The sequence below is a fragment of the Bartonella sp. TS25HLJMH genome, from assembly GCF_042193505.1.
GTDB classification, from domain to species: Bacteria; Pseudomonadota; Alphaproteobacteria; order Rhizobiales; family Rhizobiaceae; genus Bartonella; species Bartonella grahamii.
The window spans coordinates 1-57671 of record NZ_JBHILV010000005.1 but is presented as its reverse complement, the minus strand read 5'-3'; the positions used below and the strand labels follow the sequence as shown (position 1 = coordinate 57671).

Sequence of the window (57671 nt, the reverse complement as noted above, 5' to 3'; positions counted from 1 at the left end):
ATCAGCTTGTACAGCCGCGGCTATAGCAACAGCACTTGTATCTGATCCCCCACGCCCTAAGGTAGAAATCCGGTTATCTGGAGCTAACCCTTGAAAACCAGCAATAACGGCAACCTGACCTTCCTGAAAACACTCGATTAAAAAAGATCCATCAATATCAGTAATACGTGCACGTCCATGCGCATTGTCTGTATGAATAGGAATTTGCCAACCAAGCCATGAACGTGCATTCACACCCATTTCTTGAAGTGTCAAAGCCAACAAACCTGAAGTAACCTGTTCACCAGAAGCAACCACAACATCATATTCACGAGCATCTCTATGCTTGGAGGAAGCATCACACGTCCACTGAACAAGCTCATTGGTTTTACCAGCCATCGCTGATACGACAACTGCAACCTCATTGCCTGCATCAATCTCTCTTTTGACATGCCGTGCAACATTATGAATACATTCAATATTTGCTACAGATGTTCCACCGAATTTCATGACAATGCGCGCCATTAATAACACTCTTACCTTTACATCTTTTATCTCAAACGGTAATGAGAATTAGATGCTGTATCAACTAACCATTTTCTCGACATAGCGAATATCTATCATTTGTGCAAGTTTCATTATGATTATATTAATTTCTCTTGACTTTGTATAAAATCGACTGGACTTGATCATTAAAAATAAAAGGCAGGCAACATGATAGATGAAACACAAACAACTATTGATCAAAGTGAAATTGATCATTTTTCACGTATTGCTACAGAATGGTGGAATCCACAAGGAAAATTTCGACCTCTTCACCAATTTAACCCAACGCGCCTTGCTTACATCAGAGAAAAAATCTGTTTAGAGTTTAATCGTGACCCTTGTTCATTTACGCCCTTTGATAATTTGAAAATTCTTGATATTGGCTGTGGAGGAGGCTTGTTATGTGAACCAATGGCACGTCTTGGCGCTATGGTCGTAGGCGTTGATGCTGCACAAACAAATATTGAAGTCGCAAAAACCCATGCAGCTCAAAATGATCTTTCCATTGATTACCGCACGATGACAGCAGAAGCTCTTGCCAATGAAGGAGAAAAATTTGATATCATCCTTAATATGGAAGTTGTTGAACATGTCGCTGATGTTAATCTCTTCATAGCAGCTACAGCAAAAATGTTGAAACCACAAGGGTTAATGTTTGTCTCAACACTCAACCGCACGTGGAAATCATGGGGGCTTGCTATTGTAGGCGCTGAATATATTCTACGTTGGCTTCCTAAAGGAACACATGATTATAAAAAATTCCTAAAACCTCTAGAACTTAAAAACTTCTTATCAAAAAACGCTCTGACTGTCATTGATGAGATAGGGATTACTTATAACCCATTAAACGACAGCTGGAATCGCTCAAAAGACATGGGCGTTAACTATCTCCTTCTCGCAAAACGGTCTTAAGGATATGTAATTTACAAATATTATACGCCTTGTAATAAAGAATTGAGCTTTCCCTCAGCCTCTAAAGCATAAAGATCATCACAACCGCCAACGTGATAATCACCTATAAAAATTTGTGGAAATGTATTACGTCCATTTGCACGCTGTACCATTTCTTGGCGAAGGGATGTGGAAGCATCAATATCTGTATACTTTACGCCTTTTTTATTAAGCAAATCACGTGCTTTTGTGCAATAAGGGCAGTTAGGGCGTGTATAAATTATTATCTCTTTCATAGTATTATCCTCCAATATTTTTTAATAATATTCACTTTAAATTCCTCTTACGAGGAGGGAAAAATAGAATCTTCTTTGAGAACACGCGAAAATGTTAGCACATCAACCTGTCGTGCACCTGCATATTTTAATGCAGCAGCTGCTGCTGTAACTGTTGCACCTGTTGTAAATACATCATCAATCAGCAAAACAGAACATCCTTTGAGATATTTTTTAACCTTATGCGAAACCTTAAAAGCATTTTTTACGTTAAGTTTTCTCTCTCTCGAAGAAAGACTAACCTGCGGACGGGTATGCCGACAACGAACAAGCCAACTCGGTTTTAAAAGCTTTTTTTGTGATGCTGCAATATAACGCGCAAGCTCAGCAGATTGATTATAACGTCTCTCCCAAAAACGACGAAAATGCAATGGAATGGGAATAATAACATCACAATCATCAATAACCTCGCGTCCAGCAAACATCATCCAGTTGGCCATAAATGATGCCAATTCTATATGATCACCATATTTTAAGCGCGTTACTAAAGCTCGTGCAAGCCCTTTATGAACAATAGCAGAACGGACACGTGAAAAAGGATGAGAATTACGAAGCGCTTCACCACTGAGAAAACCATCCCCCATATCACAAACAAAGGGAGTCCCCATAACAGGACAATAAGGTTTAGTGATAAATTGAAGGTCTTTCCAACATTCGGAGCAAATCGTGCCATAAGTAGAAACATTTTGCTTACATCCAGGACAAATTGGTGGATAAAGCACCGTTTTCAAGCGTTCAATGAACTTACTTAGTATATCCCCACTACTTAACGCCGCTTCTCGAAAATACAACATTATAAATTTAGGCTTTTACAAGTTTCCCTCAGAACAAAAGTTCCTTTGTATTTCCTCAATTTATAATTTTAATTCCTTTAAAAACTCTTACCTTCTATAAATTTATTTTTCTTTTATATTATAAACTTGACAGAGCTTGCACAAATAATGAACCTTTTCAAAATATATTCTTTCATAGATCGAAAGTGTTCCACAATATGTCGCATCCTTTAATTTTTGATCATAACCGCATTGAACAATTCCGAAAACGTGCCTTTCAAAAAGCAAAAAAAGGATACGACTTTTTACTCTCTCACATGGCAGAAGATCTCTATAAACGTCTTAGCACTGTTGATCGCCTCTTTACATTAGCTCTCGATTTACACAGCCATACAGACCTTGCTGCGCAAGCTTTAATGAAATCTGGAAAAGTTTGTTCTATAGAACGTATTGAGACCGATACGCTTTACCAAAGCCATGATAAAAAATTTCATTTACGTCATCGAGAATTTCTTGATTTACCTCAAAGTTACTGTGACCTTATTGTTTCACTTCTTTCATTACAATTGACCAATGATACCCCTGGTGTTTTAAGCCAGATAAAAAATACCCTTAAACCAGATGGCTTATTTCTTGCTGTTATGGCAGGAGCTGGTACATTAAGAGAATTGCGCGAAAGTCTGCTGCAAGCTGAAAGTGAAATTTATGGTGGAGCAAGCCCTAGGATTTATCCTTTTGCCGACATTCGTGATGCAGGCGCTCTTTTACAGCGTGTTGGCTTTGCTCTGCCTGTAGCAGACGTTGAAGATATCACAATACGTTATAATACAATGTTTGACCTTATGCGCGATCTTAAAGCTATGGGAATGCAAAATGCACTCATCAATCGTTCACGACGCCCTGTATCCAAACGTTTTTTTCTTCGCGCAGCTGAAATCTATGCACAACGATTTAGTGATCCTGATGGACGTATTCGTGCACATTTTTCTTTCATCTGGCTCTCTGGTTGGGCTCCTCATCCCAATCAACAAAAACCCTTACAACCTGGTTCAGCGCAAATATCTCTTACAGATGTTTTACAACCCCAAAAAACATAACCTAAAATTATTTTTTAAAAATACTTTTATCTGTTGTCTGTAACATTTGACTGGTGATCGTTCCAGCTATCATTGAATCGCTCACGTTTAGAGCGGTTCGTCCCATATCAATTAGCGGTTCAATAGAGATAAGTACAGCAACCAAAGTAACAGGAAGCCCCATAATTGGTAACACAATCAATGCAGCGAAAATAGCGCCTCCCCCCACACCAGCAACACCAATAGAACTCAAAGTCACAACCCCAATAAGCGTAGCAATCCAAGTAGGATCAAGAGGGTTAATCCCCATAGACGGTGCAATCATGGTTGCAAGCATCGCTGGATAAAGACCAGCACAACCATTTTGTCCAATTGTAGCCCCAAAAGAAGCTGCAAAACTCGCAATGGGTTGTGGTACACCTATCCACTGTGTTTGCGCTTCAATATTCAAAGGAATACTTGCAGCACTTGAACGACTGCTAAAAGCAAATGTTAAAACCGGTAAAACCTTTTTGAAAAAACGAAAGGGATTAACCCCAGAAATACCAAGCAATACACCATGAATTCCAAAAATTAAAATAATACCGACATAAGAGGCAATGATAAAAACCAGTAAATTTAAAATATCTGCAATACGCGATATTGCTCCTACTTTCGTCATAAGTGCAAAAATACCATAAGGCGTCAGAGCAATCACAATACGGACTAACCGCATAATCCAAGCTTGTCCCACTTGAATAAATAAAAGCGCTTTTTCTCCTTTTTCTGGCTCATCTTTCTTTAAAAGAAGAACCGCTGCACCTAAAAATGACGCAAAAATAACAACACTGATAATTGACGTACGTTTAGCTCCACTCAACTCAGCAAATGGATTTTTAGGAATCATCGACAAAATCATCTTTGGTATATTCATATCTCCAAGTTTAGAAATATGACCTTCAAGAATAGCAGAAACATTTTGCCCTTCATGCACTAAACCATCGGCTGTTAATCCAAAAAAATTAATCACAAGCACACCAACCAATGCTGAAAGAGCCGTTGTAAAAAGCAATATTGAAATTGTTATTATACTCATCTTTCCAACAGCATAAACAGAATGTAAATGAGCAACTGCTGAAACAATAGAGATAAAAACCAGTGGCATAACAATCATTTGCAACAATAAGATATAGCCCTCACCAACAATGTTAAACCATTCAACGGATTTCAATAAAGTGCTTTCACCCTCTCCATAAATAAACTGCAAAACACTTCCAAAAATCAAGCCAAGGATAAGCCCTAGCATAACACGTAGTGAAAGACTCCATTGCATTCTCTTACTTTGAGAAACCAATAATAAAAAAATAACAAATAGAAATAAATTGACGAAAAAATTAAATGTCATTGTCTATGCTCACTTACTATTGTTATGATTGACGTAAATAATCTGCATAATTCAAAATCAATGCATGATATTTAAAATTAACATAAAGCTTATAAGGATTTTACAAAATCATTATTTTTTTAATTTACAGATTAAAAGAGAATTTTTTATCTACTAATAACTGTTTAAAGAAAATAAATAAAATTATCCTCTTATTCTTTAAATTTACGCTCTCATAAAATAGTTAAAAAAAAGAAATATAAACAACATTCATTGCATCTCAATACTGAATAATTCCAGCGTGTCTTATCCTATAAATATCCTTACCTCTCTCTTTTGCTATCTGAACTGAAGCGAGCTTTCCAAGAAAGGATGAATTAATAATCGAACATTCATGATTTTTCTAGAAAATACACCAACAAGCTACTTTTGCTAATTTTATGGACTGCACTCTCAACAGCTTTGATCAGCATTTCAAATATAATTATTTTATTAAAAATACCTTTCATACATTCTTTCTTTGCTCTCAATGAAAGCTTTTTTATTTTTCGAAATTCTTTTTATAGTCATAAAAAAGACTTTGAAAGCCACAATGCCTATTGAACAAAAATGTTTTGATTTATAATAATAATTTACTGTTTTTTTATATTAAATGAGAGTCCAGGATAACGTAAGATTCTCTCATTTCAAACTGTTTATCTTGAATCAATCAAAATCATTTGCTTGCACGTCACAAGCAGGGTTGGCGTGTGGATAAAAAAATGTATAAGAAAAGGAGTAGAAATACCTCTTATGAAACGTCTTAATGCAAGAGCTGTCGCAACATTGGAGAGCGGAGCTTGGGCAGAAATATAAATAATATGATTGTTTTTTATAATAGCGTAGTAAAACGTTTTAACGATACCTATCCATATGCTGATCGAACAACATGGGCACATACTGTAGATAATTTTAGCACTTTAGATGTAAAAAAGATAAGTTAACGTTATAATGTTAAGCAAGAACTAATAAGAGGAAGATTTTTTGAATTTGAAGAGACATGTCTCACGCAAAGTTCGTATCGTCCTTTTACACGACTATGGCTCTATTATAATCGTATCTTCAATGATGGAGTTTATCAGATACCACATGTATTCCCTATGAGGCAAGCAGTAGAAAATAGAGTCATCGAAATTACAAGCATAGGAGCACGAAGCGGTTTTTCTGTGTTGATAGCTAAGAATTTACCTAATCTAGATGCAATAGATACAGGCCAATGCTTTCCACGGTATCTTTATAAAAACGTTGAATCTTCTATAACTGACCATGATGAGAAACAATCCCATTTGTTTACAAATTCAATAAAGGAAAGAAAAACATCTGGTTTACAGAGGCGTGATTCTATCACTGATAAAGGATTAGCGCATTTTAAGCTGCTTATCCTAGTGAGAGCATAACTAAAGATGATCTATTCTATTACGTTTACGGATTATTGCATTCAAAAGATTACCGTGCTCGCTATGCTCATAGTTTATGAAAAATTTATGCAAAGAATTGCCTCCTATCCCTTGTGTAAAAAGCGCTAACGATTTCTGGATATTGTGACAATAGAGTGTGAATTTGATCACTTGCACATGAATTATGAAGGTGGGGAGCCTTATCTTGTGACCTTTAAAAAAGGATAAATCTACTGTTATTTACAACAGCAATATCATCATGACAGACATCTCTCTTGAAGCTTATGAGTATATTGTTAATGGCAACTCCACTCTTGAATGGGTTATGAAGCGTCAATGTGTAAAGACAGATAAAAAGAGTGGTATTGTTAATGATCCTAATCGCTATACTATTGGAATCATTGGTAACCCTGCTTATCCATTAGAGTTGTTTCAAAGGATCATACTGTAAGTTTAGAAACAATGAAAATTGTTAAGAAACTACCAAAATTAGAAGTGTGAGAAACCGAATAGACTTATGAGGTTAACACACCTCATAAAGGTCTCTTGTGTATTGCTTTAAAACGGCAGTCTATAACCTCAATCATCTTATTAAGTTTATTATCTACAATCTTAAAAAGACAGCTTTATTGTTTTCAAAAGCTCTGTTGAAAAAGAGCTTTATGTATTCATTTTACTTATAGATTTTTAAGGTGTCTAAAATCCTCAAAATCTTCAAGAACCTCAAAACTAATAACCATAATGGTCTTAATAGCATTTTTTATGACTAGAACCTATCTTTTGAAATGGCTTTAAAGGATCACATGCTTTTCATAAGATATATTTAATCACTCACTAAAATGATCTATTTTGTCGGTTCAATTTACTAAAAGAAAAACAATGCCATGACTATAAAAATATAATAGCTATAGAGCATGCGTGAAAAAAGCAGGTTTTCATAATCACAATGCAAATGAACGCATTGGTTATAAAGAGCACGGTGCCCATTAAAGTTGTTCAGATTAGAAACCCTTATAAACAAAATCCACAAAAATCATTAAAACCATTTAGTAAAAACTGATACGTTATAAAGCTAAAAATACGCATGATGAGAGCGTTTATAAATATTACTAATGTTATAGATAAGAAAATAACGCAATCGTTTAATGAATTCCATAATATATCTTTGAAATATAAAATATTTATTGATAATAAATAAGTATTGCGTCATATAAATACTATATATATTAGCAGATATGCTATGAAAAAGCATTTTCCACACCTTTAAAATACTTACTGTATTTTATGTTTTTGTTAGCATATGAGTACTTTGTCGGATGTAGCTATGCCATACAATACCCTTTTATGGGAAATGCAACGCCACTCGTAATCTACATATCATTCAATATAATTTGAAACACAATACCAACAAAAATATCACATATACCATTGATATAACCAAGTTAAATGATATCAACCGTCGTAATAGCCCCCTATTCAATACCGGCCTATTTATCGAAGATAAGGAGTTAAATCACTCATGAAACGTACCGTAACATTTATTGTTTTATCTTCTCTATTGATCGTTTTGTTTGCTGTATTAATATCACTTGGATATACCAAAGTGAATGATCTCTATCCGTACAACGAACTTTATCAGTCATACCTCAAATAACAACTATAGAAATTCAGAATATCGCTAAAAAGAAGAAATAGCAAAAGAATAAATTATCTGTATAGAGAAAATGATCTCCTGTAATTTTCCTACCCGTTTTTAAAATACATCTATTGCCTTCATGATGACTGTATAACTATATCGTATAATGGTACAAAAAGGTATAAAAGCCCTTTGAGATCTGGCTACTAAAAAATGGAAGAAGAAAAATTTAAAAGTGCACTAGATATGTTTAGCTAACAAAAAAGTTTTCGTTGCCCGTCTCTGCAAAAACTGAAATTTTTTATTTTTATTCCATACTTTACTCTTGTAACAAAAGAATAACACATATTGCTATAATATAATCAAATACATGTAGTGAGAATAATAAGACATAAAGAAATATTCATATTAGCAACATAATTTCAAGAAATTACCTATTAAAAATGATTTTTGGCATATCTCCTCCTTTAAACGCAAATTATATTTTTTATCCCTTTTAAAAGTGAAAAATATTATTTTCAGACCTATTCATAAGTGGGATGAGCTATGTGAATAAAAAATGTTTGATAATAAGCTTAAGTATATCTTTTATGAGCTATCTTTAGCACAAAGGTACAACATTAAGATTACGGAAATATCGTGATATTATTGGGTATAAAAATCACACTGCCCAAGAGATTTTTCTATTGTACCCTTTATGAGAAATGTTAAAAGAAAGGCAGGATATGCTCTCTAGAGCAAATGAGTGAATGAGCCACCACGGTGATATGCATTTTTTAAAAAGTAGGAAATATCTTTTCTTCAAATTTAATAGGCACATTCTAAAAATAAAGGTTCTACAGACTCATTCCAAATAGAATAGTAATGGGACAAAAATTTTTCAGCATCTGTTTTTCCTATTGCAACAACCTCTTCTAAAGGATTAAGAAAATTTGTTTCATCAAAACCATTCGTATCATACTGTTTGCGATTTTTTAAGCCTTTTCGGGCAATAGCGAGAGCTTGACGCGCTAACTCTAAAAGAATAGTTTGACGAAAAGGAGTTCTTAACCCTTCTTTAGGAACGCGTTGGCGCATATCTAAAACTTCTTCAAAACACCAATCTTTTGTCAAAGATTCTGCCTCATTAAGTGCTTCCCTATCATAAAGAAGCCCGACCCAAAAAGCCGACAACGCACAAATTTGCTTCCAAGAGCCGCAATCAGCTCCTCTCATTTCTAAAAATCTTTTTAAGCGGACTTCAGGAAATAACGTTGATAAGTGATTAATCCAATCTCCCATGTTTGGAATTGAATTTGCAACTTGTCCTTTTAATGCTCCATTCATAAACTGGCGAAACGTTATATGTGTACAATCATAATAACGACCATCACGCACAACAAAATACATTGGAACATCAAGAGCCCATTCAACATAATCAGCAAAACCAAAACGCTCAGAAAATATAAAGGGAAGAACGCCTGTCCTCTGATTATCCGTATTACGCCAAATTTCAGAACGCCACGACAAAAAGCCATTTGGGCGTCCTTCTGTAAAAGGTGAACTTGCAAATAATGCTGTTGCAATGGACTGTAATTTCATGGATACCTGCATTTTTCGCCGCATATCACTTTCAGATGAAAAGTCAAGATTAACCTGAACTGTTGATGTGCGATACATCATATTAAGACCATTATGCCCCACTTTAGGCATATAATCAGTCATAATCTGGTAACGTGATTTAGGCATTCGTGGCGTTTCAGCTAAAGTCCACTTTGGACTAGCTCCAAGACCTAGAAAACCTATACCCAATGGTTCTGCAATTTTTTTGAGAAGAGTTAAATGCTCCATCAACTCGTGATATGTATGGCCTACTGATTTTAATGGTGCACCAGATAATTCAAATTGTCCTCCAGGTTCCAAAGAAATGGCTCCCTGATCAACTGATCCTACGAGCCCAATAATATTCTCTTCATCTAAAATAGGTTTCCACCCTAAGGCGCTTTGCATCCTCTCTAAAAGCGCTCGGATTCCCCTCTCTCCTTCATAAGGAACAGGGTGAAAACCATCTTTATAAAACGGAAATTTTTCATGTTCTGTACCAATACGCCAATCATCTTCTGCTTTATACCCCCCTTGGAAATAGCTAACCAAGGAATCTAAGTTATAAATTTCACTTTCATCAGTTATATCAAGCGCCATAACTTATCGTATCCTATCATTGGTATCATCATCTTAAATGAATTGTTTAGAATGATTTTACAGATTTCTCAATCCATTGCCCAATCCCCCACGGTAGCATTAAGAAGAGCCAAAGCAGCAACAGCGGCAGTGTCAGCGCGTAAAATACGCGGACCTAATGATATTGGAACCACAAAAGGATATTTTTTTAAAAAGTTCCGCTCTTCTTCACTAAAGCCACCTTCCGGTCCAATAAGAATACCAGGTGTTGTAACGTCACGCCTTTTAAAAGAAGGTAATGGATTATGCAATTTATGCTCTTCATCACAAAAGAATAAAGGCTGTGTCTCATCCCATCGTACTAAAAGTTCTGTTAATGATAGAGCAGATACGCATTCAGGGAGAGATAAAATGCCACACTGTTCAGAAGCTTCAATAACATTGGCTTCCATACGCGCCATATTGATACGCGTAACCTGCGTATGATGCGTTATAACAGGCTGCAAAATCGATACCCCCATTTCAACAGCTTTCTGCACCATATAATCCAACCGCGCGTTTTTGAGTGGAGCAAAACAATAAATAAGATTGGAATGCGTCGTTTGTAATCTTTCTTGATGGATAAGCTGAACCACAACAAATTTTTTCTTAACAATGATAAGTTTAGCAAGCCACTCACCATCCTGTCCATTAAAAAGTAAAATTTCTGCTCCTTCTTTCATACGCAAAACATGCACAAGATAAGAAGCTTGTGCCCCCTCTATCTTTATTTCTTCATTCAAAGCCAATGTCTGTCGTATAAATAATCTTTTAAGTTTATAATTTATGCGCATAAAAATTTTGCCAATGCTCACTATCGTCATCGAGAAAATAAAGAAAAATATATAGCAAAAAGAAAAAATTATATCTATAGAACTATAATATATTAAAGAATTATAGAGTTTTTTTAGCTTTATGAGATAATAATAGGAACTTATAGATCCTTAAGTGATTCTACTTTCATGAAAGTTTAAATAATGCACCATTCATCTTGCATTCAGTCATTGATGCATCCGTGGAGGAGAAATATGTCTGCTAAAAAAGCTACAATTATTACGATTACAACCCTCTTAGCCTTTATTTTGATTACAGTGGGAATTGGTTCTGTTGGAGCAGATGGGAAGCATACAATTACCAAAGATGGTTATGGTATTTCTTCTGGGATTCAGTAAGCACTAACCGACATCCCCCTTAAAAATTTAATGTTTTTTAGAAACTTTTATAAGATTTACATCAATATTATGAATTTCTTGTATTTGAAAGATTCCATAAGAAGGATTTTTATTCCTCTCTTCGATCAGTTATCTATATCAACCACACTTATGACGGAGAGAACGATTTTTACTGCTTCACCACGAACGGATTTAAAATGAGAAAATCTTCCGATAGAGTGGGACCTCTGATTTAAATTAAAAGACAATTTAAGTTGCAAAAAGACGAATTACTATTATAAGATAGAATGCTATATAGATAAAAAACAATTCTCAATCTGCGTCAATGTCTTTTGTAACCCAAAAATTACCATGGTTTTGCCCTTTAGAGCTTAGAGAAAATGTAAAAGGCCATGCAAGGCTATTAGCGAGACATTGGACATCTTTACATAAAGTTTCTGATCTATAGTTTTTGCGTAGTTGTGCCTGTAATATCAATTCATTCTGCTTCCCTTGCGCGATAGCAGTTGCAACGGTTCCTTGAATGGATAAGCTCAAGTCTGCTGTACGCATTAATGACTCTGTCACCTTCATCATACCTTCTGAAAAGCTTGTCTGAATATCCCAGTGATCAAATGTTGTTGAAAAAGTATCATTAGTCATTAAAAGAAATTGTTGTTTATTTAAAAGTCTTGTTTGTAATTCATTCAAATCATATCCTAAGAGCCGACCAGAAGACATCTTCAGTGTTAATTCACCCTGCATTTGCGTAAAAATTTCTCGCCAAGAATCAGCAAGTGTTCGTATCGTTGCAGTAAAATTCGTTTTGCTTTGTATAAATGGAATAAATCCCAAGGTTTCTAAAGTCTCCTGCATATCAATAGAAGCACCTGAAATATTTCCTCCTATACGCACTTTCTGTCCAGCTGGCGTAACTTCAATATTACTCTGCACGGATCCACCAAAAATATTCGCATGTCCAAGATCAAAAATACCATGCCCATTTCTTATTTGTATTGCAGCCGCTAAATTTGTGAGGGAAATATTTCCTACTTTAGCTTGTGGCGCAGAAAGTCGTATATCCACGCCAATACGATCAAAAATTGTCATATCAAAGAAGGAATTTTTCTTTTTACCTGAAAAAAACATTGAACCCAAGAGGCGAAGATCTAGGTTATCAAAGGCTAACGAGCCCATAACATTTGGTACATAATCTTGAAAATCGAGTTTTAAAGCTCCTCGCGCATTGGCTTTCCCCATCGTAAATGTAACATTGTTCATTTGAATATGCATTGGCTGCGCTAAAAAATGAGATTCCCATACAATGGGTATTTTTAATTTATGTCCCCAAAACTGATTTCCACCAACCCAAGACAATGTCTGATTCCATCCCGGAGAACGCATCGATACTTTTCCGTCAAAAATATAATATTCAGATAACCGAGCCTTTCCTGTAAAAGTTATTCCCCCACGTACAGAATTGAGACTTGCCCTAATATGACTTTTTCCTCCTGCAAGAAGCAGCAATGCTTGAGAAGCATCAATTGATAACTTTGTAAATTCTCCGCGCCAACGCGCATCTGCACGTAACCGTACTTCCTGAGTCGATTCCGGACAATCTAAAGTCGCATTTAATCCTGTTATTTTTTCTGCCATCCCCGAAAAACTATCGTGATAAACAAGAACACCATTTTTAATGACAATCCGCCCAAAAGGTTGTTTTAAAAGGTGCTCTATCTCTGGATGTTCAGGATTATGTTTTAATATTTCACGCGTATTGCGTATTGCCAACCCTAATGCACCTTGTGAGCGAGAAAACCGATCAAAAAAATCTGCTATTGTTTTAACAGGCTTTTCCATAACAAATTGAGGACGCATAATCCGCGTCTCTGAAAAAGAAACATGTCCCCAAAGAAGATCGACGACAGAAAGATCAACTTCTATTGATTCAGCTTCCATTAATGGCGCAACATCATCCATTTTTGATGTTAAAGTAACGCCAGAAAGAAATGCTTTAGGATAAGGAAAAAGATGTAACCGCGGTGGATCACGCAATTGCACATTGTAACCGGTCCATGCACTCAAATCCTGCGCTAAACGAATACGAATCGCATCTGTAGAGATAAGATAAGGTAAAACGAGAATCCCCACTCCAAATAAAAAGATAATTGTAATAAAAATTCCGCTCAAAAATTTTATTATTCTGATGCGCACAATATCCCTCTATATTTATCCCCCTATAACAGATTAAAAACAAACTTAAATGATCATAAAAAGTTTTTATAACCCTATAATTCACTATATCCACTTTGTATCTTCATTATTTTTGTTCTTTATCCAAAATTTATTCAAACAGCAATGTTGCTGCTTCTTTATAAAGCAATTATTTAAAAGTCTTCAAAACTATAAATCCACAACATTATAAAACCATTCTTACTGTTCTCATATGAATATTGCTATAAAACTCTATCGTATTATTAGAAAATGCTTTACAAAAAAACAAACAGCCTTACCGAAAGGATCTCTGAATGAATAATATTATCGATGGAAAAAAACTTGCTGAAGAGATTATTGCGAAAGTTAAGGCCGAAACAATAAAGCTCCGCCATCACTATAATATACAACCTAGTATCGCTGTTATTATCGTTGGAGATGATCCCGCAAGTCAAATATATGTCACCTCAAAAAATAAAAAAGCCGAAGAATGTGGGTTTCGTTCAATCAAACATGTCGTTTCCAAAGAAACGCAAGAAAAAGAACTCCTTCAACTTATTGCAACATTAAATTCTGATCCAAAAATTCATGGTATTTTGGTACAGCTGCCTCTCCCTGCTCATATGAATACAAATCGCATAACACAAGCCGTTGCTTTCCAAAAAGATGTTGATGGTTTTCATTATATTAATGTAGGAAAACTCGCGGCAAATGCACTTGAAGATGCGATTATTCCCTGCACACCAGCTGGTGCCATGATGATGATTGAACAACACTGTGGGCAAGATTTATCTGGACTTGATGCTGTCGTTGTTGGACGCTCTAATATTGTTGGAAAACCTATGGCTGCCCTTTTAACAGCAGCCAATGCCACTGTGACAATTGCCCATAGTCGTACCCGTGACCTTGATGATGTGTGTCGAAGCGCTGATATTCTAGTAGCAGCTGTAGGCCGCCCACAAATGATTAAAAAAGACTGGATAAAAAATGGTGCAATTGTTATTGATGTCGGTATTAACCGCGTTGCTGCACCAGAAAAAGGTATAGGGAAAACACGTCTTGTTGGTGATGTCGATTTTGAAAATGTAAAAGAAAAAGCTGCTGCGATCACCCCTGTTCCAGGAGGCGTTGGGCCAATGACTATTGCCATGCTTATGGTTAATACACTTAAAGCCGCCGCGCGATCACACAATCTGCCTATACCAAAACTCTAAGAATTGTAACAATTTCTTGTATATGGTTTTATTGTACATGATTAAGCTTGTTTATTTTTGCATTTTTCATGTCATAAAAACAGATGCTCCTTGATCTGCACGATTAACGGATTGACGAAAAACATGAAAAAGTTCGCGTCCAACACCATGTTCGTTTTTTGAAAGATCAGGAGGTATGATTTTTCGCACGTTAAATTTTGCTAAATCCTCCAAAAGAGTTAATTTACCCTCACGAGCATCAAGAAAAATAATATCACCATCCTGCAAACGTGCAATGGGGCCATTATCCACTGCTTCCGGTGTCACATGAATGGCAGCAGGAATTTTTCCTGACGCCCCTGACATACGCCCATCGGTTATCAATGCTACCTTTTGACCGCGATCTTGTAAAACGCCTAAAATGGTCGTTAATTTATGAAGCTCTGGCATACCATTGGCTTTTGGTCCTTGATAGCGAATGACAGCGATAAAATCTTTACCATACAACACTCCAGATTTAAACGATTTTTGTAGTTCCTCTTGATCATTAAAAACAAAGACTGGTGCTTTAATCTGCCAATACTCTGGTTTAACAGAGGAAACTTTTATAATAGCTGTTCCCAAATCTCCCGATAAAACACGAAGACCACCGTCAGGCTGAAATGGCTTTCTCCACCCTGCTAACACCTTATGATCACCACTTTCCTTGAGAGCCGCTTCACGCACCACATGACCATCAGCAGAAAGCTTTGCTTCAATTGCATAAGCATTGAGATCTTTACCAAAAACCGTAGAAACATCTTCATGTACTAAACCTGCCTCGATAAGCTCGCGAATAATAAATCCCATCCCCCCAGCAGCATAAAAATGATTGATATCCGCTAAACCATTAGGATAAATGCGCGCTAAAAGAGGCACAACAGATGAAATTTCTGCAATATCATGCCATGTCAATTTAATACCGCAAACAGCAGCCATAGCAATCAAATGAATCGTGTGATTGGTAGAACCTCCTGTTGCATTTAATCCTACAATGGCATTCACAAAAGAACGCTCATCAATGATCATACCAAGTGGACTATAATGATCACCAAGATCTGTTATTTCAAGTACACGTTTCGTAGCTTCTTTTGTTAAAGCATCACGCAACGGTGTATTCGCATTAACAAAAGAAGCTCCCGGCATATGAAGCCCCATCATCTCCAGTATCACCTGATTAGAGTTAGCGGTTCCGTAAAATGTACATGTTCCTGGTCCATGATAAGAACGTGCTTCTGATGCTAAAAGTGTTTGGCGATCTATTTTATTTTCCGCGTAAAGTTGACGTATCTTCGCTTTTTCATCATTACCTTGACCACTTGTCATAGGACCAGCTGGTATAAAAATTCCTGGTAAATGACCAAATGTTAGTGCACCAATCAATAAACCTGGTACAATTTTATCACATACCCCAAGATACAATGCTGCATCAAAGACATCGTGTGATAAGCTTATAGCTGTCGCCATTGCAATTACTTCACGCGAAAAAAGGGAAAGCTCCATCCCCGCATTTCCCTGCGTAACACCATCGCACATCGCGGGAACACCACCTGCAACCTGTGCAACACCACCAACCATACGGGCCGACTCTTTAATTAAGTGAGGAAATTTTTCAAAAGGTTGATGAGCTGAAAGTAAATCGTTATATGCCGTGATAATGCCAATATTCCCAACGATATTTCCCTTCAAACGCTCTTTATCTATTGCACCACAAGCAGCAAAACCGTGAGCCTGATTGGCACATCCTAAAAAACTCCGTTTGGGGCGATGAACTTGTGCTTTCGCAATACGATCTAAGTAAATTTCTCGTGTTGATCGAGAACGTTCATAAATCCTTCGTGTAACTGTAGCAATAGTCTTGGAAAGTGTCATATTCCCCTCCCTCTTTCATTGAGAGAGACTACGTTTTTATTCACCTTGTCTCTCATATTCTGATTCACTTATTTCATTATCTGCAGGCGACCAATAAACCTGTACAAGATGAGGGGAATTACGCAAAACTGCCCGAATAGGCATTTCTATTTCAGATCCATCTTGACAAGCTTCTTCAAAACAATCGCGTTTCTGAAAACCTTCGATATGGAGAATAATACAACGAGACTGCATAATAACTGGCAAAGTTAGTGAGAGTCTTGGCTCAACAGCACTCTTAGCATGAAGGGGTAAAACAAGTGCTTGTGTTCGCAGATCAAGCGCTTGCTTTAAACGATCAGCATCAGGAAAAAAAGAAGCCGTATGTCCATCACCCCCCATTCCTAAAACAACAACATCAAAGGGTTTAGGCAAAGTATTAATACGACTCGCCGCTGAAAAAGCAGCAAGTTCAGCAGTAATCGCTTTATGATAAAGCCCTACAAAACGCGCTTTTTCGGCAAAATTTTGTAACAAATGACACCGTACCATATGCTCATTTGAACGTTCATCGTGTGTAGGAACGAAACGTTCATCGACCAAAGTGATAATGATATTTTTCCAATCAATATCCGCTTTTGACAAATAATGAAAAAACAATTCTGGTGTTTTACCACCAGACACCGCTAAAACTGCTCTCTTACGCTCAAGAACAGATACACTAAGCTCTGCGGCTACTCGATCTGCTAATGCCAAGGCTAAAGTCTGAGGGGTTTCAAAATCTAAACGGTCAATATTCATTCTATACATACTTATTGCTCTAAACTAAATTGTTCCATATACGCCCATCACGTTCCATGAGAATCGTCGAAGCAGATGGCCCCCACGAACCAGCGCTATAACTGTGAAAAGGCTGTTTTATTGCTTCCCACCCCTCAATGATTGGATCAATCCAACGCCAAGCAGCCTCAACTTCATCACGACGCATAAACAGCGTTTGATCTCCACGAATAACATCCATTAATAAACGTTCATAAGCATCAGGATTACGTTCAGAAAATGCGGAAGCAAAACTCATATCTAATGGAATGTGATGAAACCGCATACCGCCGTAACTTGGATCCTTAATCATTAACCATTGTTTTACACCCTCATCAGGTTGGAGACGAATCACAAGCCGATTAGAAAAAAATTCATCTAAATCCACATTAAAAATATTATGAGGAATAGGTTTAAAAACCACAACAATTTCAGACATTCGCGTGAACATGCGCTTACCTGTTCGCAAATAAAAAGGCGTATTAGCCCAACGCCAGTTATCAATCTTAACCTTAAGCGCTACAAATGTTTCAGTATTACTCACTCTTCCCAGATCATCGAAATAAGACTCTACAGATATACCATTTGATAGACCAGAAAGATACTGCCCACGTACAGTATGCTGTCCTACATTATGTACATCAAGCGGTGTTAAAGAATGTAAAATTTTAAGTTTTTCATCGCGCACAGCATTAGCACTGTTGGTAAATGGTATTTCCATCGCAACCAAACAAAGTAATTGCAGCATATGGTTTTGAACCATATCACGTAGAGCACCAGTGCTTTCATAATATTCTTTACGCCCCTCTAACCCTAAAGATTCAGCAACGGTTATTTGAACATGATCAATATAGTTGGAGTTCCATAGCGGTTCATAAAGTGTATTAACAAACCGCAATGCCATTAAGTTTTGAACAGTTTCCTTCCCAAGATAATGATCAATACGAAAGATCTGTTCTTCATTAAAGGCGCTTGCAAATGCATCATTAAGTGAAACAGCTGTTTTTACATCGCGACCAATTGGTTTTTCAATGATAATCCGTGTTTGTGGTGTCACCAAATCATTTTTTCCCAACTTCATCGCAATATCAGCAAAAAGTGACGAACTAACAGCCAAATAAAAAGCTCGAATATTCGCTGAACCTTGTGACAGAAGGAGAGCTAAATCCTCCCACCCTCGATTTGAGGAAACATCAACAGAAACATAGCTTAAACGTGCAAGAAAACGATTGAGTTCTGTTGAATTGAGATCTTTTGGATGGATATGTTTTTCTAAAGAAGTGCGGACAAAATTTTGATATTCTTCATGACTTAAGGAAGTGCGGGAAGCCCCAATAATACGTGTTGGCTCACTGAATTGACCAACACACTGACAATGATACAAGGCCGGCAAAAGCTTGCGCGACGCCAAGTCACCATTGCCACCAAAAACAATACAATCAAAGGAAGAAACTGGAATAATTTTACGCACCATGAACTTGTTTATTTTTCTATTCGATTATGAAATCCCATATCACTTATAAAAGCTTCCATTATTAAAGCAGACAGATACTAAATAAGCCATTAATTTTCTTCATTTCAAGCAATGTTTCCATTAAAGGCGATCCATTAAAGAAAACCAACGCATTGCTAAAAATATAAGCGGATAACGCAAAACTCCTCCCCCCGGAAAAGATGAAATCTTTAAGTCTTGGAAATAGGAAAAACGTTCATATTTTCCAGTCAACCATTCTGCGTATAATTTTCCTATGAAAGGAGCCAGCATAACGCCATGCCCTGAATAACCACCACAATAAGTCATCCTTGAGAAAAGTTGTCGAACATAGGGCATGCGCTCAACTGTGATGGCAACCGTTCCTCCCCAACAATGGCTTAAATTGATAGAATGTAATTGAGGATAAATTTCAGCAATTTGCCGTTTTATACGTTCATCTAAATTCAAAGGATGTTTATTATCATAACTTTCTACGCCACCAAATAAAAGACGATTATCAATGCTTTTGCGAAAATAGCGAACCATAAAACGGGAATCATCAACCGATTCTCCGCCTGCGAGAATTGAACTGTGCTTTGGTAATGGGTCCGTTGCTCCAATATAAGAACGAATAGAAACAATATTTTTTTCAATAAAACGCTCCAGACCAAGTTTATACCCATTTGTTGCAAGTAAAACATGCTCTGCTGTTACACTGCCTTTTTCTGTTATCACTTTCCAATGGGCTCCCTTGCGCTTTACTGTCGTTACTTGTGACTTCTCATAAAGCTTAGCACCAGCATCTTTAGCTTTTTTTGCCAATCCAATAATCAATTTTAAGGGATTTATATGGCCGGTATCCGCATCATAAATACCACCACAATAAAAAGACGATCCAAGTCGCCTAGATGTTTCTGCCCTATCCATAAAAGTAAGCGCATGATAGCCATAACGCTGCATCACCTCAATATGCCGTTGATAAGAGAGAAGCTCACGCCTTTTATGTGTCACAGAAAGCTGTCCTCCTATCAAATCACACGAACAATTAGGCATCGCGCATAAAGATAAAATATCTCTTTTAGCTTCTTCTGCTAAATCAAACAGAGCCTTACTTCGCTCAAAACCATACTTTTTTTCTAATGTTTCTACCCATTGCCGTTGCCCTGTTCCCAGCTGTCCACCATTGCGCCCTGAAGCACCATCACCAAAACGTGATGCTTCAAATAAAACAACATCTACTCCAGCCTTGACTAAATGATAAGCAGCCGACAGACCCGTAAATCCGCCTCCAATAATGACCACATCACACTGTCTGTTTTCACAAAAAGAAGGATAAGAGGGACGTTCTTTTAAAGTATCTTCATACCAAGAAATTCCTGGAGAAATTGAATTATAATCAATCATCGTCATAAAATTTAAACATTCAGCAGAAGATATTCACGCTCCCACGGACTAATTACTTCCATGAAAGTTTCAAACTCTTGTCGTTTGATTGCAGCATAAGTACTGACAAACACATCCCCTAAAATAGCACGTATCGCTGTATCTTGTTCAAACAAATTGACTGCCTCAATGAGTCCACGCGGTAACTCAATATTATCAGCGTTTACATTATTTGTCGCTGGCTCATCCGGCTCAATTTTTTGTTGCAAACCAATAAGACCACACGCTAGAGAAGCTGCAAGGGCTAAATAAGGATTCGCATCTGATGAAGGAAGTCTATTCTCAACACGCCGCGCTTGAGGAGCAGAACGGGGAACTCGAAAAGCTGTAGTACGGTTATCATATCCCCATCGCAAATTAACAGGAGCCGAATTATCAGGGACAAGACGTCGATAAGAATTCACATAAGGCGCAAGCATCACAAGTACCCCTGGCATATGTTTTTGCAATCCACCAATAAAATGGCGAAAACAGATACTTTCTTCACCATTTTCCTGTGTAAAAATATTCATACCGGTTTTCTTATCAACAACCGATTGGTGAATATGCATAGCAGAACTCGGCTGCCCTTGAATGGGTTTTGCCATAAAAGTTGCATACATATTATGTTTTAGAGCTGCTTCACGAATTGTTCGTTTGAACATAAAAACTTGATCCGCTAATTCAATAGGATCACCATGACGTAAGTTAATTTCAAACTGACCTGCTCCTTCTTCATGAATGAGAGTATCAATTTCCAATCCTTGTGCCTCTGAAAATTGATAAATATCATCAATCAAATCATCAAACTCATTAACACCAGCAATGGAATACCCTTGTCCACCACCAATTGAACGCCCAGAACGACCAACCGGTGGAACTAACGGATAATCAGGATCGGGATTTTTTTGTACCAAATAAAACTCAATTTCTGGTGAAACAACAGGGCTTAAACCCATTTTTGTGTAAAAATGAACCACCGTTCGTAAAACATTGCGTGGTGTGTAATCCACAACCTGACCATTTTGATACACAAGATCACAAATCACCTGTGCTGTGGGAGCATCTTCCCATGGAACAATGCTTAACGTAGAAAGATCAGGCTCAAGGCGTAAATCACCATCTGCTTTAGGATATTCAAAACCATGACCATCTTCAGGATAATCCCCTGAAATTGTTGCCATAAAAACTGCTGAAGGCAATGCTAATGATGTTTCCGATGTAAATTTTTTAGAAAGCATCATCTTGCCCCGTGGTACCCCTGCTTGATCAGGCGTAATACATTCAATATCCTCTACCTTACGGAAAGCAAGCCATTGTGAAACTTGTTCCCAATTGTGCACACCACGTAAACTTTTGAGAAAACGAGAGACAGGTTTAAAATTTTTACTTTTCGTTTGTTTACCATTTTTTACAGCCATAACATACCAACTTTACAAACAATCAAGTTCTATTCTTATAGTATCAGCCCCTGCTTAAACGACATGAAAAAAAATTATCAACTGATATTTTTGAAGAATACTATAAGATCTATCAAGGTAAAAGAACTTTACGCTCAACAAGCTATCCTATCACCATAGTGAAAAAGTTGATATTGCACGCGATACATCGGTGCGAACCTTCTTCTTATATAAAACAGCGAGAAATACCATATTGTACGTAACCTAATTCCGATTCAAATAATCATATATAAGCAAACATTGGCGAGGATAATAAAGGTGAAATATTTAATTTCCTTTTGGTTGTAGTAATGCTTCATATTAAAAGAAAAGTTTCTTTTCTTTTAATATGAAGCAAGTTTTGTAACTCTATTGTTATCCACATAGAAGTAAACACCCTAGGATGGTGAGTAGCCTTTACAGCTAGTGCTTACAAACACTCACCCCGCCGTAATATACGTAAATGTATTTTCAGGATAAGATATACGCTCAGCATTTCCGACATGAAACTTAACCATCCCCTGCATAATAGAGCTATCAACCTTGCTCTGAGCAGATACTTATAGACTCTGCACTTATATCAATTCCCACCGCTTGACATTGCACTTCGCACACAATATTTGGAGCTGAAAATACAGTAGATAGGATTTTTTGCTAATTGCGCCATGCGTGATCCAACATTTGATAGTCTCCAGCCCACTAGGGGTGTGTTATTCTATATCTAAAAAGCCAAAAAATCAGGATCTGAGAACACAATAATATCAATTTCCTTTGAACTAACGTCCTTCATCGTCGATCTTCCACCATCGTAAAATCTTTTTTGTATCAGTTGCTTTCACATACTTTGACTTATGATCTAGTGATACTGTGCAGATTGAGTCCACACCCCCAGAGCCCAGATTGTAATTAAGTTCGTAGCATTCTGCTCTTTTATAGAGCTAATATTTGAAAATAAATAACCATAATCTTCAGATATAATACGCCTAGGTTCAATAATTACCGTAAGCTTATGTAAATCACAACCCAATTGTGATAATGCCTCATAAATTTTGCGAGGGTATTCGTCATTGACCGTCACGGCATCGCAGAACACTGTGGAAGTCGGATATCCCCCGCCTAGACTGATAAAACTTTTTTGATCCTTCAATGCGTAAATATCCTTTCCAGCCTTAGTTAAGGTGGATACTATTAACTCAGTCGAATTCAAATTAGAGCCCACATGCAAAGGCACCCCATTAAGCCTAATCCTATTGGATTCTAGCAAAGATAATGCGGCACGTAACTCCGCCGCAGTCATACCAAAACGCGATCTATCCCCGTTTGCCAGTACATGGCACAATCTCAATGAGATTTTAGGCAATATGTCAAAATGGCGGGCAAGAGCGATGATGTCATGTAATTCGATAATATTATCACACTGGACATTTATATGTTTTCTAATAGATAATTCTATCTCTTCTCGAAGTTTTACAGGGATATTAAAAAATATATCTCTACCTTTAAAACCATCTTTTTGCGCTAATGATATTTCATAATCAGACGCAAATTCCAAGTCCCAGCAACATAACAATGATGCCCCGCATGTCCATTAAAATACCCTGCTTTTTCTCGCCCTAGGCATCCATAGCCCGACCACGTAAAACAAGATACCAATTACAATATCAGACCATAAGGCTGCAAGAGAAAGTTCTTTTATATTTTTATCCTTACATTGCCTCTTAAACAAGCTAGCCTGTTCATATAATAAGTTATATGTATAATACATATAACTTCTACAAAATGAGGATTCATTATGTTCCGTGAAAATCTTTGGTAATACACTCGGGTGATTGGATCACCAGTCGCCCGTCAATAATATAGTGCAAGTTAAGAAATTGGGGGAGGTAAGCTGTGCAACTCGTGGATCATCCTTTTGTGAAGTTCGATCAACTCAAGCCAATTTACAACTTCACATATCCGTTATTTCGCACTATTTCAAATGAATTTTACGATTACCTAGACTTTAATAAACTAGCGCAAAGTAAGCAGATTCCACAAGCGCGTACCATTTCTCTTTATTTGCATATTCCCTTTTGCGAAACCATCTGTTCCTTCTGTCCCTTTCAGAAAGGGGCCTACAAGCGCATTAAGCAAATCGAATCTTATATGTCAGCGCTTACCACAGAGATCAGAACCAAAGGAAATTTCATTCGCTCGCTTAGAGGGCCCATCCGCAGCATCTATATAGGGGGCGGCACACCGTCGCTTTTGTCTGCAGATAATATCCGACACATCGGAAAAGTATTGCATGGCGAATTTGAGCTCTCTTCCTTAACCGAGTTTACACTGGAAAGCAAACCGAAGAGCGTCACACGTGATAAACTTTATACTGCCCGTGAGATCGGCGTTAACCGGATCAGCTTTGGTATACAGAGTTTCATTGAGCGTTTCCGATCATTGTTTAACCTCACCCCAACACGTGAACAAATCAACAATACCGTAGCTTGGTCACAAGAGATCATTGGACATGTCGGTTTCGACCTACTATATGGCATGCACAGCCAGCAAGCCGAAAAACTATTATACGATTTGAAGCAAGCCAGCGAGATTCATCCTGAAACAATCAACCTCTATGCAATCAACAATCTGGCTATCACGTCGCAACTGCATAAGTCTTACGCACAAAAAGGGCTAAAGCCATCCAGCCTACAGCATCGACAGATGCTTCGCTTATTTAGCGACATCGTTATGCGCAGCTGCGGCTATGCGCCGTGTAATGAACATTCCTATATCAAAATTGCCAATAACACTCCTCTAACGCTCGCTAAAACGAGTTCAGCTAATTATTTCCGCTATCACAAATATTTGCATGGTTATCATGACGATTATGTGGTTGGATTCGGAGCGTCAGCACTGTCGATTCTCGGCTCACTCGTCACACGAGCCAATCCCAGTCGAAGCGGATACATTACCGACATACAACTTAAAGGCAAATCCCTTAAAGGCAAATCCAAAGTATACTACAATTGGGTATCAGCGGAGCAACAAGCCTCCAAGGCTTTGTGTATGAGGCTACCTTATAACGGTTATGCCAAAAAAGAAAGAATTGACTGGACCGCACTCCCCTCTTTCGTTTACAATAACCTACAACAGCTCATAGGTGCAGGTCTCATCGCAGAAAGTGATAACGATCTCCAGCTGACTCAGCGTGGTTGGCAATGGTATTCCAACCTTATGTATTTTCTTCTACCTCAGGCAGATAGGAATATCTTGGACGGCTATGTCTCAAACATGCTGAATACAACCGCCGTACTTGATGGGCCAGCGGAAACCTGTGTGGCATCTTAAGGAGAAAAGAATGTTCACTCTTTTTGCCAATAAGAACATACGCTATTTTTGCCTAACCGTTAGTCTGCTCGCCTTACTCAGCGGTGCTTTGCGCACTGCCATCCCGCTATTAGCAAGACAATCTGGATATGGCGTAGTCGGAGTAAGTTGGGCGCAAGGTCTCTTCTCATTAGCGTGGCCAATTTTCGGCATCCTTGCAGGCGCTTTACTTGATTGCTGCGACAAAATAAAACTTGCCACCTCGGCTCTCCTCATCTTCATGCTACTGCATATTGTACTGTTCGTACTGCTCATGATACAGATTGCTCCAGCCGAACAAATTTTCTTCTATGCAACCATTGCTGGATTCATCGTCGTTTCTGCCGAAGCTTATATAATGACGATTCCACCACTTATCATGGAGGGAGAGCGATTGATGACCTTCTACTCAATTGTCTTGTTTTTAGATTTCGGGGTCTCCTATTTTCTTGCCCCTGTCATAACAAGCAGCATTTTAGCGCATAGCACACTGCTATTTCTTGGCCTGTTAATCGTGCTTTTTATCACATTGATTTTTACCGCTCGCCGTGCTGTTCCGACATCGCCAACACCTGATAAAGAAAACATCACTTTTCGTTATATCATTGCCGGCTTTCGTTTCATTTTTTCAAATCGGCATCTTACCTCCCTTACATTACTCACATTCTTTCTATCGGTGGTATTTGGAGCATTCCTAACCTCGTTCATCTTCTTCGTTACCGACGGTCGGTATCTGGGCCTACATAGCAGCCAATATGGCGTGATGTTTGCAGCCTACGCGCTTGGTACAATGGCAGGTGCCCTATTTGCGCCACGTATACGCTATGCACCGGTGCGCCTAGCTGTTCTCACTGACGGTTTAGGGACGATTATCTTGCTGCTGGTTCCAGCCTTTTCAAAAAGTGCTGTCGTCGTATGGGGCGTCACCTTTATCGCTGGCGTTGGAGCAAGCTTATGGTTTATTGGTGTTACCGCCTTCAGGCAGCGCCTCACACCAAAGCAACTTCTCGGGCGAGCTAATTCTGCTTTTCGGGTGATCGGCTATGCTGGAATGCCGGTCGGAAGCTTTTTGGTCGGCGTCCTTGGTTCTTTTATATCATTGCAGTTTGCTGCCGCCTTTATCGCTGGACTACTATTGGTGGCTATCGCGATAACGCTTCCGTTTCTTTGGCAGGCTGATCATATAGACACACCCAACCCTGCCACGAGGTAACAGCTGCCTTTTAAAAAAGACACGGTCAAAAAAGGCACACATACCCTATTACGCAATCGATTGACCTGTTCTTTGGACGAGGAAATTATAACCGTAATGGCTGATAGAGCCAGCGGCAATAATGGAAGCAGCTAAACAAGCGTTAAAGGCAAAATAGCCCCTTTTACGTTGCATTGGGCGATGATCTCAACGCCTATATGAAGGATGCAGAGAGCTTATAGCGTACGGAGCACAATTCTTAACTAAAAACTCCGCCCTAGCAATGCCCACTTATACTCCAATTAATCTGTCACCCGCTGGACATCAAATGCCTCACCCCTTTACTGCTCCTCAAAATACATTTTGCTGCACTTACGCGCCGTATTCTTCCTTTGGAATTAAAAGAGCAGCCCTCCTTTCCTAATTTAAGATCTCTGTCTACAAAACGCAGCAACAGATGCGACCATATATGCAATCACGCCTTAGGACCTGCATAGTAGAAAGCTTAGTTCAAGAAATTCATAAAGCCTATATCCCAATAAATTTACCACCCAATTCACCTTTTAAAAGGGCGGCTTTATATAAACCGTTAGAGCAAGCTATGAAATCCTTAGGTGTATTAGAAATAATTGGCGGTTTTTACCTCAGACCAATGTTGATTGACTTTTACTCGTGCATATACGCAAGCGGTGCTACTCTTTTCTCAGATAGAAAGGACATAATCGTTACCATCTGACCTATTATTATTTGAAAATAAAGAAAAAGTATCAGTGTGACTGATGATATTGAAGAGCTATCTCATTATGTGGCTGTACTTAATTACGGCATTGGGAAGCTAGACACGCAATCACCCATTTCTGCGCGCCTTCTGCATAATATTCATAAGATTTTATTACGCGGTAAACGCGGTACGTCCAAAAGCCTTGGCGAATTTCGCAAAGCACAAAATTAGCTTGGTGGTACGCAACTAAAGACAGCGTCATTCGTGCCGCCCACTCCTACCACAGCCCCCCACTTTCTCTACCACCATCCCCCGCTTAGAATCGCGCCAACTCATTACCAGTGCCTCGTCAAACACCACACCAGTCTCAAGGGCGGTAAAATGCGCCTTGCCGCATTTTAATCTTCAGCATTTCTTTAAGGCACAAATCAAACTCGCTATTCGTTCCTTTTGTTTCCAGTACAAAATAAAGCTTTTGCGCGCCATCTCACTCTTAAACACCCCCAAATCCGGCGTGTAAAAGCCTATGAGCGTCATGATTTTAAAGCTCCTTGGCAATTTAAAAAATAATTTTACTTCGGAGGCATTATCATTAATTTTGCGCAAATTCTTTCTCAATTATAAACCACATGATCATATACACTCTTCTCACTCACCAGAGCTGTACGCTCTAAATTCGCCAAAAGTTAGCTACTTGCAAAACATTCTTGCACACTATAGTCTTGGCCAGCTAGTTTTAAATATTTAATACCAGCAATAGTAAAATTGACATACGCTTTATCGAGGATTTCCTCCGCGCACTCTAAAAAAGCTTACGTTTTTTGCAAAATCTAATACGCGCCCACTATTTAGCAAAACATCAATATCATAAGCCTCTTGATATGCTCGTTCCCGATATTTCTAGCTAATAGCAGCACAATCATTTGGCGTATTCAAATCGATAAGCATCTCTACTAAAAACGATGGACAGCTATTAATTTCGACTAAATCCATATAAGATGACCCACACACTATTTTTTCCTGTGTCTTTATGTAAGTCACAGGCAAGGCCCTGTTCAACTGTATCTTCACTTTCAAACCTCTTCGTCTTTTATTAACTTTTTATCAGTATAAAGCCAGGCCAAATTAAGCGGGATAATTAAACATATACAAAGCAAGGTGAAACAAAAAGCTGCTTCTATACAAACATTGTTCGCCAACCAACCAATCAGCACAAGCGCTAAAATACCAAAAATACGTGCAAGAAAACTAACAATGGATAAAACCGTATTTGCATTCTTTTGTTGAATATGTTTAAAAAATTCTGCTTCAAACTGCGTTACGGGGACAGAAAAAAAACTGTGAAATACGGTGAATAAAATAATGGGGGCCCAACTGTTTGCAACGAGAAGCAGAGCAAGCATAACAACAGCACTCAGGACTAGTGAGTACAAAGTTATCGCCATAGGAGCGTATTTTTGCATAAGATATTTAATTACAAAGCGATTAAATAAGTATTTTACGAGAGTATAAGACACAAAGCACAGGCCAAGAATAAGAATTTTAGTCTTTCCTGTTGCATTGTCTAATACTCCTGTTTGTCCCAAAATAAAAGGTTGCCAAAAATGAAATATTGGCTGCAATGCGGCAACAATAAAACCACATATCAATATATAATATAACCCGATTTTTGAGGTAACTAAATAAGCAAAAGCTTCTGTTGCATGCAACAAAGAACCTGAGTCTATTGGCTGACTATCCGAAACGGATGCAATACCTATCCCAGTCACCCGACTAAACAAGAATACAAGCACGAGAAATCCGAAAGAACAAAAATAATATGCCGACTGATAATTATCCATACACAAAACAATAAGAACACCTAGCGCACCAGCAACCGTATTCATGAATGCCGTTAGTTCCCGCTTATAGGCGTTTACTTGGTGGTAGATCAAACTACCCTTGTAACCACTGCCGTCGATTAAGCCTTTAATCCATGTGCTATCAGCGCCAGAACATAAAGCAAAGCCTAAAGCATAAATAATTTCTGCCGGAATTAAGACAGAAAGATTAGGCGCGTAGATACATAAAAAGAAGAAGAGCGAAAAAAAGAAACATGATAAGATAACATTTTGTTTAACGCCGATTTTATCTCCTAAAATCCCACAAGGCACTTCAAAAATACAAATAGCTACGCTAAATACAATTTGCAATAAAGCTAATTGTGTTATGCTAACGCCCATAGACAAGAAAAAAAAAGCATGGAAGGAACCTGTAATCAACCGAACCCCGCTCATTGCCGCACAGCCATAGAGCAACTTTTTAACTTCATAATCTATCGTCATTAATATATCTAAAAGCTATAAAGCTGGTAGCCTTTTTCTGCTCACTTGCTTGGACTTTGAGCGCAGTAACATCAACCCGCTTAATTTGATTTTTTTCAGTGGCTTATACATATTTTTAGTTTTCAAAATTATACCTCCTGTATTAGAAGTGTGGATTATAGTTACTTTTTGTCAATTTATTATTTTGATATAAAAAAGCTTTGCTGTCCTCCCCGCGCTCACGTTAAGTATTTCATGCACCAATCATTCTGCAACAACCTTAGCCGAAACAACTTGATATTGCAGGACATGTCCATAAAGCGTATGCACAACTGGTACCAAATATTCACATAAAAGTGCGCATTTTTTGGCTATACTGCCATAAAAAATAAGACTGACAACTTTATCTAAAAAAGCATCATAATCCAAATTATCAAGAGCGTTTTTCACCCCCTCCTTGAATAAGACCTGTGATAAACAGGATTTGCAAGAATAACACCGTTAGCGGCTGCGATTGTTTTAACAAATGCATGCACTTCAGCACCGCTGATTGTAATGTAATGACTTATAAAAACAATAACTTTTTTAAATGACTCTTCAACCGCGTATAAATATAAGCACGCTTTTTCTAGTCATTTTTTACGGTATTAAACTGTTCTAATCTACCGAACTTACTCTTAAATTGAAGCCGAATGATTTTAATAAATCCATATTATTTTAAAAACTCAACAGAGAATATTGCGGCTACAATCAAAGGCATTTCTTTTCAATATTAAGCAAATTTTGTAACCTATATTGTTATCTCCATAAAAGTAAAACAGACTCTATGGACGGTGTTAGCTATGCCTTCACAGCTAATGCTTTACAAGCGCTTTTGTAACACTCACTTCGCCCCAAACATAGGATTGCGTTTTATTAAATAACCCACGCGCATATAGTTAAAGAGAGAAACGATTAAGCTTGCACCAATCATGCCAAACCAATAACCTATAAAGCCATATTCAAAAAAATGTGCCATTAATGCGCCTCCAAATAGGCCTACCCCCCAATAGCTTATTGTTACAACAATTGTTGGCCAAAATGTATCAAGCAAACCCACAAGTATGCCATTGAGCATAGCTCCTAAAGTGCCAAAAGCAAAAGACAATAAGACAAACGGAAGCAACTCCCAAGAGAAAACAATAACGTGGACTGAAGAAATGTCAAAGATGATTGAAAGAATGAATTCATAAGAAAAATAAACACCCCCTGATAAAAACAAGACATAAGCTATAGCAAAAATTGTGACATTCATACGTAACTGTTTTAGAGCCATATGATTCCGATCGGCTTGATACCACGCTGCTATGGTCGCAGCTGCGCTGGAAATCCCCAAAGCTACCACAGAAATAAGCATATCAAGACGCATTCCAATCGTATGCGCAGCCAAAGCTTCGACCCCAAAAGCTGTAATCATGAAGGCAATGACAGAAGGAAAGCCCTCCGCAATAAGAATACGGATACCAATGGGAAGTCCTATGAACAGTAATTGTATTATTCGTGAAATTTCTAACTTTGGTCTTAAATAATTAAAGTGAAAGGAACTAAAAGTAGAATTGCGGGACAGAATTATTGCTACTGCCATAACAATCAAAATACGGATCAAACTACTCGCAATTCCAGCACCAAAGACACCAAATCCGCTTGCAGGACCTATACCAAAAATAAGCAGCCAAGAGATGAAAAAATTTACAGGAATAGCGGCAAGCATAATCCAAGTTAAGGGCTTTGGATGACCAATTGCTGACAGTAATCCACGGCTATTTACATAAAGATAAAAAAACACTACCCCTATAGCAGCGCCACTATTATATTTCTGCGCTATATTGGCAATTGCCTCATTTTGGCCGAGAAGACATAAAATATTCCTCGTATTGAGTAAAATGATTGCACTTATTATTCCAATCAAAAGGGAAAGCCATATTCCTTGATCAAACCATGCCTTCAATGCATCTCTATCTTGTTTGCGAAAACTTTCCGCAAGTTTTGGTGCAACTGCGGTAATAATCCCTAGTCCCAACAACATAACAAAACTAAACATACTTAGAGCCAACATTGTACCACTCAAGGCTTGAACGCCTAAATGCGCCACAAGTGCCGCATCTGTGAAGGAAATCATCATCTGAGAGATAAAACCAATAGCCAGTAGCATGCCAAGAAGGAGTAATTGCTTCATCACAACAAACATTGTGAAATACCCTTCCCTATTGAAGGGCATATTAAACCCGGATCTTTTAAACAAAACGTATTGATTTTTTCTGTCAAGTCTTTCCATCGCAAATCTTGCGTAAAAGATGCATAATGAGAACTCATTAAGCTAAGAGGAGATGCCCAGTTATTAAAGGAGAAGCGCAATGCACCTTTATTCGTTTTTTGGATTTCATGCCATGCGTTTTTTTGTACAACATTATACCCCCAGCAGCTAAAGTCGTTGATACAATATCCTTAGCAAGCGTTTGTTCGTCTTGCACATCCCATTTTCAGTATTTTCAATAAAATTTTTTGGTACTGCAAGAGATACATCGTTCGAACCTTCTCTTTAAAAACACACCGTAATTACAAGCGGCTTCAAAAAACAGCCTTACTAATATAATATTAGCTAGAGGGTTACATGTATATCGCAATAATAATGCACTCATTCCCGCAAGAGTGCTCCACATATTATGGCGTAGACTGTACAAACTCTGCCGCTCTTGCATACTCAGGCGTAAGGCCACTTAGTCGTATGGCAGCCGCAGTTTCAACGTAAAACAGCGAACGCTTCTGTATCATAATACTTGACAGAAGCATCAACAGCTAAGGATATAGGAACTAATTTATATTTTTTCGAAACGTTATATATAAATTTAATGTGCCTCCCCAGAACACACCATCGGTAAACCCACTTAAAAGACCAAAAAGAAGGTTAAAATCAAAGGCATATTTCAAATCAGGTTCAACCTTGAGAAAAACAATCAATGTGAATTTGATGACAAAAGCGATAAGAATAAATATCAGCGTCAACGGCGTACCAGGACGAATAATTAAACCCGTTCCCTCTTTGATTTTTAAACGCGGAGTGGCACGCCAGAGCAACCAGCCAACGCCAACGCCGATCATCAGCCCTGCCAACATTGAGACTGCTCCCCAGCGCGGGAACGCCAGCTCTTTAATCACATCGCTTGCGCCCAAAAAAAGAAAGATTATCGGCAATAGAAAAAGGCGGTAAACCTTCATTTCCCTATCTTTCAATGCGATTATTCCCCTCGCGATGAGAAAAATAAGTAAAATCCAGGCCCATAAAGGGGTTCCAGTCAGAATGTTAAACAATGACATATTATGCTCCATGATGTTTGACGCGATAAAAATATTGTATGATGTTAGGAAGATATTTAGAAAAAAGAATACCAACACAAATTAAACTCATAGTGACCAACCAAAGCTGGGGGGAGCATGTAAAAAAAGCCCCTAGAAGACCATTGGCAAAAAAGATGATGACCCAAATCCATGTAATATATTTATTGATGAGATAAAAGAGGATATGTTTGCGTTTTTCTTCAGAAACACCAGCAGGAGCATAAAAAATGGTAAAGGGTTTCTTTACCAGCAAGCTCATCAATGAAACCAGAGCAAGTGACAGATAGCAAAAAACTGTGGGGTAGTTCAGTAAAAGTGTAGACCATCCAGCGAAATAATTAACAAACAGGACAATAAATGTCAGAATGTTCGTAATCATCACGGGTTCTCCCTGTCGGATAATTTTAATATTCAGAGCAATAATGAATAATAAAAGCACAGTCAAGATGAGAGAGCGTTCGACCAGAGTTAAAACGTTTCCATTGATAACCCAGGAGTAAATACTCCACGGAATAAAAGAGATTATTATGTTAAACATGGCGCATCCTCCTTTTTATATTTGATAGAAAACTTACCGCAAGTGCTTCGTTTTTTAGTTTCCGTATGAATAAAAAAACGCCACCCGGTTCACACTTTGTATCCTGTTTAATGGTCAACTGATAGGTATCTTCCGAATAAACTGCTTCAATGAACTTTACTTTTTTCAGCGCAACAGATGCGATATTTTTCGCCCTACCCTGCGTGGTCAAAGCCAGAACCATCTCAATCAATAGTGAACCAGGACATACGGCGCGGGAGGGGAAATGTTCCTCAAAAAGCGGGTGATGCGCATTAAAGGAAAAAGTACAAGAATCTCCGGTTACGGAGGAAATCTTACATAAATCGCCTAGTAATGGAAGAGCGGCTTTCTCAGAACACGAGCTAGGGAAGCAGACCTTACTGACAATGATGATTGCCTGCGCAATACGGCCCTGCCATTGTCGCATGGGCTGGCCTTACAGTGAATACGGTAGGCCTCATTAATGCGTTCAATATATCCTTCAACGCGCAACCGATCGCTATCAAAATGGGTGGTAGAGAAAAACTGTTCAACTATAACAGGGAGATAGCGATAAGTGAGATCCGAGTTTTTAGCCACCACGGTGGCGAATCGAACTGAAAACTGATGCAAGGCTTCGAGTAACAAGCCCTGTTTCAAATAGTTATGGGCTAAATTCCAGTGAGAAATATCGATTTGCCCGCAAGCACGCATCGGTGTGGTTAAGGTGATACTCTGACATATACCCAAGAAATTTGGCTCGGTGCGATGCTTTATAGCCATAATTGGGGGACCTTTTTATATTTTTTTCTTAAATCCTTTGATGATAAACCGAAGGAATGAGCACTAAACCGCGCTTGATAGTGCGCGAGAAGTATCGGCATACGACAAACGAAAAAAGCCAACAATCCCAGCTCAGGAGAAGCCCGATGTTTGCTCATGATTCTTGCAATTAGAAAATCGACATTGGGTTGCAGTTCTGTATTGTCCAAAATAGATCGCGCAAGCGAACTGAAGGGGCGCATAGGCGCCTGAAAGCGTAAAAAAAAGAAATCAACCCGGACATCCCGTTGCATAATCAGATGACCAAACCCTAGCCAGGGTTTGTTTTTGCAATAATGCGTTACCCACCGCCTCAAGATTCCCAGCTTCAATCTCATAGAGGACACTAGAAAGTCGCATGATAACATATTTTCAGGCTCCCATATGCGCGTGGCCAGTGGCACACCCTCCCCCCAATTAGTGCAGAAATGACGTCGCTCTTGGTACTGGACGCGTTACGTCGGTGCTAACCTTCTCTATTTTTTTGCAGAACAGAAAGCGCGTATCAGGCTCTCTAGCCATACTTAGAGTACGCAAAGTTATTCATCACTCTACAACACTTTAAGCGCGCAATTTTATGTTTTGTATTAAAGGATTTTTGCTTTCAAAATATACGAACAACATCACACAAAGTAGAATAAACAAGCTGCCCCCAACATTAAACCAAACCTTCTCTGTAACCAGCACTGTTGCACCGAAACAGTTAGCAATAGCGTGGACAAAAAAAGGCGCACACGCATAAAATTTAGAGCGCGTAACAACACCACGATACGCCAAGCATGTATTGAAAATATGCATGAGTATGACGCTCATTAAAGCACACAAAAAAATACTCGCTTGCGTCCAGGAATAAAAAATTACATATTCACTGGCTAATAAGCTAGATCGAATAAGCCAACCATTATAAACAAGGAAAGGCCCTAGCGCCTTATAAACTAATTCGCATAAACCCCAGCCTATGCCAATATTCAGCGGCAAACGCCACAACAAACTAGGCGAGCACCGATAAAACTTAGTAACTAACCAACGACGCATAGCTTCTTCTGCTACAACAAAAAAAACCGAAAATGTTAAAAATAAAAAAACAAGCGCCAGCCCCTGCTCTGCACGACTCTTGGTTTCAACAATACTCATCATATAAAGCGTTTTTATTACAGATTGCTCCCAAAAAGCAATAAACCCGCCAGCAATGCAGCTAGCAACAAACCATCCCACAGCACCAGCGACAACCAATTTGAACTTCAGAAAATGATGAAACACACATAGAAGAAAAACAACGCCAAGCACTTGCAGTAAACGTAAGGCATCAAGTTTATGTTCTGTTTCCGAGTAACGCCATACTAACAGAACAATCACCTCAAAAACTATGCCGCTCAACAGCACATTTATCCAACTAAATGTAGAGCGAAAAAAATTATAAATGACAGCGCCATAAATAAGGCCTGCGAGAAGCGAAGTAATAAATAAAACCAACATTATTATGCCCCCTCATTTACTAAAGCGTAACTGCTATTTTTCTTCATGGATAATCTGTCTTGCACAAAATCATAAATTTGCCGCATAAGAGCAAACATAAGAATAGTAGCGATTGTATAATGCCCAATTGCAAGAAGTTCTGGCTCAGCGGCCCGCCATGAAAAGCGCGCCCAAGCCGCCAAGCATTGTAAAAGCAGGATAAGAACAAAAAAACGCCATTCCCACGCCCAGTGCTGCCTCTACACCATTGCCATTATCTTCTGCCACCCAATGAGAGAGCAAAAAAACTGCATAATCGCCATGCCTATAGGGAATAGACCAACAGCAAAAACAATATTAGGCGTACTATAAGCAGAAAAATCAAACTGCCTATCATACGCATAAAGCCGTATAGAAAAAAAATCAAAAGCACATAACAACCAGCGCTTGCCCCAATAATCGCCTTCGTGCCTTTAAACGTTTTAACCAAAGAGAGTAACCAGCGGTACCCCAATATAAGCGAAAGCGCCAAAACATAATAAGGAAAATAACTCGTAGCGCCATAAACATAAAGAAAAACAAGACACAAAACAACGAGCAAGAAAACCAAATGTTCAACCAATGTTTTTTTCTTCATCAAAGGGAAAATAATCAGCACCAGACAAAAAACGGCGCCGATAACAGATAATGTCAATTTGTCAAGCATTATTGCAAGCCTCAAAAATAGAATTTATTAATATTGCATAGCCTGAAGAAATGTCAAACATAAACAAAAGACCAACCGCAAAATGAATTACAAAAGGCAGATAGGAATAGACCTTGCGCTTATCTTGGAAACCAAGATACATAAAACGCGTATTTACAACATGCATCAATACAATCATGCCCGCGGCAATAAGATAGCTGATCGCTTGTGGACAAGATTCAAATGCGACATAGCCCACCATTTGTGGCGCCCTATCAACACGGTAATTCAAGTAAAGAAAAAGAGCTGGGAGGGTCTTATAGCATAAGTCTAGAACACCCCAGCCCAGCCCGAAATAAAGGACCTCACGCGCAGCTAATTCTGGCTTATATACGCGAAGCAACCACAAACGCAAAAGCTCCGCAGTTAAAACTGATATCAAAAGGATAAAAAAGGGATAGTTTGCAGCAACCAAACTCATGTAATGCACCACCTGCTGCTGGCTATTATTAGCAGCAGACAAAGCAGGCAATGGCAACAAAGAGCTCAAATATACAAAACCTGCCCCAATACACAAGGCAGCAACTGCACCACAGAATCCAAGAACTAAATATTTATATAAGTAGTGCTCGTACAGAATTAAAAGCATGCCAAGATAACATACCAAAAGCAAAGATAAGTCTGTAAGCCCACTTTCACTATGTGGATAAGCGAAGATGATAGCGCAGGAAAGGCCAGCTAGCCCCCCCCAAAATGACGCGCTCGCCCAACAAGCCATTGTTTTTAAGGAGACGAGGGCTGGAACTTATCCCAAAACTAAGCAGCATTCCAAAAATTAAGTCAGACATATAATTTCCTTAAAGCGCCTTGCCCTCCCAAGCATACCAAGATATTATTGCGGGAGAAAAACTCCCTGCTAAGAGGCTGATAGTGTACCCCTTAGCAAGGTCTTTACCTTGTTAAAAAAGCCAGGTCAAACAACAATTTCACCACTTAGAGCGAGCACAATCCCAACCAGCTTTAGCAATACCCGCGGCTGCGCCACGGGACCCCGCCTACTATTGCTCCAGAAACTGCCCCTCCTGGGTTGGCTGCTCTAGGCTTTAGGATAACCCAAAGAACTATAGCCTCCTGTCTTCTCACTCAGTTTTCTTTTTAAACGGGTTAATCACGCTAAGCTTCACATTCTTTGATTTAATGTAACGCGCGTACACATAAACAACAAACATCAAACAAATCCAATTTCTAACCATTCTATAGTCATCATCTGTATGAACAAACGCTACATAATAAGAAACAAAGAGGCTAAAAAACAGCTCTGCAAGAACATCAAGGACCAACCAATAATATTTCTTTGTAGTAACAAAGAGAACCATCAAAAATGTCAAAAAAACTTGGCCCGTTAGAATAGCAAAACCAAACACCGCATAATCAAACATTTTTTTCACTGCCTCCCTGTTTGCAAAACCTATCTGTTGATAGATTTCTCGAAGGTCTGATAAAAGCAGTGATGACACAAAAAAGACGCCTATGGCAAACCCACAGCCAATGCAAATGCTTAAATCTAGCACTGACATAGATTTTTCCTTCAAAGCTTTAGCAATTAGGACATAGCGAGCCCCCCCTATCATCAACGGAATAATGAAAAGCAGATAAATATAGCTCGAAAGCTGCCGATCAAAAAAATCTAACAGAAGGTCATCACTCACAACAATAAAACCAGCTGCGATGAAAAAAATGGGGCAACTTGCGATAATGGCCAAACTAAAGCATTTTATATTGTTTACTATATTGGGTATAAATTCAATGCAAAAATAAAGAAAGAACATAATTATAGCAACATGAGAAGATGTTATCGGCACACTGACTATATACTCAAAATACTCAAAGGCATAAATGAGAGGAGGAACAACCAATGCCGCCACTATGAATGCAACTATGTTCTCCCTGCCTAACATGCTTTTTCCATTAATAGCAATAGTTTTGAGGAATAGATACAACATGCCAAACCACAGACAAAAATAAACGAGCACTATACTAAACTCGCCCATAGCTCCTCCTGTGTAATATTCTAAACATAAAGGTGGCACCTTTTACAGTACCACCATTCTAGGCTTTAGGATAACCCAAAGAACTACATCAAAAGTGCATCAACATCCCACCACCTGAATTAGCAAAAGATTGACCCAACAACTGTGTGCCACACTGGGCAGCAGCCACACCATAACCAGCATAACCGCCTATGGTGTCTCCGAATTCATTGCCTACAGCTTGCCCAAAGCTTGCTCCGGCCATGCCAGTCATAGGATTACGCCCCGCTGCCCATCCTAGGACAAAACCACTCGCAAGGCCAACCTTACCACCATGCTTGCTACCAAACGCACTACCAGAGTTATATTTGCTACTAAAATTATCGGCACTGCAATAATCGTGCGAACGACTTGAACTTCCCATTTATTTTCTCCAATTTAGTGTATAAATAAATCCCCCAAGGTTACTTATGTCCCCGCGCCAAAATGGCTTACCCATAATCAACCACCGAACACCCCTGGAGATATGAATGCATTTTCATGCAAGTTCGCATTTATAATATATAGTTGACAAAATTAAGGGCATTGTGTCAAAAATATGTCATATTTTAGTAAATTTATGCTTACTTACTTATTTTATGTGTTTAAACTTAATGGTTTATATTATGAGCAATAATAATGAAAGTTAAATAAGATTCTCTTGGTTTACAAAATATACTAAAAGTATGTAAATATACTGATAGAGATATTTATTGTTGCAATTGCAATCAGAATTATAGATTTAGTTAACCCGTTTATATTTCAAGCGATTATTGATCGTATCATTCCGTTTTGGACAAAATTTGAGAAAAATCATCCGCGCAAGGTCTCTGCTCCGTGACGGCTCACACGCAAAAAAGCCCGCCAAGCACGGCTTTTAACCGCCTCACAAAACGCCAAAAATAAGAATTAGAAAAGTTGTAACAAGACAAATGGTACGGTTGGTGGGATTTGAACCTACGACCTCTGGTGCCACAAACCAGCGCTCTAACCAACTGAGCTACAACCGCATAAAAAGCAAATGTATCATAACTGTTCACGATTTCGTAAACATTTATTCTTCGCTTATGTGACATAAGGAAAATCAACAAAGTTTGCAAGCCCCTTTAAAAAAATCTCGCAATTTTTTGTGAAGAAAAAAGCGTTTTTTTACAAAGGAAATTTTGCCCAATGTTCAAGACTATGATCACGATAGTCTTTTATGCTATCAACACCGTCTTGTTGCATCATCTGCAAAATCTCTTGCAGAATAGTTATGGCAAGATGTGGACCTTCATAGACCATCCCACTATATAATTGAATTAAATCTGCGCCAGCTTTTACTTTTTCCAAAGCGGTTTGTGCGTCCTTTACACCGCCAACACCAATAATGGGAATCTCCTTCCCTAATTTTTGACGCATTTTTGCAAGCACAATAGTAGAAAGCTCAAAAAGTGGACGTCCAGAAAGCCCCCCCTCTTCATTACTGAGGTGACTATTGCTAAGACCTTGGCGCGCAAGAGTTGTATTAGAAACAATCAATCCATTAAAATCAGAAAGTTTTATTTCTTCAGCAACATCATCTAATTCTTTCTCTGATAAATCGGGAGCAATTTTTAAAAAAATAGGAATGGAGAATCCATGCTTGTTCTCTTGCTCATTTCGCGCTTTCGAAACTGCACTCAACAAAAGATGCAAACTGTCACGGGCCTGTAAATCACGTAAACCTGGTGTATTAGGAGAAGAAATATTAACCGTAAAATAATCAGCAACATCATAAAAATGAGCAATACCAACAGTATAATCATCAATCTTATCGACCGTATCCTTATTGGCTCCAATGTTGACTCCTACAACACCAGTTTTTTTACGCGCACGCAATCTGTTGTAAACAACTTGATGTCCATCATTATTAAAGCCCATTCTATTAATAATCGCTTCATCTTCTTTTAAACGAAAAAGCCGTGGTTTAGGATTTCCAATCTGAGGCTTTGGTGTCACTGTCCCAATTTCAGTAAAACCAAATCCTAAACGAAAAATACCATCCACAACCTCTGCATTTTTATCAAACCCCGCTGCGAGACCAATAAAATTTTCAAACTCAAGCCCAGCAACAGTTACACACAAACGTTTATCGATAACCTTTTGACAGCCATTTAATCCACTTTTCAGCCCGAGAATCGCTAAACTGTGTGCTTGCTCGGGATCCAACATAAATAAGGCAGAACGGCCAATACAACGAAACAAACTCATCAATCCTTCTCCACAACATAAAAATAATCCATCGCACCTCACCTATATCTTTTAACACAAAAGATCACCAATCAAAGAGAGCATATTATCCAAATAATATTCCCCTTCTAGAAGAAAATTCATTACACAATAGCCATACATGTTTATTTGATGTATACTGTGTAAAAAATTTTTATTCTTAAAAAACGTTTCTCTTTTTCGACATTTTTTAAAGATTAAAATGTGAATTCTAATCTTATAAAATGCAGCATGAATTGAAACATCAATGGCTCTTCACCATAACCATGGTTTTGTGACATCTCATGCAGGAAAGCCCATAATTCTCTTAAAAATGCACGAAAATGCACGCAAATTATCCCTATTCCCAAAGTTCCTTTGTGTAATATTGTTTCCAATAGAAACAGAGCTTGCTCTATAAAGCTATTTTTTCCTAGCATTTATAGAATACATGGTTCATAAAATTATCTAAATTCATACTATTGTTGCGCTATTTATTAGCAACAGGGTATTCAATCATTTGTACTCTATTGATAAAATTTTGAAGAAACTGCATTGTTTTTTTTGCCATTTCTGATGCACTAAATACAATTTAGCATCTATAAGTGCTCTGTCTAACATATAGTTTAAGTAATGACAGTTGATCATTGAACTCCCACCTATCATACCAACGATTTCCAAACCAAAATGATCTTGCAAACCCTAGAGCTCTGCTATTTATAAACTAATACAATCTTCCAGTAGATGAAATGTGTTTCTTCCATCAGAATTATCGCCATTTTAGCTCATACACCCCAGTAAAAATAGCTTTTAGATAAGCCATAATGCCCTCCTAATTGCCATTATCGCTTACTAAATTAAGAGGAATTAAATTATAAGTTTTCTCCTGCCTCATCTATCTATTTCTTCCATCAATGCTGAAATATATTTTTTATTTTACCAATATATGTACTTCATTACTGCTCATTTTGTGGTATTATGTAAAAATCTTTCTTTTTAATGTTATCATAAAAATCTTGAGGCAATTATATAAATTAAGCTACAGTTTTCTACTTTCTGTTGAAAAAAGCAGATATAGTTTTTATCAAAAAAGCTTTTTTCTAGGAAATGTTCTATGTACATTCAAATAGAGCCCTAATGCTCTTTATTGAACCTTATAAAGTTCTTTGAAAATAATATTAATATTGTAATATAACCCTAAAAATAAAATCTGCCCTTTCCTTTTTCATCAAAAGCGGTAAGTAAATTACCGTATATCGCTTACATAAAGGGGAAAACGCAATGCTGAAAGAATTTAAAGAATTTGCCCTAAAAGGTAATATGATTGATCTTGCTATCGGTGTGATTATAGGGGGTGCTTTTGGTAGCTTGGTCAACTCAATTGTCAATGATATTTTTATGCCAATCATTGGACTGATTACAGGTGGAATTGATTTTTCTAATATGTTTATTCAACTTGCTGGCGAAAAACAAGCAACATTGAGTGCCGCCAAAGCAGCTGGAGCAACCATTAGCTATGGACACTTTATTACTTTACTTATCAATTTTCTCATTATTGCTTGGGTTCTTTTTTTATTCGTTAAAGCTATGAATAAAATCCGTAGAAAAGAAGAAGAAAGCCCAAAAAAAACGTCTTCAGAAGAACAACTTTTAACAGAAATTAGAGATCTTTTGGCTAAGAAAAAATAATTTTATGCAAGATTTACATCATGGAACACGAGGAAAAAACATTTCCACAGTTGTTCCATGATTGGGTTTTGAGAACAATAAAAATTGTCCTCCTCTTTCTTCCACCATTGCTTTACACATTGGGAGTCCTAAACCTGTTCCTATAAAAGCGCTATCACCAGATCGGCCATCTTTGCGCTCTACTTGACCATAAGGTTTCAGTGCCTGTACAATCTCTTCTTCGTTCATCCCTATACCATTATCACTCACTGAAATTTTTACACGTTCTTTTCTATAAGAAACGTGAACAATAATCTGTCCACCCAAAGGTGTAAAACGAATAGCATTGGAAAGAAGATTCCATATAATCTGGCGAAACACTTGTTGTGATACAGGAATAAATGGAACATGAGGTGGAGCAACAATGCGCATGATAATGCCGTTCTGATTGGCTTGAGTTTCAAGAAAAGCTATCGTCGCACGTAAACAAGATATCACATCAAATGTTTCAGAAATAATGGAAGAATCAATCTGGTTATTGGAACCAGAATAATTTATCTTCGAGCACTCTAGTAATTGATTAATCAGCAATAATATATGTTTTCCAGAGGAAATAATATCGCGTAAATATCCACGATAGCGCTCATTTTCTATCGAACCAAAACGGCCTTCTCTCATAATTTCTGCAAAACCAATAAGAGCATTCAAAGGTGTTCGTATTTCATGAACAACACCAACAATTTTATCCTCTTCTGCTTTTTTTTCTCCTAATGGAACTGTTTGTGTCCTATCACGCAACATAACAGCATAATTGCCTTGCTGTGCCAAAAATACAATCGTTATCAAAACGGTTATATTTTTATGATTTTTCGTCATTAAATCAGCTGTTTCTCTGCGATTTAAAACCTGATTTTTCCCCTCCACACGGATTGATTTAAAATATTTTTCAACGAAAAATCGGCTTTGCAAAGTAAATAATGAAGAGAGTGGCTGTCCTCGTAGTTCATTTATTTCATAACCCATTAATGCTAAGGCTGCCCTACTTGCTGATTGAATAAAGCCCTCTTCATCCAACCATAAAACACCATCTGTTGCTGTATCCAACAATGATAAAACTGCAGCGGGCTCTTTTACGAGAGCTTGTTCTATAGCATTTACCGGCAATGTTCGTGTATATGGTAACTGAATAGCTGTTTCTTCAACTAATTTTTTTTCTTTTACCGATGAATTCAATTCATCACGTAATTTCTCTGCAATTTCATGAAAAGCTGAGCGTTCTATCTCCGTAAGACATGGCATTTCTGTTTCCAGCTTTTCATCTCTTTTTTCTTGGACTTTTTTTCGTATTTTTAAAACACCAAAGCCACGAAACCCCTTAAGCTGTTTTTTAACATCAAAAATTGGCAAAGCCGACAACTCAACATCAAGCCATTGTAAGCAACCATCAACAGGCCATTGAACAATCTCTTTACTCCAAGGCATAGCAGCTTCAATAAAATGACTGAGAACCAGATATCGATCATCATTAAATTGATGAGCAAGCTCATGAAAGCTACATCCTAAAATAGAGGAAGAGAGAGGACCAACAACTTCAGCTAGTTCTTTTGAGACTTCACAAAATAAACCATTATGATCGATTTCCCACGTAAAAGGCCGCGGCAAAAGCTCTGGTATAAAACGAAAAGCTTCTTGCTGACATTTTAATTCATTTGTATTTAACTTCAATTCATCTGCTTTTAATGGCATAATTAAAACTAAAAAGTGTTGGGTTTACTCTCAAATGAATAATGCTAATTTGTTTACAATTATCTATTCTGGTTAAAATAAATTGATATCTCATATCAATTGTCTGGAGCAAAATTTTGACTGTTTCATCAACAAAACAAGAATAAAAAGAATCCTCCAACTCCTATTGCTTATTCACCCATTATTGTAATAAATCTTGTTACAATAATGGTAACATCTCCCTCGCATAAATAGTACTCAAAAAGAATACACTTATTTTACGCATTCATGTGCCTGTTTTTAAAAGATATCCCCCAAGCTCCTCAAGCTTATTTTACAACGGCATCCGTAAATAGTATAATGTAAAGACCCCCATAACAGATAGCAAGGCATTGTACATGACATTTTTATGCTTATAAAAGAGCTTGTTAGGACCATCATTATACTAATTTTAACCCCTAATGTCACCAATAGTTCTTGGCATTTGAAGGCGTTCATAAGCGGCATTTTTATTTTTTTTAACTTTTTTACCCCTACATTATTATGATGCACAAGAAAATCGTTTTATTTGTTTCAACAGAAACAAATTTGAAATGAAAAAATCTTACGATATTTGAAACTTTCATTCAATACTTATAATGATAAATTATTATTATAAATCAATAAATTGCATTATAAAAATAGAAATTAAAATTTCTTTTTCAAATAAAGTTTCTCGTAAGAACACCTTTCTTGTACCAATAATATCAAATAATAACAAATTTAGCATAGTGCTTTAAAGCACCCAATGCAACAAAACTTGCATATTGGATACTCTTCTTATGATGCTCTCCATAATCCCCAAAAGACCTTTCTTTCATCAGAACCGCTATAGGAAGAGAAAACAAAAAAATATACCACTGCATTATTTAACCAAAGAACTTTTCTGCAATCAGAAAAGAGAACAAAAATCATCTGTTCTCATACAAAGATTTGTTTAATTTCTTTACATTCCAGATCATCTAGAAATGTTAAAAATATCTCCCCTTTTAGTATCAGCAGTCAAAAGATCGCTTTTGCTTTATTACTCTCCATTCAATTTTTTAATATTATTATAAATAATAAATACATGATCACATCTGTTTTGAAAAATAAACCAAGCATTCGCTATTTAAGTAATGACTGTCAAACATTTTAAAAATAGCACATTTTAATGTGCTTTTTTATTTCCCTGCATTAAGTAAAATTTCACGTTTTCCCACATGATTAGCGGCTCCAACAATGCCTTTTTCTTCCATCCGCTCAACAAGAGAAGCTGCTTTATTATAGCCGATTGAAAGTCGGCGCTGAATATAAGATGTTGAACATTTTTTATCACGCATAACAATCTTTACAGCTTGATTATAAAGCTCCTCTCCCTCTTCATCAAAATTTTCTTCCTCAGAAACTTCAACCGTTGAATCGGAAGAAGAATCCTCTTTGTTATCATCTTCGTTATCCGTGACGGTTGCTAAATAATCAGGTTTTCCTTGCAGTTTAAGATGTGCAACAATGGATTCAACTTCTTCATCAGAGACAAAAGGTCCATGAACGCGTACAATACGCCCCCCACCTGCCATATGAAGCATATCTCCTTGACCTAAAAGCGTTTCAGCACCTTGTTCACCTAGGATCGTACGACTGTCAATTTTTGATGTCACTTGAAAAGAAACGCGGGTAGGAAAGTTCGCTTTAATTGTCCCTGTGATAACATCAACAGAAGGGCGCTGTGTTGCCATAATAAGATGAATACCAGCCGCACGCGCCATTTGTGCTAAGCGCTGAATGGCATTCTCTATTTCTTTCCCTGCCACCATCATGAGATCAGCCATCTCATCAACAATCACAACAATATAAGGAAGCTGCGTCAGATCCATGGCTTCTTCATGATAAAGCATTTTCCCTGTTTCCTTATCAAAACCCGATTGTACAGTACACATGATCGTTTCACCTTTTTGAGCCGCAAGTGCAACACGTGCATTAAAACCATCAATATTACGTACACCTAACTTAGCCATTTTGCGATAACGCTCTTCCATTTCACGAACCGCCCATTTTAAAGCTGTTACTGCTTTTTTAGGATCTGTTACAACAGGTGTTAAAAGATGTGGAATGCCATCATAAACAGAGAGCTCTAGCATTTTAGGATCAACCATGATCAAACGACACTGTTTTGGTGTCATACGATAAAGAATCGACAAAATCATTGTATTAATTGCTACAGACTTGCCTGATCCTGTTGTTCCTGCAACCAATAAATGAGGCATTTTTGCTAATTCTACAATGACCGGCTCACCACTAATCCCTTTCCCCAAAGCAAGAGCAAGTTTAAATTCACTTTCACGAAAAGAACGTGTTTGAATTAATTCCCGTAGATAAACGGTTTCACGAACCGCATTGGGTAACTCAATCCCAATAACATTCCGTCCAGGAATGACAGCAACGCGTGTAGAAATAGCAGACATAGAACGCGCAATATCATCAGAAAGATTAATAACGCGCGATGACTTTACACCCGCAGCAGGCTCAAATTCATACATTGTAACCACTGGCCCTGGATGTACATGGATAACTTCACCCTTAATGCCAAAATCTTCCAAAACACTTTCCAAAAACCCAGCACCGCGTTCCAATGTTTCCTGAGGAATCATCGTACCTTCATGAAAAACAGGTTCCTGTAATAAATTGATCGGAGGAAACTCATAAGCATCACTGTCAATAGATTGAATATTTTGCATAAAAGCAGAATCATAATTGCTTAATGGCACGCGGGCAGATTGCAATATTTTCGTTTTACCGTTTGCTTGCATCACAGACAAATCTTTTAAATTTGGTGTGACATTCTCTGTTATGCAATCGACAATATTATTGGTTTTTTTCGTCTCTATACTAGACTCAGCGTCGCTTAGTGCCTCAGTATCGTTTAACGCCCTTGCATTACTTAACTTATGAGCGGAATCTTCAACAGAAAGCTTAGAATGACATTCTTTAGTAATATCATTATTTGTATGCATTAAATCAGAAATTTGCTCAACGCCTCGCATCCTTTCCGCTGGAGATTCCGATGTAATGGAATCATAGAGTTGCGGAAAGCGGTATTCGAGAACACGGTAAAGAGCAGTTATTGACTCATCAAAAACAGAAGGGATATCGGATGTAATTTCATTTGTCGTGTCAATCGATGTTTGATCCTCTTTTGAAGTTTGAGTATCCATATGTTCAAATATCAAAGATACGCATTCAAAAAATGCATCATCGGAAAGATGCCAAGCAGGATTCATTTTTTGTAGCACATTTTCTACTTGTAATTTATGCTCTTGTTTACCCTCCTCAAGGGGGATATTTTCTGATGGTATACAAGTAACTTGTCGTGACAACTGCTTCAAAACTGTTGAATGACAAACCGACGTTTTATTTTCTATTGATTGAGGATTAATGACTTTTTTTGTCGATGAAACGCTTGTTGTTTTCTTGTTACAACGTACAATATCTGTATCTGTAATTTTTTTTTGATCTTGCTTCGTAAAAATTTTAAACTGTTTTGCAAAAACTGGATCTGTTTCTATACGACGACGCAAAATCTCAACTTCTGGGGTTCGCGTGAAACGGACATTTTTTCCGAGGGTAAATGCCTTTTTCCATACTTCCGGATAAGGAAATATCTCTGTAATCTTAACAGATAAATCTTCTCTTGATGCACCTTTCGTACCATCATCAGAAAAAGAAGGCGTAGAAATAGATTTTGTTTTCGAATTATGCATGGCACCCAACAAATTTATAGCAATGAGAAAAATAACCTTTTCAAAAAGAATTCGTAGAAACTATCATACGAAGGTTAATAACCTTTTGCTGATGGTTACTTTTTAATGAAAAAAATAATGCCATAATGCATGTTCATAATCTCCCTTCTGCATATTTACGATATAAATTGTCTCGTTTATGATGTCATAGAGCTCGTATTTCATTTGTTTTGCAGAAAACTTCATGATAAAAAGCTTCAGGAAAATTGTCTATAGCTCTCTTTCTCTCCCATTTCATAAAAGCAATTAGTCCTAATAATACAAATAGGTATATAAGCATTGCTCTATTGAATTCTCCATGCTCAATTATCATGATACAATCTAATTTCTTGCGTTTTTATAAGATTACCCTTGTTATCCCCGTTTAAAACGGCTTAGACTAAGATAATCATAATTAAATAAACACAAATAGAAAAAAGGGAGTGAATTATGTGTAGTAAACGGAAATTTTATATCAATGGTCTATGGGATGACCCAAGCACTCCTCACGATTTTGACGTCATTAATCCATCAACAGAAGAGGCTTGTGCTGTCATTAGCCTTGGAAGTACAGAAGATGCCGATAAAGCAATTAACGCAGCTAAAGAAGCGTTTCAAAAATGGAAAACAACGTCACCAAGTGAGCGTCTTGGGTTCGTTGAAAAAATTCTAAATATCTATGAAAAACGTTCTAACGACATGGCAAAAACCATTTCAATGGAAATGGGAGCACCGATTGATATGGCACTTAATGCGCAAACCGCAACTGGCAGTTCCCACATTCGCAATTTTATCGAAGCTTATAAAGAGTTTTCGTTCCAAGAAACTTTAATAAAGGGAAATGAGCAAGCAATTCTTCACTACGACCCTATCGGCGTCGTAGGATTAATTACGCCATGGAATTGGCCCATGAATCAAGTAACTCTTAAAGTTATCCCTGCTCTCTTGGCTGGCTGTACCATGGTATTAAAGCCCTCTGAAATTGCGCCTCTTTCTGCTATGCTTTTTGCTGAATTTTTAGATGAAGCCGGGCTCCCTGCCGGTGTTTTTAATTTAATCAATGGTGATGGTGCAACTGTCGGCTCTTACCTCTCAGCACATCCAGATCTAGAAATGATTAGCTTTACTGGTTCAACTAGAGCAGGAAAAGATATTTCTAAAAATGCTAGCGCTACTTTAAAAAGAGTCTGTCTGGAACTTGGAGGAAAAGGAGCGAATATTATCTTTGCTGATGCCGACTCAGATGCTATTCAACGTGGTGTGCGACATTGCTTTTATAATAGTGGACAAAGCTGTAATGCACCGACTCGTATGCTGGTGGAACAGAGCATCTATGACAAAGCCATAAAAATAGCCAAAGATATTGCAGAAACAACAAAAGTAGGACCAAATTGCCAAGAAGGAAATCATATTGGTCCCGTCGTTTCAAAAAAACAGTATGACAAAATTCAAGATCTTATCCAATCGGGAATTGATGATGGTGCAACTCTTGTTGCAGGCGGAACTGGTTTACCAAGAGGAATCGAACGCGGTTATTATGTCCGTCCAACAGTCTTTGCTGATGTAAAACCTCATATGCGTATTTTCAAAGAAGAAATCTTTGGTCCAGTTCTCTCGATTCTTGCTTTTAATACAGAAGAAGAAGCTGTCGCTTTAACGAATGACACTGAGTATGGTCTTACAAACTATATACAATCACAAGATCGCAACAAATGTCGTCGTATTGCGGCACAAATACGCTCTGGTATGGTAGAAGTTAACGGATATGGATTACCCAGTGGAAGCTATTTTGGAGGTGTAAAATTGTCTGGACGCGCCCGTGAAGGGGGACTTTGGGGAATTAAAGAATTTCTCGATAGTAAAGCAATTTCGTACTGGTAAAATCTTATTAAAAACTTAATAGAAATCGTATGGTAATACAAAAAATAACGGATGAAGGTGCTCTTGGGCAACGTCTTGATCAGTGGCTAGCAAAACAATATCATAATGTGTTCTCACGTTCGCGTTTGCAAACCCTCATCCGTGAAGGCTATCTTAAAATTGATGGTCAATTCATAAAGGAACCAAAAACAAAATTAAAACCTCAGCAAATAATTGAATTGGCAATGCCTGACCTTCGTGATGCAGAACCTAGCGCTGAAGCTATTGCATTGGACATCCTTTTTGAAGATGATCATATCATTGTTATTAACAAACCAGCAGGTCTTGTTGTTCATCCTGGCAATGGAAATTGGACCGGTACGTTGGTTAATGCTCTTATTTATCACTGCGGTAATAGTTTATCTGGTATAGGTGGTGTTAAACGCCCTGGCATTGTCCATCGTCTCGATAAAAATACAAGTGGTGTTATGGTGGTTGCAAAAAATGATCTGGCTCATAAAAGTCTCAGTGCTCAATTTTCTGATCATGGACGTACCTGTGCATTAGACCGACGCTATCATGCCTTGATTTGGGGGACACCTCACCGCAATGTTTGGACAATTGATGCATCACTTGGCCGTTCGCCCCATAACCGAACAAAGCAAGCTGTTATCCATAACCAAAACCCTTATGCTCGTCATGCTGTTACACATTTTTCTTTGCTAGAAAAATATGGCTCTCATGCAGACTCAACATCTTTTGCTAGCCTTCTGGAATGTCGCTTGGAAACTGGACGCACCCATCAAATCCGTGTTCATATGGCTCATATTGGGCATCCACTCATAGGCGATACAGTTTATGGAAACGCTTTTAAAACAAAATCAAACGCATTCAACCCCACTATTAGAAATGCAATCGATCGATTCAACCGACAGGCACTCCATGCCGCAAGTCTCACTTTTGAACACCCTTCTACCGGTAAAGTTATGTCGTTTTCCGCGCCACTACCTCAAGATATGGCTAAACTTATTAAGCATTTAAAAAAAATGAATTGAAACTTTTCTCCTTCTCAAGATTTCACAATAAAATATCTTTTTTTGAACAAACTTGAAAAATATGCTAAAGTGAATGTACACAGGTATTACTATCTGAAGCATAGAATTTGCCTTATCAGGGAATTCAGACAAAAGGAGGGTGCTATTATGGCCCATATGAATTTGTTATCAGTAACCACAGGCGATGGCGGATTAAACCGTTATTTGGAAGAAGTGCGTCGTTTTCCAATGCTTGATCCGAAAGAAGAGTATATGTTAGCTCAACGTTACCGTGAGCATAATGATTTAAAAGCGGCGCATAGGCTGGTAACCAGTCATTTGCGTCTTGTAGCTAAAATCGCTATGGGATATCGTGGCTATGGACTCCCCATTGGGGAAGTCATTTCAGAAGGCAATGTTGGACTCATGCAAGCTGTTAAGCGCTTTGAGCCAGAACGTGGTTTTCGTCTTGCAACCTATGCAATATGGTGGATTAAAGCATCAATCCAAGAATATGTATTACGGTCTTGGAGTTTGGTGAAGATGGGGACAACAGCTAATCAAAAGCGCTTGTTTTTTAACCTTCGTAAATTAAAAAGTAAACTTCAAGCACTTGATAGCGGTGATCTCAATGCAGAACAAGTAAAAGAAATTGCAACTCAGTTGAATGTCTCAGAAGATGAAGTTATATCAATGAACCGCCGACTTGGTGGCGACACTTCACTCAACGCACCCCTTCGTACAAAAGAAGGGGAAAACAGCGAGTTACAAGATTGGTTAGTGGATGAATCTAACGATCAAGAGCAAATTTTAATTGAAAAAAGTGAATTGGAGAATCGTCGTTCCATGCTTATAAATGCCATGGACAATCTCAATGAACGGGAAAGACGTATATTCAAAGCACGTCGTTTAAACGATATACCATTAACTCTAGAAGAACTCTCTGGTGAATTTAACATTAGTCGAGAACGAGTAAGACAAATTGAAATGCGTGCATTTGAAAAAGTGCAAAATTCTATCAGAGATTCTGCTTTATCTCAAAGTCAAGTATAAAACTCTAGAATTAGGTATGAAGCCAATTGTTTGCGCATTTTTAAAGTAGAAATAAGAAAAGCATATATTGGCTTTGTTCTTGTAAACCAGTCTGTAGAATCCTTTGAGTTATGGTATACAGTTTTATTGAGCGTGTTTGATATAACTAATAAAAATCGATATCGAGAAATAACCTTTTATTTTATTTGCATCTATGTTTTATTTTTCTGATCAAGAACTGTTAACTTATCTTGTTGTGCAAGCCATTGTCCAATAACTTTATTGAAAATGGACTCACCTGTTGGTCCTTTTGCAAAAGTTAATTCATTTATACGTCCGTTTTTATCCGTTAATACTAAACGCATCCAATCTAATTCTCGCATCAATTGCAAATTTCGATCAAGAAATGGATGATTACCACTCAATACAACAAGAAAAAAATCATCGTTAATTTTTGTAGAAATAGTTCTTACTAAAGGCTGCCCAATAGATTGTTCACTTGCTTTAAAGGTTAATGCTTGAACACTGCTTATAGCTTTACCTGAGAATTTATCAGAAAGAATAAAAATAAGATCCATAATATATGCAGCAGGGAATGACCGATCGGTATTGCGACGTAAAATTAACCGTAATGATAGCCCTTCATCGGGAATTGTTATATCACCTTGTATGGCTGTTTCTTCTGAATCCCCCTTCACATAAGGCTCCTTTATAAGCGTCCAGCGAACGCTTCCGGTTGCTATCTTTTCTGCATCATAATTTGTGCGTGCTTGATAAAAAACAGCTTCACCTAATTTATCAAGCGATTGCAAATTGCTGGAAACAACGGTTGAGATTCCTTCTTCATCCGAAGAATCTGTCGCTTGTTTTAAACCGACATCAATTTCACTCCCATCCTCTAATAAACGTTGTGTTAACTTTCTCTTAACCGAAAGTGCCTTTGGTACTTCGTGAGAAACTTGAAGATTTTCTCCTAACACCTGATGATCATTTGATACAAATACACGCCCACCAATAAAAAAAATACCAACAGTTAAAACAGCAAAACTAACAACAGAAACAGCACTTACCACAATACGCCTTTGCACCAATGATTTATTAGCACGACGTAAAGCCTGAGAAAAAATATGCGAAACAATATGAGGATTATCTTCTTGCGATGAAGAAATCTTTAACGCACAGCTATTAACATGCTGAGAAGGTAGATCAGCCTCCATATTAACAGGCTCTGCATCTGGTATATCTGATACCCAAGGCTCATCAAATAACTTGCTATCCTTTGGATGTGTAACAAAATCCTGCTTTCTTTTTATGTCTACCACTGAAAATTCATTATTCTTTGGTAATATAGTTTTTTTTGTATATTTCTTATCTTCATTTATATTTGTGGGATTCCACCCAATAACTGAAGAAAGCAACTTTTTTTCAACTGCTAAATATTCTTCTTCAACAGTTGCAATAGCACTATGAAGAATCTTTCTTTGTTCATCTGCTATTGCTTGTGGCATTTTTGCTGTTACAAATTGATATTCTAGTGTTTCAATAGCCCGTTTATAAATCCGCTTACGCACTTGTGGTGTAACATTATTTTGTGCATTAATTGCCTTTTTTAAGATTCCAACGAAATCTACCATTTCCTCTATAATCTCTCTTAAACTAAGCAAAGAAACTCTAGCACTTAGGCTAAAACAGCTTTATTTTAGGCTCATAAATTTATTATCATTTATATTGGTACAACTATCGTCATAGTGTAAAATGAATATAAAAAATAAACAATGTCATTTTACACCTTTCTTTCACGCATTCTTAAAAACTCTTTTTGTTAAAAGATATAGAAATGAACAAAAGATCTATATGGAAACCTAAAAATAATAATCAATTTGCAAAAGGATCTGTAATAAGAATAGTATCTTCGCGTTCTGGACTCGTAGATAATAAAGCCACTTTTGTATTAATCAGTTCTTCAATATAGCGTATATATTTAACAGCCTGTATTGGTAAATCTTCCCACCTCAATGCATGGGCTGTTTTTTCCTTCCAACCTTCTAATGTTTTATAAATAGGCTTCACACGGGCTTGGGCTCCCATAGAAGAAGGTAAATAATCAATCCTTCTACCATCAAGCTCGTAACCAATACAAACTTTTATTTCATCCAAACCATCCAAAACATCAAGTTTTGTCAATGCTATACCTTGAACACCGCAAACTACTACCATCTGACGGACTAAGACAGCATCAAACCAACCACATCGACGCTTTCGACCCGTTACAACACCAAATTCATGTCCACGCACTCCCAGAAATTCACCAATATCATTTATCTGCTCTGTAGGAAAAGGCCCTTCTCCAACACGTGTGGTATACGCTTTTGCAATACCCAAAACATAATGAATTGCACTAGGCCCCATCCCTGAACCTGTACATGCCTGCCCAGCAACTGTATTCGATGATGTTACATAAGGATAAGTTCCAAAATCATTATCGAGTAAAGCACCTTGCGCACCTTCAAAAAGAATGTGTTTCCCTCCTTGATAACCTTCATCTAAAAGACGCCACGTACAATCCATAAAGGGCAAAACTTTATCCGCAACTTGCATCAATTCATCATAAAGCGCTTGAGAATCAATCTCTGCAACACCCATCCCACGACGCAAAGCATTATGATGCCTCAAAAGCCGCTCAATCTTAGCCATAAGTGTATCTTTTTCTGCCAAATCCATCACTCGGATAGCACGACGTCCCACTTTATCTTCATAAGCCGGTCCAATACCACGCTTTGTTGTACCAATCTTTAAACCAGATAAACCGCTTTCTCGAATTGCATCAAGATCACGATGCAAAGAAAGAATCAAAGGAGCATTTTCAGCAATACGTAAAATTTCCGGTGTTATTTTCACGCCCTGATCACGTAGCTTTTTTAACTCTGCTACAAAATGATGGGGATCAACTACAACACCATTCCCAATAATTGATAACTTCCCACGAACTAAACCCGATGGTAAAAGTGATAATTTATAACTAACTCCATCAATAACCAATGTGTGGCCCGCGTTATGCCCCCCCTGATATCTCACCACGATATCTGCTCGCTCAGATAACCAATCTACAATTTTGCCTTTGCCTTCATCACCCCATTGTGTACCGACAACAACTACATTGGCCATAACTTTCTCCGTCGTGTTTAGTCAAAAAAACCAGCATTCAAAAACAAACACTTCTTTATAACGAAACCTTAGAGCAAGTGCGACTCCTCATTTCAGATTTTTCTCAATCTTCAAGTGATTAAATTTTCAAATTTATGATAATAAAGATAAGCAAATACCAAAATATTTTAAATCTGTCATTTTTGCTACAAAAAGTAAAAAAATTAGAGATTTTAATTTGTGCGTATCCAACCCCTGAAAGAGCACTCATTCCTCCTCTTAATCTTTTACAATTCATGTAATATTTAGAGGCTGTTTGTCTAATACAAGGATACAAAAGATCATCATAATCTCTCGTATCCTTTTTCTATTTAAAACACGTTGTGAAAATCACCCGTAATTATTTAAAGCTGTGCTTTTTCAACTTGGAACGCCCACTCAAGCCATTGTGTTAAAATTTCAAGATCGGAAGCCTCAATTGTTATACCCGCCCAAATTCGAAGCCCCGGAGGAGCATCGCGATACGAACCGATATCATAAGCAGCCCCTTCCTCATCAAGGCGTTTCACAACCGCTTTTATGAAAGATACTCGCTTTTCCGTATCCAAAGCAGTAACCACTGGATCCACAATATCTAAACAAACAGCGGTGTTAGAACGTACTTCAGGATCTTTTGCCAAATATTCTAACCATGGTGTTTTGCGAACAAAAGCATCAAGTACAGAAAAGTTTTTCTCCACCCGTGCTCTTAATGCCGCTGCGCCTCCTAGAGATTTTGCCCACTTCAACCCATCAAGAAAATCCTCAACACAAAGCATAGAAGGTGTATTGATTATCTTTCCTTTAAAAATATCTTCGTTCAATTTTCCATTTTTTGTCATATAGAAAAGTTGAGGCATAGGCCAAGCTGGAACATGACTCTCAAGCCTCTCAACAGCACGAGGACTTAAAATCACCATACCATGCGCAGCCTCACCTCCCAAAACTTTCTGCCATGAAAAAGTAACAACATCTAATTTTGAAAAATCAAGATATTGCGCAAAAGCTGCAGATGTTGCATCACAAATGGTCAATCCAGCCCGCTTATGGGGAATGAAATCTGCATTAGGAATACGCACACCAGAAGTTGTCCCATTCCATGTAAAAACAACATCACGATCAAAGTCAAGTTGTGTTAAATCTGGTATTTCACCATAAGGAGCTTCAAAACGACGCACATCAGAAAGCTTTAATTGCTCGACAACATCTTTATTCCACCCAAATCCAAAACTTTCCCACGCCGCCATATCAATGCCACGCTCACCTAATAGAGACCATAGAGCAGCCTCAACAGCACCGGTATCTGAGCCTGGCATAATTCCTATACGATGATCAGAAGGAACCTCAAGAATCTCACGGGTTAAATTAATAACTTCAGCAAGTTTTAATTCTGCTTCTCTAGATCTATGCGAACGCCCAACTAATGCATTTTTAAGAACATCAAGAGTCCAACCAGGCCGTTTGCTACAAGGGCCTGAAGAAAAATTAGTATTATTGGGACGACTGCTTGGTTTTTGTAACATTATCATTATTTCTCCCCTTTTAGATGTTTTTCTTTCTTTATAAAGAAAAACAAATTATTATAAAGACTAATCAATAATCTTTTTAGAAAAAAGTCAAAAATATTTTCTATTATTTCGTATGATTAAAATTCACGGAAACTTTATAAAAAAATCTTTCTTAATCATCTTTCTCGATTGATTCTTTTAATTTTTTTGTATCATTACCACGATAATACAGCATTCTACTAACAATACACTAACGCGTCCAATATGCCTATCAAATTTATTTTATGATAAAGATTCATTGATAACTCTCTAGAATAGGGAAATAAACTTATTAAAAAATCAATTATTTTTCTTTTGATGACTGGACAGAGAAAATTTTAATGTTATAACCGCAAGCGCTTTATATTTTTTATGAAGCATGCCCAGATAGCTCAGTTGGTAGAGCAGCGGACTGAAAATCCGCGTGTCCGTGGTTCGAATCCGCGTCTGGGCACCATTTTGTATCTTCAACATATTGAAATATATAGATTTTTTCTTTAAATAGCCATTTTCAGACCACCTTTTAGACCACCTTCTACAGTTTATATAATTTTACCTAATTTGTTCTTATTTGCTCCTTATTTTTCTTTGGAATGAAGGCTAAGATCTCTTTCTTTCTCCACCTCACTGCTCTCCCTAGCTTATATGGCTCCGGAAACAACCCCTGAAGCACCCAATTGCGAATCGTTGTTGTGGATACACTAAAAAGCTGTGCACACTCACGTGTCGTTACATATCTATCTCCATCATCAAATATCATCTCATTACCTTTCTCTTTTTTATATTAATTAAATGGGTGGGGGTGCTGGGAGGAGAGAGCACCCCCATAGGTTTAAGCAGCTTTTGTCAAAATCTTTTGCATCTCTTGTTCTATTTCCCCTAAAAAGATTTCGACCGCTTTATTAATCTCTTCAATGTGTTTCTCATCGCGGTTGACGCGTTTGATTTTCATTCTCAAACCAGTAGATTTGCCTACAAAGTTTGGATTATAGCTCATGAAATGACACCACTTTCGTCCAGTGCATGCCATTTGGAATTGCATTTGTGCGATATATTCAGGCTTGATTTCGTCATACATAAAAAAACGAAGATGGGTTGTTGATTGTGGACATTTGACTTCGATTAAACCGTCCTCTCCAATCAACCCATCAGGACTTGCCCCCGCCATTTCCATTTTGGGGTGTTGGATAAAACCGCATCTTGTGACTTCTGCGTCATAAATGAATTCATATTCTCTTAAGGCATCCTCTTCATG

Annotated in this window: 47 protein-coding genes, 2 tRNA genes and 1 pseudogene (1 of these 50 running past the window's edge); 13 read left to right on the top strand and 37 right to left on the bottom strand. The window is 37.8% G+C overall.

What is annotated here, in order from left to right:
- Positions 1–504 carry the beginning of an aspartate kinase gene (locus tag ACFINF_RS03665; RefSeq protein WP_012754793.1) on the bottom strand. It extends 753 nt beyond the left edge of the window, so only the first 504 of its 1257 coding nucleotides appear in the window; it begins with the start codon at positions 502–504; its stop codon lies beyond the left edge, outside the window.
- Positions 505–693: 189 nt separating this feature from the next.
- Between ACFINF_RS03665 and ubiG the strand changes: the two genes are divergently transcribed.
- The gene (gene ubiG / locus ACFINF_RS03660) at positions 694–1437 is read left to right on the top strand and encodes a bifunctional 2-polyprenyl-6-hydroxyphenol methylase/3-demethylubiquinol 3-O-methyltransferase UbiG (protein ID WP_375619717.1); all 744 of its coding nucleotides are present in this window, start codon (positions 694–696) and stop codon (positions 1435–1437) included.
- A 20-nt stretch (positions 1438–1457) separates the two neighbouring features.
- Here the strand turns inward: ubiG and grxC are convergent, their stop codons facing one another.
- Together grxC and ACFINF_RS03650 are read right to left on the bottom strand one after the other, a co-directional pair.
- Positions 1458–1712 (bottom strand): glutaredoxin 3, encoded by a 255-nt coding sequence (gene grxC / locus ACFINF_RS03655; RefSeq protein WP_273787883.1) that lies wholly within the window; start codon positions 1710–1712, stop codon positions 1458–1460.
- Positions 1713–1759: 47 nt separating this feature from the next.
- Positions 1760–2545, bottom strand: coding sequence for a ComF family protein (locus ACFINF_RS03650; protein ID WP_012754790.1), 786 nt, complete (start codon positions 2543–2545; stop codon positions 1760–1762).
- A 197-nt stretch (positions 2546–2742) separates the two neighbouring features.
- On the opposite strand from ACFINF_RS03650, the gene ACFINF_RS03645 reads away from it, so the two are divergent.
- Positions 2743–3621, top strand: a complete 879-nt coding sequence (locus ACFINF_RS03645) for a methyltransferase (RefSeq protein ID WP_375619716.1) — start codon at positions 2743–2745, stop codon at positions 3619–3621.
- Positions 3622–3628: 7 nt separating this feature from the next.
- Here ACFINF_RS03645 and ACFINF_RS03640 read toward each other — a convergent pair whose 3' ends face one another.
- Positions 3629–4984, bottom strand: a complete 1356-nt coding sequence (locus ACFINF_RS03640) for an L-cystine transporter (RefSeq protein ID WP_375619715.1) — start codon at positions 4982–4984, stop codon at positions 3629–3631.
- A gap of 800 nt (positions 4985–5784) precedes the next feature.
- Here ACFINF_RS03640 and ACFINF_RS03635 point away from each other — a divergent pair.
- Positions 5785–6900, top strand: a pseudogene (locus ACFINF_RS03635) (type ISP restriction/modification enzyme); the annotation flags it as partial.
- A 1942-nt stretch (positions 6901–8842) separates the two neighbouring features.
- Here the strand turns inward: ACFINF_RS03635 and ACFINF_RS03630 are convergent.
- A complete protein-coding gene (locus tag ACFINF_RS03630; RefSeq protein WP_375619714.1) occupies positions 8843–10216 on the bottom strand; it encodes a glutamate--cysteine ligase in 1374 nt (457 codons plus the stop codon).
- Positions 10217–10284: 68 nt separating this feature from the next.
- Positions 10285–11028 carry a 16S rRNA (uracil(1498)-N(3))-methyltransferase gene (locus tag ACFINF_RS03625; RefSeq protein ID WP_375619713.1) on the bottom strand — a complete coding sequence of 248 codons (744 nt, stop codon included), beginning with the start codon at positions 11026–11028 and terminating at the stop codon, positions 10285–10287.
- Between the two features lie 234 nt (positions 11029–11262).
- Between ACFINF_RS03625 and ACFINF_RS03620 the strand changes: the two genes are divergently transcribed.
- Complete coding sequence (locus tag ACFINF_RS03620) at positions 11263–11406, top strand: hypothetical protein (RefSeq protein ID WP_012754785.1); 144 nt, start codon at positions 11263–11265, stop codon at positions 11404–11406.
- A gap of 312 nt (positions 11407–11718) precedes the next feature.
- On the opposite strand, the gene ACFINF_RS03615 is transcribed toward ACFINF_RS03620, so the two are convergent.
- Positions 11719–13599 carry an AsmA family protein gene (locus ACFINF_RS03615; RefSeq protein WP_375619712.1) on the bottom strand — a complete coding sequence of 627 codons (1881 nt, stop codon included), beginning with the start codon at positions 13597–13599 and terminating at the stop codon, positions 11719–11721.
- 314 nt (positions 13600–13913) lie between these two features.
- Between ACFINF_RS03615 and folD the strand changes: the two genes are divergently transcribed.
- Positions 13914–14813 (top strand): bifunctional methylenetetrahydrofolate dehydrogenase/methenyltetrahydrofolate cyclohydrolase FolD, encoded by a 900-nt coding sequence (gene folD / locus ACFINF_RS03610; RefSeq protein ID WP_375619711.1) that lies wholly within the window; start codon positions 13914–13916, stop codon positions 14811–14813.
- Between the two features lie 66 nt (positions 14814–14879).
- Here folD and edd read toward each other — a convergent pair whose 3' ends face one another.
- The 6 genes from edd to ACFINF_RS03580 all read right to left on the bottom strand — a co-directional run bounded on the left by edd (position 14880) and on the right by ACFINF_RS03580 (position 23388).
- Positions 14880–16703 carry a phosphogluconate dehydratase gene (gene edd / locus ACFINF_RS03605; protein WP_375619710.1) on the bottom strand — a complete coding sequence of 608 codons (1824 nt, stop codon included), beginning with the start codon at positions 16701–16703 and terminating at the stop codon, positions 14880–14882.
- A 36-nt stretch (positions 16704–16739) separates the two neighbouring features.
- Positions 16740–17492, bottom strand: a complete 753-nt coding sequence (gene pgl / locus ACFINF_RS03600) for a 6-phosphogluconolactonase (protein WP_375619709.1) — start codon at positions 17490–17492, stop codon at positions 16740–16742.
- Between the two features lie 10 nt (positions 17493–17502).
- Positions 17503–18975, bottom strand: coding sequence for a glucose-6-phosphate dehydrogenase (zwf, locus tag ACFINF_RS03595; RefSeq protein ID WP_375619708.1), 1473 nt, complete (start codon positions 18973–18975; stop codon positions 17503–17505).
- Positions 18976–19095: 120 nt separating this feature from the next.
- On the bottom strand, positions 19096–20379 hold the full coding sequence (locus ACFINF_RS03590) for an FAD-binding oxidoreductase (protein ID WP_273787925.1): 1284 nt from the start codon (positions 20377–20379) through the stop codon (positions 19096–19098).
- A gap of 11 nt (positions 20380–20390) precedes the next feature.
- Entirely contained in the window at positions 20391–21818 is a 1428-nt protein-coding gene (locus tag ACFINF_RS03585; RefSeq protein WP_012754778.1) for a glutamine synthetase family protein, read from the bottom strand.
- Positions 21819–22692: 874 nt separating this feature from the next.
- A complete protein-coding gene (locus tag ACFINF_RS03580) occupies positions 22693–23388 on the bottom strand; it encodes a hypothetical protein (protein WP_375619707.1) in 696 nt (231 codons plus the stop codon).
- 338 nt (positions 23389–23726) lie between these two features.
- On the opposite strand from ACFINF_RS03580, the gene ACFINF_RS03575 reads away from it, so the two are divergent.
- Complete coding sequence (locus ACFINF_RS03575; RefSeq protein WP_375619706.1) at positions 23727–25163, top strand: coproporphyrinogen-III oxidase family protein; 1437 nt, start codon at positions 23727–23729, stop codon at positions 25161–25163.
- A gap of 10 nt (positions 25164–25173) precedes the next feature.
- Entirely contained in the window at positions 25174–26394 is a 1221-nt protein-coding gene (locus ACFINF_RS03570) for an MFS transporter (protein WP_375619705.1), read from the top strand.
- A gap of 48 nt (positions 26395–26442) precedes the next feature.
- Here the strand turns inward: ACFINF_RS03570 and ACFINF_RS03565 are convergent, their stop codons facing one another.
- The gene (locus tag ACFINF_RS03565; protein WP_375619704.1) at positions 26443–26568 is read right to left on the bottom strand and encodes a hypothetical protein; all 126 of its coding nucleotides are present in this window, start codon (positions 26566–26568) and stop codon (positions 26443–26445) included.
- 577 nt (positions 26569–27145) lie between these two features.
- On the opposite strand from ACFINF_RS03565, the gene ACFINF_RS03560 reads away from it, so the two are divergent.
- Positions 27146–27325, top strand: a complete 180-nt coding sequence (locus ACFINF_RS03560) for a hypothetical protein (protein ID WP_375619703.1) — start codon at positions 27146–27148, stop codon at positions 27323–27325.
- Positions 27326–27499: 174 nt separating this feature from the next.
- Here the strand turns inward: ACFINF_RS03560 and ACFINF_RS03555 are convergent, their stop codons facing one another.
- The 16 genes from ACFINF_RS03555 to ACFINF_RS03480 all read right to left on the bottom strand — a co-directional run bounded on the left by ACFINF_RS03555 (position 27500) and on the right by ACFINF_RS03480 (position 40573).
- Positions 27500–27700 carry a hypothetical protein gene (locus ACFINF_RS03555; protein WP_375619702.1) on the bottom strand — a complete coding sequence of 67 codons (201 nt, stop codon included), beginning with the start codon at positions 27698–27700 and terminating at the stop codon, positions 27500–27502.
- A 467-nt stretch (positions 27701–28167) separates the two neighbouring features.
- Positions 28168–29418: an MFS transporter gene (locus ACFINF_RS03550; RefSeq protein WP_375619701.1), complete on the bottom strand. Its 1251-nt coding sequence runs from the start codon at positions 29416–29418 to the stop codon at positions 28168–28170.
- 243 nt (positions 29419–29661) lie between these two features.
- On the bottom strand, positions 29662–29847 hold the full coding sequence (locus tag ACFINF_RS03545) for a hypothetical protein (RefSeq protein ID WP_375619700.1): 186 nt from the start codon (positions 29845–29847) through the stop codon (positions 29662–29664).
- A gap of 433 nt (positions 29848–30280) precedes the next feature.
- Positions 30281–31624, bottom strand: a complete 1344-nt coding sequence (locus ACFINF_RS03540; RefSeq protein ID WP_375619699.1) for an MATE family efflux transporter — start codon at positions 31622–31624, stop codon at positions 30281–30283.
- Between the two features lie 623 nt (positions 31625–32247).
- Positions 32248–32751, bottom strand: coding sequence for a hypothetical protein (locus ACFINF_RS03535; protein WP_375619698.1), 504 nt, complete (start codon positions 32749–32751; stop codon positions 32248–32250).
- A gap of 1 nt (position 32752) precedes the next feature.
- Positions 32753–33310: a hypothetical protein gene (locus tag ACFINF_RS03530; RefSeq protein WP_375619697.1), complete on the bottom strand. Its 558-nt coding sequence runs from the start codon at positions 33308–33310 to the stop codon at positions 32753–32755.
- A complete protein-coding gene (locus ACFINF_RS03525; RefSeq protein WP_375619696.1) occupies positions 33303–33758 on the bottom strand; it encodes a hypothetical protein in 456 nt (151 codons plus the stop codon). Before ACFINF_RS03525 ends, ACFINF_RS03530 begins: the two co-directional genes overlap by 8 nt.
- 325 nt (positions 33759–34083) lie before the next feature.
- Entirely contained in the window at positions 34084–34386 is a 303-nt protein-coding gene (locus ACFINF_RS03520; protein WP_375619695.1) for a hypothetical protein, read from the bottom strand.
- A gap of 307 nt (positions 34387–34693) precedes the next feature.
- Entirely contained in the window at positions 34694–35608 is a 915-nt protein-coding gene (locus ACFINF_RS03515; protein ID WP_375619694.1) for a hypothetical protein, read from the bottom strand.
- 144 nt (positions 35609–35752) lie between these two features.
- Entirely contained in the window at positions 35753–35890 is a 138-nt protein-coding gene (locus tag ACFINF_RS03510; protein WP_375619693.1) for a hypothetical protein, read from the bottom strand.
- 22 nt (positions 35891–35912) lie between these two features.
- Entirely contained in the window at positions 35913–36293 is a 381-nt protein-coding gene (locus ACFINF_RS03505; protein WP_375619692.1) for a hypothetical protein, read from the bottom strand.
- Positions 36286–36921 carry a hypothetical protein gene (locus ACFINF_RS03500; RefSeq protein WP_375619691.1) on the bottom strand — a complete coding sequence of 212 codons (636 nt, stop codon included), beginning with the start codon at positions 36919–36921 and terminating at the stop codon, positions 36286–36288. The genes ACFINF_RS03505 and ACFINF_RS03500 overlap by 8 nt, the downstream gene beginning before the upstream one ends.
- A gap of 490 nt (positions 36922–37411) precedes the next feature.
- A complete protein-coding gene (locus ACFINF_RS03495; RefSeq protein ID WP_375619690.1) occupies positions 37412–38323 on the bottom strand; it encodes a hypothetical protein in 912 nt (303 codons plus the stop codon).
- A gap of 88 nt (positions 38324–38411) precedes the next feature.
- A complete protein-coding gene (locus tag ACFINF_RS03490; RefSeq protein ID WP_375619689.1) occupies positions 38412–38726 on the bottom strand; it encodes a hypothetical protein in 315 nt (104 codons plus the stop codon).
- Positions 38727–39274: 548 nt separating this feature from the next.
- A tRNA-His gene (locus ACFINF_RS03485) sits at positions 39275–39351 on the bottom strand.
- A gap of 139 nt (positions 39352–39490) precedes the next feature.
- Complete coding sequence (locus ACFINF_RS03480; RefSeq protein WP_375619688.1) at positions 39491–40573, bottom strand: quinone-dependent dihydroorotate dehydrogenase; 1083 nt, start codon at positions 40571–40573, stop codon at positions 39491–39493.
- Between the two features lie 1278 nt (positions 40574–41851).
- Between ACFINF_RS03480 and mscL the strand changes: the two genes are divergently transcribed.
- Positions 41852–42259 carry a large conductance mechanosensitive channel protein MscL gene (gene mscL / locus ACFINF_RS03475; protein ID WP_026500234.1) on the top strand — a complete coding sequence of 136 codons (408 nt, stop codon included), beginning with the start codon at positions 41852–41854 and terminating at the stop codon, positions 42257–42259.
- 18 nt (positions 42260–42277) lie between these two features.
- On the opposite strand, the gene ACFINF_RS03470 is transcribed toward mscL, so the two are convergent.
- Positions 42278–43984 (bottom strand): ATP-binding protein, encoded by a 1707-nt coding sequence (locus ACFINF_RS03470; RefSeq protein WP_375619687.1) that lies wholly within the window; start codon positions 43982–43984, stop codon positions 42278–42280.
- A gap of 1181 nt (positions 43985–45165) precedes the next feature.
- Entirely contained in the window at positions 45166–47742 is a 2577-nt protein-coding gene (locus ACFINF_RS03465) for a DNA translocase FtsK (protein ID WP_375619686.1), read from the bottom strand.
- A 468-nt stretch (positions 47743–48210) separates the two neighbouring features.
- On the opposite strand from ACFINF_RS03465, the gene ACFINF_RS03460 reads away from it, so the two are divergent.
- The 3 genes from ACFINF_RS03460 (at position 48211) to rpoH (ending at position 51707) form a co-directional block, all read left to right on the top strand.
- The gene (locus tag ACFINF_RS03460) at positions 48211–49641 is read left to right on the top strand and encodes an aldehyde dehydrogenase family protein (protein ID WP_375619685.1); all 1431 of its coding nucleotides are present in this window, start codon (positions 48211–48213) and stop codon (positions 49639–49641) included.
- A 29-nt stretch (positions 49642–49670) separates the two neighbouring features.
- Positions 49671–50675: an RluA family pseudouridine synthase gene (locus ACFINF_RS03455; protein WP_375619684.1), complete on the top strand. Its 1005-nt coding sequence runs from the start codon at positions 49671–49673 to the stop codon at positions 50673–50675.
- 147 nt (positions 50676–50822) lie between these two features.
- On the top strand, positions 50823–51707 hold the full coding sequence (rpoH, locus tag ACFINF_RS03450) for an RNA polymerase sigma factor RpoH (RefSeq protein ID WP_375619683.1): 885 nt from the start codon (positions 50823–50825) through the stop codon (positions 51705–51707).
- A gap of 191 nt (positions 51708–51898) precedes the next feature.
- Here rpoH and ACFINF_RS03445 read toward each other — a convergent pair whose 3' ends face one another.
- The 3 genes from ACFINF_RS03445 to ACFINF_RS03435 form a co-directional block, all read right to left on the bottom strand.
- The gene (locus ACFINF_RS03445) at positions 51899–53320 is read right to left on the bottom strand and encodes a hypothetical protein (protein WP_375619682.1); all 1422 of its coding nucleotides are present in this window, start codon (positions 53318–53320) and stop codon (positions 51899–51901) included.
- Positions 53321–53561: 241 nt separating this feature from the next.
- On the bottom strand, positions 53562–54851 hold the full coding sequence (locus ACFINF_RS03440; RefSeq protein ID WP_375619681.1) for an adenylosuccinate synthase: 1290 nt from the start codon (positions 54849–54851) through the stop codon (positions 53562–53564).
- A gap of 383 nt (positions 54852–55234) precedes the next feature.
- Positions 55235–56398, bottom strand: coding sequence for a phosphoserine transaminase (locus ACFINF_RS03435; RefSeq protein ID WP_375619680.1), 1164 nt, complete (start codon positions 56396–56398; stop codon positions 55235–55237).
- Between the two features lie 399 nt (positions 56399–56797).
- On the opposite strand from ACFINF_RS03435, the gene ACFINF_RS03430 reads away from it, so the two are divergent.
- Positions 56798–56873, top strand: a tRNA-Phe gene (locus ACFINF_RS03430).
- A 99-nt stretch (positions 56874–56972) separates the two neighbouring features.
- On the opposite strand, the gene ACFINF_RS03425 is transcribed toward ACFINF_RS03430, so the two are convergent.
- Positions 56973–57176 carry a helix-turn-helix transcriptional regulator gene (locus ACFINF_RS03425; RefSeq protein WP_375619679.1) on the bottom strand — a complete coding sequence of 68 codons (204 nt, stop codon included), beginning with the start codon at positions 57174–57176 and terminating at the stop codon, positions 56973–56975.
- Positions 57177–57248: 72 nt separating this feature from the next.
- A partial coding sequence (locus tag ACFINF_RS03420; RefSeq protein ID WP_375619678.1) for a lambda exonuclease family protein occupies positions 57249–57671 on the bottom strand: 423 nt, incomplete at its 5' end.

Coding starts and splice junctions, on each gene's coding strand:
- ACFINF_RS03570 (WP_375619705.1), top strand. CDS start 25,174: ATGTTCACTCTTTTTGCCAATAAGAACATACGCTATTTTTGCCTAACC.
- ACFINF_RS03505 (WP_375619692.1), bottom strand. CDS start 36,293: ATGCTTGACAAATTGACATTATCTGTTATCGGCGCCGTTTTTTGTCTG.
- ACFINF_RS03650 (WP_012754790.1), bottom strand. CDS start 2,545: ATGTTGTATTTTCGAGAAGCGGCGTTAAGTAGTGGGGATATACTAAGT.
- ACFINF_RS03525 (WP_375619696.1), bottom strand. CDS start 33,758: ATGCGACAATGGCAGGGCCGTATTGCGCAGGCAATCATCATTGTCAGT.
- ACFINF_RS03515 (WP_375619694.1), bottom strand. CDS start 35,608: ATGTTGGTTTTATTTATTACTTCGCTTCTCGCAGGCCTTATTTATGGC.
- ACFINF_RS03645 (WP_375619716.1), top strand. CDS start 2,743: ATGTCGCATCCTTTAATTTTTGATCATAACCGCATTGAACAATTCCGA.
- ACFINF_RS03470 (WP_375619687.1), bottom strand. CDS start 43,984: ATGCCATTAAAAGCAGATGAATTGAAGTTAAATACAAATGAATTAAAA.
- folD (WP_375619711.1), top strand. CDS start 13,914: ATGAATAATATTATCGATGGAAAAAAACTTGCTGAAGAGATTATTGCG.
- ACFINF_RS03465 (WP_375619686.1), bottom strand. CDS start 47,742: ATGCATAATTCGAAAACAAAATCTATTTCTACGCCTTCTTTTTCTGAT.
- ACFINF_RS03460 (WP_375619685.1), top strand. CDS start 48,211: ATGTGTAGTAAACGGAAATTTTATATCAATGGTCTATGGGATGACCCA.
- zwf (WP_375619708.1), bottom strand. CDS start 18,975: ATGGTGCGTAAAATTATTCCAGTTTCTTCCTTTGATTGTATTGTTTTT.
- ACFINF_RS03540 (WP_375619699.1), bottom strand. CDS start 31,624: ATGTTTGTTGTGATGAAGCAATTACTCCTTCTTGGCATGCTACTGGCT.
- ACFINF_RS03535 (WP_375619698.1), bottom strand. CDS start 32,751: ATGTCATTGTTTAACATTCTGACTGGAACCCCTTTATGGGCCTGGATT.
- mscL (WP_026500234.1), top strand. CDS start 41,852: ATGCTGAAAGAATTTAAAGAATTTGCCCTAAAAGGTAATATGATTGAT.
- edd (WP_375619710.1), bottom strand. CDS start 16,703: ATGACACTTTCCAAGACTATTGCTACAGTTACACGAAGGATTTATGAA.
- ACFINF_RS03625 (WP_375619713.1), bottom strand. CDS start 11,028: ATGCGCATAAATTATAAACTTAAAAGATTATTTATACGACAGACATTG.
- ACFINF_RS03435 (WP_375619680.1), bottom strand. CDS start 56,398: ATGATAATGTTACAAAAACCAAGCAGTCGTCCCAATAATACTAATTTT.
- ACFINF_RS03440 (WP_375619681.1), bottom strand. CDS start 54,851: ATGGCCAATGTAGTTGTTGTCGGTACACAATGGGGTGATGAAGGCAAA.
- ACFINF_RS03550 (WP_375619701.1), bottom strand. CDS start 29,418: ATGACGATAGATTATGAAGTTAAAAAGTTGCTCTATGGCTGTGCGGCA.
- ACFINF_RS03445 (WP_375619682.1), bottom strand. CDS start 53,320: ATGGTAGATTTCGTTGGAATCTTAAAAAAGGCAATTAATGCACAAAAT.
- ACFINF_RS03425 (WP_375619679.1), bottom strand. CDS start 57,176: ATGATATTTGATGATGGAGATAGATATGTAACGACACGTGAGTGTGCA.
- ACFINF_RS03565 (WP_375619704.1), bottom strand. CDS start 26,568: ATGCAACGTAAAAGGGGCTATTTTGCCTTTAACGCTTGTTTAGCTGCT.
- ACFINF_RS03585 (WP_012754778.1), bottom strand. CDS start 21,818: ATGGCTGTAAAAAATGGTAAACAAACGAAAAGTAAAAATTTTAAACCT.
- ACFINF_RS03530 (WP_375619697.1), bottom strand. CDS start 33,310: ATGTTTAACATAATAATCTCTTTTATTCCGTGGAGTATTTACTCCTGG.
- grxC (WP_273787883.1), bottom strand. CDS start 1,712: ATGAAAGAGATAATAATTTATACACGCCCTAACTGCCCTTATTGCACA.
- ACFINF_RS03590 (WP_273787925.1), bottom strand. CDS start 20,379: ATGATTGATTATAATTCAATTTCTCCAGGAATTTCTTGGTATGAAGAT.
- ACFINF_RS03500 (WP_375619691.1), bottom strand. CDS start 36,921: ATGCTTTTAATTCTGTACGAGCACTACTTATATAAATATTTAGTTCTT.
- ACFINF_RS03630 (WP_375619714.1), bottom strand. CDS start 10,216: ATGGCGCTTGATATAACTGATGAAAGTGAAATTTATAACTTAGATTCC.
- rpoH (WP_375619683.1), top strand. CDS start 50,823: ATGGCCCATATGAATTTGTTATCAGTAACCACAGGCGATGGCGGATTA.
- ubiG (WP_375619717.1), top strand. CDS start 694: ATGATAGATGAAACACAAACAACTATTGATCAAAGTGAAATTGATCAT.
- ACFINF_RS03520 (WP_375619695.1), bottom strand. CDS start 34,386: ATGCAACGGGATGTCCGGGTTGATTTCTTTTTTTTACGCTTTCAGGCG.
- ACFINF_RS03620 (WP_012754785.1), top strand. CDS start 11,263: ATGTCTGCTAAAAAAGCTACAATTATTACGATTACAACCCTCTTAGCC.
- ACFINF_RS03640 (WP_375619715.1), bottom strand. CDS start 4,984: ATGACATTTAATTTTTTCGTCAATTTATTTCTATTTGTTATTTTTTTA.
- ACFINF_RS03480 (WP_375619688.1), bottom strand. CDS start 40,573: ATGAGTTTGTTTCGTTGTATTGGCCGTTCTGCCTTATTTATGTTGGAT.
- ACFINF_RS03455 (WP_375619684.1), top strand. CDS start 49,671: ATGGTAATACAAAAAATAACGGATGAAGGTGCTCTTGGGCAACGTCTT.
- ACFINF_RS03490 (WP_375619689.1), bottom strand. CDS start 38,726: ATGGGAAGTTCAAGTCGTTCGCACGATTATTGCAGTGCCGATAATTTT.
- ACFINF_RS03495 (WP_375619690.1), bottom strand. CDS start 38,323: ATGGGCGAGTTTAGTATAGTGCTCGTTTATTTTTGTCTGTGGTTTGGC.
- pgl (WP_375619709.1), bottom strand. CDS start 17,492: ATGTATAGAATGAATATTGACCGTTTAGATTTTGAAACCCCTCAGACT.